Source organism: Anaerococcus porci (assembly GCF_009696575.1).
Classification (GTDB): Bacteria; Bacillota; Clostridia; order Tissierellales; family Peptoniphilaceae; genus Anaerococcus; species Anaerococcus porci.
The window spans coordinates 173,015-230,685 of sequence record NZ_VULQ01000003.1; the positions used below are offsets into that span (position 1 = coordinate 173,015).

Here is a 57,671-nt window from a genome sequence, read left to right on the forward strand (position 1 = left end):
GTATAATGTTTGTATAGTATGGATTTTAAGTTATTGTGAAGAATATCTCAATATGTCTACAGGACATACTCTTTGGATACCAGTATTAGCTTGTGCATTCAGTATTCCATTTACCATGTTGGGAGGACATGTAAATTCTAAGATTGGAAATACAAAGACATACAGTTTGGGTTGCCTTCTTGTGATTATAGCATCTATCCCTTGCTTAAAATTGGTGGAAAATAGTGGTGGAAATCTTATATGGATACTATTTGCAATTGTAGTTGCATGGAGTATTATTTACCAATTAATTTGGGCCGTTTTGGGTTCTTTATGGTCTTCATATTTTCCTACAGAATTAAGATATTCAGGTATATCTTTTGTTTATCATGTGCCTAGTTTTTTAGTTGCAGGTTTGGCACCTACTATTAGTCAATATTTAATTAGATTAGGAAATGGAAACACTGTTTATGTAAGTCTATACATTATTTTAGCTGCAACTGTCGGCATATTTTGTGCATACAAATTAGAAAGTAATTATAAAAAAGGTAAAAGTTAATTAAGATATGAAAAGAGAGAGCATAAATAAAAAGACATTTAAAAATTTGCAAGAGTGTGAACTTTTCATTTTAGATTTAGATGGAACTATTTATATTGGTGATGAGCTTATTTATGGCGCTATAGATTTTGTCGAACACTTAAAAAATTTAGGTAAGAAATTTGTTTATTTAACAAATAACTCTTCAAGGGCATCATCAGATTATGTTAAGATTCTTAAATCTATGGGGTTTTCTTGTGAAAAAGAGAATGTATTTACATCAGGAATGGCAACAGGTATGTATCTTATAAAAAGATATCCTAAAAAAAAGGTATATCTTGTTGGAACTGAAGCATTAAAAATAGAATTGAATTCTTACGGCATAGAAATAAACAATGAGGATGCTGATGTAGTTGTTGTTGGCTATGATAAGGAGCTTACGTATGCTAAGCTTCTTAAAGCCACACATTTTATAAGAAAAGGAGTACCTTATATAGCCACACACCCAGATTTAGTATGTCCTCTACCTCATGGTGAGCTAGCACCTGATTGTGGTAGCATTTGTTCTTTATTAGAAAAATCTACAAGTAGGCAGCCTGATATTATAATTGGCAAGCCAAATCCTTTTATGATTAAACTTTTGTCTAATAAATTAAATATTAATGTCGATAAGATTTGCTCAATCGGTGATCGTTTATATACAGATATTTTGGCTACAAAAAATTCTGGTGCTATATCTATATTAGTATTATCTGGAGAAAGCACTATAAGTATGGTTGATAAATCTGAATTTAAACCTGATTTTATTTATAATAGTGTATATGATTTAATAAATATCATCAGCTAATATGAATATATTTTATTGAAAAAAGTTTTTATTCTAATATAGATTAGAATTTAAAAGCTGTATTTGTCAAATAGTAAAAATAAAAAACAATAATAAGCTTATCCAACCTTTATTAAGTTACTATTATAGATAGTATACTTATAGCCGATAATTCATCACTATTACTAGTGATTAAAATGTACATTTTTAGCTAAATAAGAATGTACATTTTAATCATTAATTACAGTAATTTTTAAGTTATAAAAATAATTACCTACAATTTAGACCTTTCCTAAATAATTTAAATTTTATCTAAAATAGCTTTTTCTATTCTCATATTATAAATAATATCCAATGATTTAGGAAAGTTAATATCATTAAAGGTAGAATGCTTTTTGTGTTTGTATTATGCCTTGATTTCGATAAATAAACTGAAAATTTATCTTCAAAATACTTTTTATCTTTTAATTCAAATTGATTATATATAATCCTTTAATATATTATCAAAGCTGTAATTTTATTTAACTACCCCTATACTTTCTTATTTTAGTATTTACACACTATCTTCTCTTATAATACATATTTTTAAATTAACTTTGGAACTTTCTTCCCTTATTTTCTCAATCCTTTAAACTATAATCTATAATACTTTTTTTGTCTTTTCTTCCTATCCTTAACATCTATTAATATTTAATTGTCTTTATTTTTAATATATAAGTAATATAATATAGAATATAATTTGTCAAAATATCAGAGTGAACAATTTTTTAATATACTATAATGATAGAAAAGTTAAATTCCTTACGAATATATAGGTGAAGGAGGATATATGAATGAAGAAAAAATCATAAGAGGAATTAAAAAGAAAAATGAAGCCTCACTTAAGGAATTTATTAAAATTTATGGACCTATTCTTAAAGCAAGTATCTATAAGAGCCTTTCTCTCAATCAAGAGCTGAGAATGGAAGTTTTAAATGATTCCCTCCTAGCCATTTGGGATAATATCGACTCGTTTGACCCGTCTAGATCATCTTTTAAAAACTGGTGTGCAGGTATTGGAAAATATAAGGCAATAGATGCTCTAAGAAAAGAACTTAGACATAAGTCTATAAATATAGATACTCTTGCAAATGTTCTTGAGTCTGATGAAGAACTTAATTTTGATGAATCAGATAAAATACTTGCTATGCTCGATGAGGATGATAGGGAAATTTTTAGGAAGTTATTTATAGAAGGATACAGCTATGACGATATATCAAATATTTATGATATATCCAAAGATAAGCTTTATAACAAAATCTCACGAAAAAAGAAACTATTAAGAAAAAAAATAGGAGGAGATTATGAATAATATTTATGATAAGATTAATGATATAAAATTTGATGAAAGCAAAATGGACCTTGACCAAATAGAATATGAAAATATGTTAAAAATCGCTTCAAAATATAAGAAAAATTCATCAAGGAAAAAATTTGTAGCTCTTGCAGCTGCTTTAATACTTGTAGCTAGTCTTTCAATCAAACCTGTAAGAACTGAAGCTTCTAAATTTGCTACTGATATTAAGGTTACAATGATGGAAACAATCGGAGCAAGTCCAGATTCTTATAAGTATGTTACAGAGCTTCATAAGCCAATTAAGCTTGGTGGTAATGAATTAATTTTAGAAAACTTTGTTATTGAAGATAATAGAGTTTTTGCAAATATCCTATCTTCTTCAAATGGTAAAGCTATTGAAGAAATAGATAATGATATCTATATATATAAGATTAAGGTCAATGGAGAAAGCTTTAAATCTTGGGGTTCTAGTGGTTCAGCTAGAATGGCTGATGATGGAGAATCTATTGTAAATCAATCTATGATAACTTTTGATAAGGATTTTCCTAAACTTGATAATGCCGATATAGATATTTATATATCAAGTGGAACTTCAAGTGAAGTTGTTTCAATAAAAGCAAGTTCAAATATTGTTAATGAAGATAATAAAATATTTGCAGAAGATTATAAGCTTGAAAATGGAGCCTCTATAAATCTTATGAAGATAAATCCAATAACAATGACTGCTGTGGTTGATAATCTTGATCCAGCTTATTCATATGAGCTAATTGGTACTGATGAAAATGGTCATAAGGTTCAATTAGATCAAAGAACAAGTGAAGATGGTAAAGTAACCTTCTTATATAATAGTTCCTTCTCTGACCTAAAGTTAGATGAATTAAAGGATGGTAGACCTATAAATTTCACCCTAACATCTTCAAAAAGAAATGTAGAATCTGGAAAAGAAACAGATGGCGTTTATGATAAGATAGCTGAATTTAGCCTTTCTGCCAAATAATAATCTTTTGTAAAGTGATATCTAGTTTTGTTTTTAAGTATTTTTCTTACTTGTCTATAAGAATTCTCTTATATTTATAATATATATTAGCTTTCTTATAGCTATTGGATATTTTAAATATATGAAGTCTTAGTCCACTTATTTTGTAAATCAAATATATGAATCGAATATTTTTTGACATAAATATTCCTCCTGATTGGCTTTTCTCTACCACAATCAGGAGGTTTATCTATACAAAATTTTAGACTATCTTAAAAACTTACATATTTTTTATTTAGGTATTATATTTTATAGATCATCTTCAATTACTGATGACTTAGAATATGCTGATACCTTTCCTTCAAAAAAGTCTGTCTTAACTTGGTTTGGATCAGAATATTCACTTACCCATTTCATAGATTGAGGCTCCTCATCATATCCTTCATATAATCTATCAAGACCAAGTCCCTTGGCCCTTAAATTTCCTAAATATTTGATATAATCCTCAATCATGGTAGAATTAAGTCCTGCTATATCATTTCCTATAGCATAATTACCCCATGCTATTTCTTGCTCAACCCCTTCTTTTAATAAATCTCTATAAAAATTCTTAAGCTCTTCTGTAAATAAGTCAGGTCTTTCTAATTTTAAGTCATTAATCATAGACCTAAATAGCCAAAGATGAGTATTCTCATCCCTATTTATGTATCTTATCTCTTGCACAGTACCTGGCATCTTTCCATTACGACCTAGATTATAAAAGAAAGAAAATCCTGAATAAAAATATATCCCCTCAAGAATATAATTTGCAATTAAAACCCTCATAAGATTAAATTCACTGTCATTTTTGATAAACTCATTATATTGATCACCTATAAATGTATTTCTCTTTAGAAGATGCTCATCTTCTTTCCATAGATACAAAATTCTAGTTCTCTCCTCAGGTGAGCAAATAGAATCAAGTATATAAGAATAAGATTGAGAATGGATAGCCTCTTGATAGGTTTGGATGGCAAGGCAAAGATTAATCTCATTTGCAGTAATATAGGTTTGTAAATTAGGCAAATTAGCTGTTTGGATAGAGTCAAGATAGGTTAAAAAAGACAAAATCCTATCATAAGCCTTCTTTTCATTCTTAGTCAAATTCCTATAATCCTTAATATCTTGATTTAAATTAATCTCTTCTGGAATCCAGAAATTATTCATAGCTTGCCTATACCAATCACTAGTCCAAGTATACTTAACATTATTAAAATCATTTAAATTGGTAGTATTACCATTTATAATCCTTCTTTTAGAAAGTTCAATATCACCATCTTCATTGAAAATCCCTCTTTTAGACACCTCTTCATTATACTTATCTTCCATAATATCCTCCTAAATTCCTAAACTCTCATATACCTTTTACCCCAATATTATAAAAACAAATTAAAGCTTGTAACTATATTAAATTTGCAATTTTACAAAAATGAAAGAAACAAAATTTCTTACTAAAGCTTTCTTGTGCAAAAGTCGTTTCTAATAGGTAAAAATGTGGACTCTTAGGGAAGGAGAAACGAGGAAGAATAGTCCCCTTACTCCACCCTAAAAGCAAAGAATTAATTTTAAAATCTTATTATTCTTATACCAAAATATGTTTTTCTATATTTTTCTAAAATATATTTATGATGCACAGGACTCACAATCTTCAACCTCAAGAGACTTACCCCTTACATAATATAAAGACTTAACACCAGCCTCATAGGCTGTTAGATAAATATTTAAGATTTGTCTCATAGTATAGTCTGTAGTTATATAAATATTTACAGATTGACCTTGGTCAATATGTCTTTGCCTTATTCCACAAGCCTTCATAGATATATTTTGGTCTATGTTGTAGGCATTTTCATAAAGCCAAAAAGTCTTGGTGTTTAGTCCCGGAGCAACCCTAGGCACTATAGCGCCTTTTTTTTCTTCTAAGAAATACTTGTTCATAATTGGATCAACTCCTGGTGAAGTACCTGAAATAATAGAGGTTGAACCAGTTGGAGCTATGGCTAATAGATAGCCATTTCTTAAACCTGTTTCATGAACTTCTTTTTTAAGCTTTATCCATCTATCAGAATCATATCCTCTTGATGTAAAATAATCTCCATTATCCCAATCAGAACCTTTAAAAACCTTGTATGGTCCTTTTTCCTTAGCTATCTCATTACTTGCCTTTATAGCAAAATAATTAATATCCTCATAAACCCTATCTACAAAATCAAGGTGGGCTTCTTCCTCAGACCATTTAATATCATTTTTGACTAGCATATGATGGTAGCCACTTGTGCCAAGACCAATAGCCCTATATTTTTTGTTAGTAACTTTGGCATATGGGGTTGGGTAATAATTAAGGTCAATAACATTATCTAAAGCCCTAACTATAGTTGAAACAACTTCTTCAAGCTCAAGCTTATTATTTACATCAATATTTCCTAAAGTTAAACTTGCAAGGTTACACTCAACAAAGTCTCCAGGCTTTGTTTTATTAACAATTACAATTTCTCCTTCTTCTGTAATAATTTCTTCAGAAACAGTCTCGGATGGACTCATATTTTGGGCAATCTCTGTACATAAGTTTGATGAATAAATCATACCTTGATGCTTATTTGGATTAGCCTTATTTACTGCATCCCTATTAAAGACAAAGGGGGTTCCTGTTTCAGTCCATGACTTGATTAATAATCTTATCATATCCTTTATAGATATAACTCTTTTAGAAATATCCTTATCTTCTACTAAGATTTTATAAAATTGCTCAAAGTCATCTCCATAGCTATCTTCTATAGATCTTCCATACTTTGTTAAAACTTCATGAGGATCAAACATATACCAGTCCCCATCTATATTATCCCTGCACTCTTTCCAGAATAAATCTGGTACACAAACTGCTGGAAAAATATCATGGGCTTTCATTCTATCATCCCCGTTATTTGTCCTAAGATTTAGAAATTCAGGTACATCCTTGTGCCATATATCTAAATAGCAAGCCACAGCCCCTTGCCTTACACCTAATTGATCAACGGCTACTGCAGTATCATTGGCAAGCTTTATCCACCTTATAACTCCACCTGCAACATTTTTAATACCTCTAATATCAGAACCTTGGGCCCTCACCTTACCAAAGTAAAGTCCCATACCACCACCGTGTTTAGAAACTTGGGCAAAATTTGTTATAGAGCGGTATATACCTTTTAAAGTATCTGGAACTGTATCTATAAAGCAGGATGAAAGTTGGTTAAAAGGCTTCCTAGCATTAGTCATAGTTGGAGTTGCCATAGTTGCTTTTAAGCTTGATAGGATATCATAAAGCTTTTTAGCAAAATGAACCTTGTTTTTTTCTCCGATAGCTAAGTGCATAGAAATCCCCATAAACATCTCTTGAACATTTTCTATATGCTCATCATCATAAGTCTTAATCAGATATCTTTTTAAAACCAAGTCAAGACCTGAATAAGTAAAGAGTTTATTTCTTTCATAATTCAAATACTCTCCTAACTCCTCAAGCTCCTTATTAGTATAATTTTCTATTATATATTTACCATAAAGACCTTCTGCTGTTAGGAATTGGATTTTAGATCTGAAATCAACAATGCCATACTTTTCTTCAGATAATTTAATCTTTTCATCTAAAAGGTGAATCATAAAGCGGGCTGCTATAAACTCCCAATCTGGACTTTCTTTACTTGTAAGCTCACTTGCAGCCTTAATTAGGGCATTTAAAAGACTTTCCTTGGTCATATTAGCTTTAGTAAAGGACTCAAACTTCATAAATAAAGAGTCAATTGGGTATCTTTGATTATCAAATTCTTTATTAATACTTTTTATTATTTTTAAAGTATAATCATCATCTATATATTTTTCAAAATCAGAAATAACTTTCCTATCCATGGTATGCTTGGCTCTATAAAGAATATAGGACTTAACTTCCTTGTAGAAGTTATTTTCAATAAGTTCAAGCTCAACCAAATCTTGAATTTCTTCAACTGTCACTATATGATCTGTTGGATACTTATCTTTAACAATTTTTCTAATATTTGAAGAAATCTTCTTTAACTTTTCATCACTTATGCTAGTACCCACAGACCTAAAAGACTTAAAAATCGCCCTTTGGATTTTCTCCTCTTCAAATTCTACAAGTGTACCATCTCTTTTTTTAACTTCCATATCTACCCCTAAATATTGTTATTTTTATGTTAATTCCACTATATATTGTGGTTTTCATTTTCATACTAATAAATCATACCACAAGAAGTGTCTTAAAAAAAGGGTGAAACATAATTATATTATTATTAGAAATTTTTAAATTTGAGCAAAAAAATAAGACCCTCTTTCCATATACATTGAAAGATAAGGCCTAATTCTTTATTTCTTAGTCGCTTTTTACGCTTACTTATTTTATTATATTAAATCAAAAAACTTAACTTATCTTAATATTCAAATAAATAATCTACCACATCATCCTTGATAACAACAGTATCAGCCATTATATCAGCTAGAGATTGCTTATTTTGGTTAAATCCTATTATAAGATATAAAATCTTAAGGAAATTTTGGATATACCTTACAAAAACCTCCCTAATAAGGCAATCAAAAAAGCTTAACTTTTCATCATAAAGTGATATAACCCTTATCCCTACAACCATTTTACCCAAGGTTTGGCCATTATTAAGGTAAGTTAGGATAAAAAAGTAAAAAAGACTAATTACTGTTGTCATAAGTAATCTTACCTCAAGACCCATAAGGGTATACTCACTACTTACAGAAAAAATAGTAATGATAATACTTGCTATAGAGCTTGTTATAATTGAGTCGATAGTGAAGGCAACAAGTCTTATAAAAAAGCCTGCATAGGCAAATTTAGGTATAGAAATGGTCTTTTGAGTTTTTTCTACATTTTCCATAAAAGCCTACTTTCCATAATAATACATAGGTACAGGGGAATCTTTATCCATAAGGTCCTTTAAAATTGCAAGATCAGACTTGGAATCTTTTCCTATTAGTGCTTGTCCCTTTGATAAGAGTTTAGAAAATGGAGCCATCTCATCAGAATATTCATAGACTTGTGGATTATCAAGCTTATATTCTTTCTTCATATCAGCTAAGGCTGTATCAAAATTACCAATCTTATCAACTAGTCCATTTTCTAAGGCTTGTGCTCCATCATAAACCCTTCCATCAGCAAGCTTTCTTACATCATCCTCTTTCATAGACCTGCCTTGAGATACTAGCTTAATAAATCTATCAAATGAAGAATTAATAAGATCTTGGAAATATTTCTTTTGCTCATCAGTCATATCTTTTCCAGAACTTCCAGCATCTTTCATCTTACCAGTAGTAATATTTTGTTGCTTAATACCATACTTTTCAAAAAGTCCTTGAAAAGACATAGATGACATAATTACACCAATAGAGCCTGTAAGAGTTTCATTAGATGCGTATATTCTGTCAGTTGGAGCTGAAATATAATAACCTCCACTTGCAGCCATTGTTTCCATAACTGTGAAAACTGGTATCTTCTTATCTTTTTGGATTTCCTTTATCTTATTTGCAACTTGCTCTGAGTTATAAACTGCTCCTCCTGGAGAGTTAACCTTTAAGATGACCCCCCTTACAGTATCATCTTCCTTTACTTCTTTTAATCGCTCCATAACAGCATCATATACTGGACCATCTCCAATAGCACCCTTATAAGTTATTACTGCAATTTTTTTGGATGTATCAGAGCCCTCTATTATATTTTTGTTAGCAGTTGATGAAAATGGATTAAAAGATCCTAAATATTTTTGGGCTATCTTTTCACTTTCTTTTTCTGTTACTTCATTACTTTTAGTTTTAACAAGACTAGAAGCTACGAATAACAAAATAGCTATTGCTATTGCTATCCATTTTTTACCATTACTTTTTTTCATAAAATCTCCTTATTATAAAATATGAAATTCTTCCATTATAAGTATAATACACTAATATCAAAGATTCAAGGAAAATCAAAAAGCCTTTGCTTTTTGTATTAATATTGAGTACAATGAAAGAGCAAGACAATTATCGTTAACACTATGAGAAATTGTTTTTGTATAGTCTCTTAATTGAGACTATTTACATAGAGGATTTTTACCCAAAACTTAATTGTATATGGTAAAAGTCCATTTTTTATATTAATTTCTTCTATCAAGCTTTCTTTTAGTTTCTAAAATATTATTTGCAAGAAGGGCAATTACCACAAAATAAAATTTATCATTTATATATCCTAAAAGTAGGAAATTAATTCCCAAAGCCAGCATCAATACTATGATAAGAGAAAGTAAATTTGCAATATAAGGGTGTTTTCTAATAAAATCTTCCCCTATAAATCCTACAAGAAAAATCTCCAAAAGAGTAGATAAAATTAACACTACAAATATCTCTATAATTATAAAAATATAGGGATGACTTTGATGAAAATTTCTAATACTATGCATACTTTCCTCACTTTCTTAAATTTTATTTTTATACACTTGTATAACAATAAATAATATTTATTATATAATAAAAAATGCTTTGAGAAAATAGAAGGGTTAGAAAGATTATTTAAAAGTTAGACTAAATCTTTTTAAAGAGACTAAACTGTATTAGACTCTTAAAAATAACTTTTAAAAAAGATATTTATCTATGACATAGATAAACTCAAGGTTTTGATAACTGAAGTATAACTAAAATAGAACAATATTTATTCTAATTATGTCTTAATGATAAATTATAAGGTAACATTTCTTTAAATATATATATATCAAGAATTGAAGAAATATAGATTTAACTCAAGCAAACTTAATTTTGAAGTCTATTTTTGAAAAGCCCTATCAAATTTAAATTTCCTAGACATTATAACTATATTTATTAAAACACCCTCTTTACTGCCTTGTACAGTAAAGAGGGTAACTATCAGATTTAAGATTTTATTTTTATATTTTTTCAATTTTAATATATTTCCTACTTAAATTTAAATTCCTTACTTCCTGTAAGGTCTTCACCTTCTACATATTTTTTATCTATACCAAATAGGTAAGTTAGGATAAATCCTCCTATATAGGCTCCTAGAAGTCCAAGGATATATCCAAAAGCTCTTCCATTGTATATTAATGGAATCAAGGCTAGTCCACTTGGTCCTATGGCTGTTGCACCTATATTTCCTATTGCTCCTATTATAGCTCCTCCAACTCCTCCACCAAGACATGCTGTGATGAAGGCTTTACCCATTGGAAGGGTTAAGGCATAAATTAGGGGTTCTCCAATACCAAGTATACCTACTGGAAGTCCTCCCTTAGCGATTTCTATTAGCTTTTTATTTTTTCTACATTTTACCAAAACTGCTATAGCCGCTCCAACTTGACCTGCTCCTGCCATGGCAAGAATTGGAAGAAGGTAAGTTGCACCTTGGCTTTCAATCATTGCTACATGGATAGGTGTTAAGATTTGATGAAGGCCAAGCATTACCATAGGTAGGAATACTGCACCAAGTATAAATCCTGAGAAAGCTCCTCCTAGCTTTATTACTCCATTTATTACTCCTATAAGTCCATTTGATATAAGACCTGCTATAGGCATTATAATAAACATTGTAAGTATACCTGTTAAAAGAAGTGAAATTGTTGGTACAAGAATAATATCAAGAGCATCTGGTATAACTTTTCTTAGGTTCTTTTCTATTTTAACTAAGATAAATACAGCAAGTATTACCCCTATAACTCCACCTTGTCCAGGTAGAAGTGGTGAGTTTAAGAAGATATTTTTTAAAGGCTTATCTGGATTCATTGCAGATAAGTAAATCATGCCTCCTATTACTCCACCAAGTCCTTCATTACCCCTAAATACTTTTGCAGCATTTATACCAATAAATACATTAAGATATCCATAGAGTCCTGTCTTTATTATATTTAAGACTTGAAGTATTGATACATATGTTTCTCCGCTCACACTTCCTGCAGTTATCAAATTTTGTAAGACTGAGGCTATACCACCAATAAGACCTGCACCTACAAAGGCTGGTATTAGTGGAACAAAAATCGATGCTATTGTTGCAGTAAAGGACTTAAAAGCAGAATCTTTTTGTCCTTGTTTCACTTTCTCTTTATTCTCCCTAGTTCTTATATCTATTTCACTTTCCTCAGTGAATGTAGCTGCTGTAAGATTTGCCATCTCACGAGCTATCTTTTCGCTTTTTCCAGGCCCTGTTACTACTTGGATTTGATCACCTTTTACAAGACCCATAATCCCATCAAGCTCTTCAATCTTTTCAAAAGAAACCTTTTCTTGATCCTTTACTTTTACTCTTACCCTTGTCATACAATTTATGACTTCAACTAAGTTATCTTCTCCTCCAAAATAGCTTACTAATTTTTGGGCAATAATTTTATTTTTATCATCTGTCATTGTATCCCCCTTCTTAAAAATCCATCATTTTCTTTTAAAATATTTAAAGCTTCATCTCTTTTTATATCCTTAAGTCCCATAAGTATGGCACACTTAACAGAATTTTGTGACTCGTTTAAAAGTTTTTCCGCCCTTTTTTCATCAACTTCACACACTTCTTTTATAATGGATATGGCCCTTTTTCTAAGCTTCTTATTTGATACTCTTACATCTACCATGAGGTTATCATATACCTTTCCTATCCTAACCATAGCCGTTGTGGAAATTATATTGAGAACCATTTTTGTAGCAGTTCCTGCCTTCATTCTTGTAGAGCCTGTAAGAATTTCACTTCCTGTATCTACTTCTATAGGACAGTCTGCATACTTTGAAATTAAGGAGTCTAGATTACAAGATAAAGAGCCTGTGCTTGCTCCAATCTCTCTTGCATATTTTAATGCCCCTATAACATAGGGAGTTCTTCCGGAACTTGCTATTCCTACTAGCATATCTTCTTTAGTAAATTGATTTTTTATAAGATCCAATTTTCCCATTTCTTCATTATCTTCTGCATTTTCTACAGGATTTCTTAATGCCTTATCACCCCCTGCAATTATTCCGTTTATAAGATTTGGATTTACTGAAAAGGTAGGTAAGGCTTCACTTGCATCAAGAACTCCTAGTCTTCCACTTGTACCTGCTCCTATATAAAAAAGCCTACCACCCCTATTAAGTACTCTTACAAGCTCATCAACAAGTTTTTCTATCTCACCTATTTTTTGACCTACCTTTTTTGCTATTGATTGATCTTCCTTGTTAATTATTTCAATAATTTCTCTTGTAGATTTCAAATCAAGATCTTTTGAATTAATATTTCTATTTTCTGTTGATGGCAATTCTATCATCTCCTTTTATTAAATCAAGTATAGCTAGATGCTCTTTACAAACTCTTCCTATGACATTTCTAGAATTACTAAGTCCCAAATCAAGCCTTGCTATCTCTAGCTCTCCAGAATATCTTCCCGAATTCTTATTAAGGATAAGAAAATCTCCCTTTCTTATATAATTATTTGAAACTTCATTAATAAATTTATAAGTTCTCTCATTTCTTATAATATATTTGCTTATATCACTTCTTACCTTAAATTCATTAATTTCATATCCCTTTTTTAAGTATAGATCAAGATTAATAATCCCTTTCTTTTCAAAAACTTCAATATATCCTTTGTTCTTCATACTTAAACCTTCAGATAATACTAAATTATTAATCTTATAAAATCTTTTAAGCTTAAGATATGAATAATAAGGGTCTTTAAACCTATCCTCTTCAAGGCTTGGAAGAGATTTATACAAGGGTCCTCTAAAGTCTTTATCTCCTTGAAAAAATGCAAATAAATCAAGTCCAAATTTCTCCAATACTTTATTTTTTTCTATAAAATCATCCTCTCCCAGTCCAGAAAATTCTAAAGGATAGTAATTGTGCCAAGCAGAAATGTTAGAAAAATTTCCTCCAAGCTCTTTAATTGCTTCAAGTGTTTCACGTGAAACACTTGAAGCATTTATAGCTATCCTATTATTCTTAGATAAGTTCACTATTTTTTCTTTGTCGAAACCGAAATCAAGTCTTAATATAAGTCCCATTCTCAAAAGCTCTGGGTAGTGTTTCAAAATTTCTCCATTAATATCAAGGCAAATATCAATCTTAAGAGAATCTGCCAAAGATTTTAAAAAGATAAGTTTTTTCATATTCCTATCATCTACTGGGTAATGCATAGAAGTAAAAAGAATATCAAAATTTTTAAACTCATTTATTTTCTCTTCTATATAATTTTCATCTTGATTAAGATATAGACTAAATCCCAACATTTTTTAACCTTCTTAGCATAAGAATTGATGAAATTATAGCAATAAACAAGCTAGCAATAGAAGATATTCCAGTTTTTGGATTGTTTTTTTCTTTTATTATCCTACTTATCATTTCCTTGTAGCCACTATTTTCTACATTTTTTGTACTTATCTTATCAGCTATATTTAATGATTTATCTTCTTTATCATCCTTTGACTCTATCACTGTTTCTTCTTGATTTTCTTTTAGCGTATCATCAGCTAGGGAATTTGTTGGTATTAACAATAAGGCTAAAGCTAATAATATAAGCTTTTTCATTTATACCTCCTTTGATGGCACATTAATATAGGAATTATATAAGTTAAACTTTTAATCTTATTAAATATTCTAAAATATATTAGACTATTGTTTGAAAAGCTTTTTATTTTCTATATTATAAAACACTTGAAAATTTATTTCAAGTGTTTTTGTTTATTTTTGAAATAATTATTTAAGTTTATCAGTTAAGTCCTTACTTATTTTAAGGCTCTCATTTACATTTTCGTAATTTTTAGCTATATAGGTGAAAAATAGAATATCTGTAATTATAAAAGATGAGAATCTTGAGGTAATTGCCCCATATCTTATTTCTTTTTCACTTGATGGAATTTTTAGAATTATGTCTGATAGGTCTTTTATTTTTGATTTTTCAGACTTTGTTATGGCTATAACCCTAGCATTATTTTCTTTTGCAAATTTCACTGCTTCTAATACTTCTTTTGTTTTAGCATTATAGGAGATTGCTATAAGGATATCACCCTTTTTTATATGGCTTATGGCTGAAAGATTTGTGTGAGCATCTTTTTCATAAAAAACATTTGCACCTGCCCTAAGGAGTTTATAGTAGAAATCTTCACATATAAGTCCAGATCCTGCAACTCCACAAAGGTAAATCCTACTTGCCATATTGATTAAATTTCCTGCCTTTTCTATATTTTTTTCATCTATTATAGCATAGGTTTTTTCTAATGTCTTTTGGATATTTGCTCTAGATTTATCTATTATTTCACTGATCTTATCATCCTTTTTTATTTCATCTTCTATATATTCATTCTTGCTTTCAAAAGATTTTGCTATCGAAACTTTCATATCTACAAAGGACTTATAGCCTATTTTTTTGACAAATCGTGTTACCGCAGACTGAGAAGTTTTTGTATTTTTAGCAAGGTCTATGGATGATTCGTTTATTATCTTATCTTTATTTTTAAGTATATAGTCTGCTATAAGTTTATCTTTTTGAGTAAAATTTTCTTTTTTATCTTTTATTCTTATTAAATATTCCATATATTCCTCATTTTATTAATAAAAAAGACCCCTAGAAGGGGTCTTATCTACTCATCTTTTTTGGAGTCATCTTCACTTGAACCAAGTTCTATTGGCTTATTATCTTCTTCATTTTTTTCTTCTACAATTTTTTCTTCGTCTTTTGTGCTTATTTCATCACTTGAATTTTCATTTGTAGACTCTTTTTCTTCAATTTCTTCTTTTACTTTGACTTCTACAGGTTTTTTATTTAGAATTTCCATAAATTGTTCACCTGTTATAGTCTCTTCTTTAAGAAGGAAGTCTGATATTTCGTGAAGTTTGTCTAGGTTATCTTTTAAGATTTCTATAGCTCTCATGTGGGCTTGAGATATGATGTGGATTACTTTCTCATCAATTTTATCTCCAGTACCACTAGATACTATAAGTGAGTGTTCTCCACCTAGGTATCTTCCAGTTGTTCTTTCAAGTTGGACAAAATCAAAATCATCGTCCATACCATATTGGGTTACCATGGCTCTTGCAATTTGGGTAGCTCTTTCTATATCATTGCTTGCCCCAGTAGTTTTAGTATTAAAGATAAGTTCTTCTGCACTTCTACCACCTGCAAAGGTAACTATTTCATCAAATAGTTCTTTTTTGGTCATTATATATTTCTCATCACGATCAACACTCATGGTATAACCTAAGGCCCCTGATGTTCTTGGAACTATGGTTATCTTGGTTACTGGTTTCTTTTGGGTTTGAATAGCTGTAACTAAGGCATGTCCTACTTCATGGTAGGCTATAATCTTCTTTTGGTCATCGCTTATTACAGCATTTTTCTTTTGTGCACCTGCTATTACAGTTTCTATACTTTCTTCAAGGTCAACTTGTGTAAGTTTTTTCCTACCTTCTCTTACAGCTCTAAGCGCACCTTCATTTACTATATTTGCAAGGTCTGCACCAGAAGTTCCTGCCGTTCTTCTTGCAATTTCTTCATAGTCTATGTCATCTTCTCTTTTAACATTTTTTGCATGAACTATTAAGATGTCCTTTCTACCATTTAAATCTGGTAGCTCAACTCTTACTTGTCTATCAAATCTTCCAGGTCTTGTAAGAGCTGGGTCAAGGATTTCAGGCCTATTTGTTGCAGATAAAAGTACTACTCCCTCAGCTGCATCAAATCCATCCATTTCGTTTAGAAGTTGGTTAAGGGTTTGTTCACGTTCATCATTTCCACTAAAACCTGATGTATCCCTTCTCTTACCTATGGCATCTATCTCATCTATAAAGACGATACATGGAGCCTTTTCCTTAGCTTGTTTAAAAAGATCTCTTACCTTACTTGCTCCCATACCTACAAACATCTCAACGAATTCTGAGCCTGAAATTGAGAAAAATGGTACATTAGCCTCACCTGCTACAGCTTTTGCTAAAAGTGTCTTACCTGTTCCTGGAGGACCTACTAAAAGCACGCCTTTTGGAAGAACTGCCCCTATATCCCTATATTTTTGTGGTTCATGTAAGAAATCTACGACTTCATTAAGGCTATCTTTTGCCTCTTCTTGGCCTGCTACATCTTTGAAAGTTTTTCCCGTCTTATTTTCCATGTAGACTTTAGCATTTGACTTACCAAAGTTCATGAAGTCTCCGCCACCTCGGCCTCCCATAGTCTTTGATAGAGACCTGTTAGCCATATAGAAAATTAAAAGCAAGAATATAAGAGGCAAAATAGATGTTATAAACAGGGTGAGCCATGGACTCATTTTTGTTTCTATCTCTTTCGTAAATGTTAGGTTCTTATTATTCTTAGCCTTATCAAGTAATCTTTCTGTAAGGTTAGTATCTGGCCATAAACCTGTGGTGAAAGTTTTTTTGTCACCATCAACCATAGCTGTGAAGGTATAGTTATAATCATCTTTGGTAACTTCTCTTACTTGGTCATTATCTATCATTTGGACAAATTGGTTGTAAGTTACCTCCTTTGGCTTCTCTCCCATTGTAATAGGATTAAGCATGTATCTTATTACTAGAAAGGCAACTATGGCTATAATCCAATAGTAGACCAATGGCCTATTGCCTTTTTTATTTGATAGCATCTATAAACCACTCCTTATAATATAATCATCTAGTAAGCTATCTAAAGATTCTAATTCATTAATGATTGTCTTTAAGTTAGTGTTGATATTTGACTCATCAACCTCTGGTTTTATTTTATCAAAATACTCACTTACCTTATCAGCTGCATCAACACCTTTTTGGGTAAGCTTAACATTTACAACTCTTTCATCTTCATCTGATCTATTTCTATCAACAAATCCTTGCTTTTCAAGTTTCTTGCAAATATTTGATATATTTCCACCATTTACACCTATACTTTTTCCAAGATTACCTATTGATACTGAATCTTCAGATGCAGATAAGGTCATAATCATCTTAAGTTGTAGGGTTGTTACTCCTAGATCTGTTGCTGTTTCTTGTAATAGTAAATCTATCTTGTGTGATATTTCTCTAATCATAGAGAATATAGAATTATTAAATTCAAAAAAATCAATGTGTCTGTCTGTCATATAAACCTCCATAAATTATAGACCTATATTTAATATAGGAGATAAGTATTCTCCACTATTATTTTACATATATTGTAATAAATTTCAAGTATTTAGAAAGAATATTTTTAATACATACTTTAATTGTGAATTAATTATGTTCTTTGATAAAAAACACCTATTATTATCTTTAAAAAAAACTAATGGGGTTGTTGCTTAATGAATTAATCTTTATCATATAATTACAAATCCCTCCACAACAATTTTACTCTATAGTATAAAGCTTTGTTTTTAAGATTCTAGAAGTAACTTGCAATTATATAAAGATATAAATTCGTAATTTTACAACACCCCACTAATAGTTTCACTGTCATTTTGTTTCACGTGAAACATTTCTTATATATGAGCTTGCATTAAGTCCTGCTACTTGACCTTCACCGCAGGCTTTGTTTATTTGGTAAGGCTTACCTGTTATGTCACCACAGGCAAAAAGCCCCCTTATATTTGTCTTCATATCTTTATCCACCAAGATATGTTTTTCATCCATTTTTACAGATGGTACTAAGTTTTTAGGCTTAGATGATGATTTTATTATAAAAAATCCATCAGCCCTGATTTTACTACCATCACTAAGCTCAAGACTTTCAGCCTTTATTAGGCCATCAAATTTTAAAGGCCTTTCATCTACAATATTTATATTAGATGAAAGTTTTATATTTTTTTTGTACATATTTATAAAGGTCGTATTTTTAGCTACTTTATTTATAAATTCTACTTCTTCTATTGACTCTTCATTGTAGCCTATAACTACAACATCACGCCCCTTATATAAAGAAGCATCACAGGTTGCACAATAAGATATACCCTTTGCAAAAAACTTATCTTCACCTTCTATAACTTTACCCATGTCTATACCTGTAGCTATAATGCAGGCTTTTGATTTTAGCATTTCATCTCCAAAATCTACTGCAAAGTAGTCTCCCATAGCGTAAACCGCCTTAATTTTTTTATCTTTTATATCTATATCATAGTATTTAATTTGCTCTAGGAATCTTTGATATAGGTCATCTCCCTTTATATCCTTAAATCCTAGGTAATTTTTTATGGATGGACTTTTTGAAAGAGCTTTGGAATCTTTCCCAATGACTAAAACCTTGTTTTTTCTAATTGCAGCATTAAGGGCTGCAGATAATCCTGCAGGCCCTTTACCTACTACTATTAAATCATAATCCATATTATTTAAGTTTTTCTACTTCTTCAAGTATAACTTCTTTAGCTTGGAAGCCTACTAGGGTGTTTTTTAATGTACCCTTTTTGAAAAGCATCATTGATGGGACTGCATTTACATTATATCTTCCAGCAAGTTCTGGACTTCGGTCTACATCTACTGAATATATATCAAAGTCTACTTCAGATTCTAATTCTTCGAGTATTGGTTTTTGCATCTTGCATGGTCCACACCATGTAGCTGAAAAATCTACTAAGACTATTCCTTCATTTTCTAGTACATGAGTATCAAACTCTTGAGTATTTAATTCTTTCATTTTTATCCTCCATTAATAAAGTTATTATACTTCTATTATTTTTGATCAACAAGACCACGAACATCACTTACAGGTAGTGAAAAAAGTATACCATTTGAATCTTGATTAAGCTCTAAGCTATCATAAAGAGCTGATTTAATTTTTTCCGCTATATCTTTTTTTATAAGCATTATTACTATATCTTTTTCTGGTTCTATAACCATATTTAAAAATACTGACTTTTTTTGGATACCTGAACCCCTTCCGTGAACAATAGTCGCCCCCCTTGCTCCATGTTTTTGGGATATATCTATAACCCTATCGGCATTGGACTTATCCACTATTACATATAAAGCCTCATATTCCATATTTATTTCTCCTTTTTTATCTATTGGTGTTGTAAACATGATAGATGTGTTTTTCTTGTCAAATTTATCTGATAATTTATCCAGCAAGTCTTTTACTAAAGAGTCATTTACTAAGGCTGATACTATTTCTTTTCTTTCTTTATTAATTCCAAGGACTTCTAATATGTGATCATTAGCAGAACCCTCTGCTAAAAGACAACTTATATATTTTGCTCCATAAGCTTGAAGCTGTTGCATAAATTTAGATCCTTTAGATCTATTTGTAATTATTCTTAAATATTTCATTATCCCTCTATGACCTCCTTATAAAAAGATCCCATTATCATTATAGTTATAACTGGCATAAGTGCAACAAAAGCTATAACTCCAAATCCATCTGCAACATTTCCTGCAACCCCTTGGCAAAATGCGAGAATAAAGGTTGCAGTCATTGGCCCTGATGCAACTCCACCTGAGTCAAAGGCAATACCTACAAAAAGTTGTGGTACATTTCTTGAAAGTATTAGGGCAAGTAAGAATCCCGGTCCTATTAGCATCCAAAGCTTAAATCCGTCTATTTTGATTCTTATCATTGCAAGCATCACTGCAAAGGCAACTCCTATTGATAAAGCCTTCATTATAGATGACCTATGGATTGAACCAGCAGTTACATCTTCTACTTGCTCTGATAATACAAATACTGCAGGTTCTGCTAAAACAACTAAAAGTCCTAGAACAAAGCCTATTAGTGGAACAAATTTAAAGTCAGCATAAGCCTCTCCCATAACTCTTGCAAGTTCCATAAAACCTCCTTCTACTGAGGCTAAAAACATTATAAGACCAATATAGGTGTATCCAAGTCCAAGCATTATATCTTTTTTATTTTTTAGTTTAAATACTAGCTTATCCATTATAAGAAATACTATAGTTATAGGTAATATTGCAAAGCTTGCTGACTTAAATCCACTTAAAATTGCTGAAGTATGGGCTACTTCTTCTATTACAACTGCTGATGGGTCTATAGACATTGTCATCAAAAGTCCTGCAAGTATTGGTCCTGTTGATGCTATTCCTACAAGTCCAAAGGAGTTTTCCTCACCCTTACTCTCTCCTTTAAGTTTACTTACTCCAAGACCTAAAGCTATTATAAAAGGAGTTGTCATAGCTCCTGTAGTTGCACCAGATGCATCAAAGGCTATAGCATGACTTAAATCACTTGATATAAACATAAGAATAAAGATTGCTCCATATATACACATCATAAGACTAGATAGCTTAATTTCCTTAAATATCCTATAAAGTCCTATTGATATCATCACTCCTACACCTACTGATATTATAGAAACTATTAACATTGATTCAAGTCCTATAGCACTGCTTACTTGCTTTGCTAAAATTAATAGGTCTGGTTCTGCAATTGATATTACAAAGCCTATAAATACGCCAAATATTATAACCTTTAATATATTTTCACTTTTTGCTATAAAATCTCCCATAAAAGATCCTATTTTTGATATTGATAAATCTACCCCAGTTAAGAATATAGATAAACCTACTATTACACCTAAACAACCTATAAGGAAGTTTACGATTAATTTATTATCTACTGGTCTAAATATATTCAATACTAACACAAGAATGGCTATGGGACCTACTGCTTTTGCATTTTGTTTTAATTCTTCTCTAAATATAGTCATCACCCCTTTAAAATGATTATTGTTTAATTTTTATATTATTAATAGCTTATTTTTTATATAATAAAAGAGGCAATCATTAGACTGTCTCTTTATTTTAACTTATTAACTTTAGTCTCTAACTTGGTTAGCAGTTAGGATTGCAAGTTTATAAACATCTTCTTCGTTACATCCTCTTGAAAGGTCATTTACTGGTTTATTAAGTCCTTGAAGTATTGGACCAAGAGCTTCATAATTTCCTAATCTTTGTCCTATCTTATAACCAATATTTGCAGATTGTAGATCTGGGAATATAAATACTTTAGCTCTTCCAGCTACATCTGAGTTAGGGATTTTCTTTCTTGCTACTTGTGGTGAGATTGCAGCATCAAATTGCATTTCCCCATCAACTTTAAGGTCTGGGTCCATTTCCTTAGCAAGTTTTGTAGCTTCTTCTACTCTTCTTGCCAATTCGTGTTTAGCAGAACCTTTTGTTGAGAAAGATAGCATTGCTACTATTGGTTCTATACCAAATTCAACTGCTGTTTTAGCAGCTTCTACTGCAACTTCAGCAAGTTCATTTGATTGAAGAGTGATATTAATAGCTGTATCTGCAAATAATAATTTTTCACCATTTGGTCCAAGCATAATCATTACACCACTTACCCTATTTACACCTTTTTTTGTTTTTATAAGTTGAAGAGCAGGTCTTACAGTATCTCCTGTTGGGTGAGCAGCACCTGAAACCATACCATCAGCCTTACCTGTTTCTATAAGCATAGTTCCGAAGTAGTTATTGTCTTTTTTAAGCAAGTAGTCACCATCTTCTCTGGTGTTTTTACCATTTCTTAATTCTACATATCTATCTACTAATTCATCGAGTAAATCAGAGTGTCTAGGATCAATTATTTCTATATTTCCTAAGTCCACACCTTCTTCGTTTGCAACTTTTTTAATAGATTCAGGATCTCCAAGTAGTATAGGTTTAATAAGACCATCATTGTTGTGTCTTATCGCTGCCCTTAAAACTCTTGAATCATCACCTTCTGGAAAAACTATAGTACGATTTTTCCCTCTAATATTATCAGTTGCAAGCTCCATTACTCCATCATTTGCCATAATAGCCTCCTAATTAAAATCGATATTAATACTATTATTATACCCTAAGTGAAAATATTTTCTTCTATAGTTTTGCCTTTTCTAGACATTCATTCTCTCTTTCAGAAAGTTCTATCTCACTTTCTCCATTTATTATCTCTTTAAGATAGGTATTTGAACCTTCTTGGGAATAGAGATTGGTTAGAATTATTCCATTGTGGTAAGAGTCTAGAAGAGTTAAAGAAAATGAGTTTTTCCCTCTTTGGTTTTCAAAGGCATCAAAATGAACAACTGCCATCTTATTTACAGCTCCCATAGATGAGTTTTTAGTATCTGCTGATCTTTGGTCAAGAGATCTTATCTCCTTATTTGACTTATCTATTTGTTTGTTTAATTCTAAGATTAATTCTTCTAGGTTTAGATCTGGATTATTTCCCCTAAGAAGATGATCGTATCTTCTTTTTTGCCTTCTTAGCTTATCGTTGTTTGACTTTATCATAGTAAATTCAACTATAACTATTATAAATAAAATTATTATTGCCATTATTTGTCCCATAACTTAATCCTCTTTCTGATAATATCCATATTCTTTTCATATAGCTTATCACAATATTTAGTAATTGATTTGTAGTCGGTTTTTTTAAAATTGCTATCTTTATCAAAGTATTTTTCATTCATAATAACATTTACAAAAGATGAATGTATACATTCCTTTACCAATCTAAGTCCTATCTCCCCATCACTTATAGTTGAAAATTTCCCATTTTCAAGTAGAAAATCACAATCTTGAAGGACTATTATCATAAGTTCGATTGTTCTTTTTGGTGCAATATTTGCATCATTGATAAGCTTATCAATATTATCCATTTCATTATTTTTAAAAGCTTTTAAAAGGACATTTACCCTATCTACATCTTCTTGCATCAAATCCTTTAGCTCTTGTGAATAAGCTATGAATTTCTTAAAGATTTTTTTCCCCTTTTTATTCAAATTCTCATCTTTATAGTCCTTTTTTGCCATCATCAATATTAAATTTATTCCAAGATTTCCACTAAGACTTGCTAGGGCTCCTCCTCCAGGATAGGCTGTAGGCTTTCTTGTATTATCTATTAATTCACCTAGCTTAAAATCAATCAACTTCTTCTCTGCCATTTTTTATACTCCAATAAAGTCTTTCAATATCTTCTATAGAAAAGCAGTCTATAGACACTTTGTAGGTATTATTTTGCTTTTTAATCTCAACCTTTGAGTCTAAGAGGTTTATAAATTTTTCCTCAAAGTCTTCAAAAAGTATCTTATCTAGCTTATCTTCTTTTATGTCTAAATTTTCTTTTCTTTTATTTTTATTCTTTTTTTCTACATTTCTAATATTTGTTTTTTTATTTTTAAAATCATCAAGGCTTTTACTTCTTTCATTCTTATCTTTTATAGAAAGAAGTGTCCTTGCCTGAGATGAAGTTATATTTCCCTCTTCTAATTCCTTTTTACTATTTTCATCAAGTTTTAAAAGCCTTAGGGTATTTGCTATATAAGATCTTGATTTTCCGACAGTTTTTCCTATCTCGTCTTGTTTTAGTCCATAATTTTTAATAAGTTCATTATAGGCATTAGCCTCTTCAAGAGCTGTAAGGTCCTCTCTTTGAACATTTTCTACTATAGAAAGTATATCTATATCTTTATTATCTACATTTTTTATAATAGCATCTATTTCTGTATGACCTAGAAGCTTACTTGCCCTAAATCTTCTCTCCCCTGCTATAATTTCATATTTATTGCCATTTTTTCTTAAAACTATTGGATTTAAAAGACCATATTGTTCTATAGACTGGCTTAGACCCTCAAGAGCTTTTGTATCAAAACTTTTTCTAGGTTGGTCTTCTCTTCTGATGATTTTTTCCATAGGAATTTTAACTACAGTCTTATTTTTCTTATTATTTTCTGGTATAAGCGAGCCAAGACCCCTACCCAATGTTTTTCTCGTCATTTCTTATCACCTGATTTTTTTCCTCATCTTTTTGAAGTTTTTTATCTTTCTCATCTTTTCTTAATTCTTGATTATAATCTTTACTTTCTTCACTTATCTTTTCCTTAGTCTTTTTCTTGAAATTTTCCTTTTCTTTGGATTCCTTTTTTATATTTTCTATAAGCTCACTTGCCAGATTAAGATAGGCTCTTGCTCCCTTTGATTTCTCATCATAAACAATTACTGACTTCCCATAAGAAGGTGCTTCGGCAAGTTTTATATTTCTAGGAATCATAGTCTTAAAGACCTTGGACTTAAAATATGATTTTACTTCTTCTACAACCTCATATGAAAGCTTACACCTTCCATCAAACATACATAAAAGAACCCCTTCAATTTCAAGATCTTCTTTTACAGAACTTTTTATAGACTTATAGGTATTCATAAGCTCACTTACCCCTTCTAGGGCATAATATTCTGTTTGAATTGGTATTATTATGGAATCACTTGCTACAAGAGCATTTAAAGATAAAAGTCCAAGAGATGGTGGGCAGTCTATAATTATAAGATCAAAATCATCTCCTATTTCTTTTATAATAGAACTAAGCATAGTGAGTCTTTCTCTCTCATCTAAAGAAACCAATTCCACTTCAAGACCAGAAAGGGCATTTTCACTTGGAATAAGATAAGCACCATCTTCTGTTTTTACTATGTAATTTTCAAATGAATCTTCTTCATAAAACATCTTGTATATAGACTTCTCTACCTTAGATTTATCAAGACCCAAACCTGTTGTAGTATTTGCCTGAGGGTCAAAATCTATTACCAGAATCTTTTTTCCTAATTTTGAAAGGGCAGTGGCAAGATTTACCACTGTAGTAGTCTTTCCTACACCACCCTTTTGATTAAATATCGAAATTGTCTTCATACATACCTCTCATTATTAATATGGAAAGGTCCATGGCCCTATTTTTAGTCCAACGCCTAGCCTTATTCCTACTTGCAGAGAACTTAAATTCTCTAACAAACTTTTTATCCTTATATTTTACACCTATAAAAGCTTCTCCTTTGTGAGCATAGCCTGTAGTTATTATACATAATGCTGATTTTGTCCTATCATACAGACCATCGAGCATCTCATATGCACATTCCTTGCTGACTGCAGAATATTTTCTTAATGTTTCATATGAAACATTCAAGATTTTTTCTTTAGTCCTATCAGAGTAGGTCACATAGGACTCTTCTATTACATCACTTGCACCAGCTATATCTATAATAGATGACGCCACCATTCCTCCTGTAATAGACTCAGCACAAGATACTTTCTCTTTTCTCTCTTTTAATAAATCTATAAGGGTTTCTTCTTTTCTCTTTCCATCATCTGACAATAATAGTGGACCAAAAACTTCCCTTACTTCCTTTTCCTTTTCATCAAGTAAGATAAGAGCTTTATCATCACTTTCTGCCTTTGCACTTATTCTTAAAAATCCTCCCTCATCATCAAAATAAGGACTTATGGTTGGATTTGTAGAATGAAGATCTATCCTACTTGCCATATCCCATTCTCCCAAAAGTGCAATTCTTAAAGTCTTTGACTTAATAACCGCTTCTTTTTTTATATATTTAAGTAATTTATTTTCAAACATATATTTCATCTCTTGAGGTGGCCCCGGCATAAGAACTATTTTGCTCTTATTATCACAATCAATAATACAACCTGGTGCTGTACCTATATCATTTGGAAGAATAATAGCATCTTTAGGAAATTTTGCCTGCTTTATATTCACACTAAGGGCCCTTTCATTTGACTTAAAATATGAGTCAAGTTTCTTTTTACTTTCCTCATCTATAACTACCTTATCTTCCTTACCACTTGCCCTGATCGCTACTTCTTTACTTATATCATCTTCAGTAGGTCCCAGCCCTCCTGTAATAAAAATATAATCAACTTTACCAATAGCATTTTTAAGTTCTTTTAATAACCTGTCAAAATTATCTCCAACAGTTACCATCTTGTATAAATCTATTCCAAACTCACTTAATCTTTGTGCTATATACTTTGAATTAGTATCGGTAATATTTCCAAGTAATATTTCTGTTCCAACTGAAAAAATTTGTGCTTTCATAAAACCTCTTTTCTCTTTAAATAGTATAACAATATCAAGATAAGTTTTCAATATTAAATGTTTCACATGAAACATTTCTTACATATCAGCAGTAATTCTTTTTTATTATACTCTCTTAGATTATTTTTTATATCCTAAAAATCACTTCAATTAATTTAATTCTTCAAATTAATTATTACGTACTTGTTATTATAATTAATTATGATACAAATAATAATGTATAATCTTATTTATTATAATTTACTACTTAAGCAAGAGCCCCTTAGTTTGTCTCAACATTAGGCGAAGAATAAAAGTAAATATAATATTATTAATAATACAACAAAACAATGAGATTTTATTAAAGTTATAGTAATTTACCTTAATAAAAACAATATCTAAACTTTCCAATTAAATGAAGTGACTTATTACTAATTATCTTAATTAAACACATAAAAAATAAAAAAGACCTTAAAACAAAATATGTTCTAAAGCCTTATGATTAAAATCAAAAAATAATCTTAAGATATTAATGAATATCAAAGAGGATTCTTCTTTGGCAAGTTTTTTGCCCTCGGATATTTTATTTTTGTTGACCTTACTTTTTTTATTAGTATATTTTTTCTTGTGTTTCCATTAAGGTCTATTGTGTCTATATTTATTAACTCTCCTCCTAAGATTTTAAGAGCATTTTCGGCTTCATTTAATTCTTCTTCTGCCTTAGGACCTTTCATTGCTATAAAAATTCCCCCTACTTTTAGAAATGGTAAGGCATATTCCAAAAGTGTTGATAGTTTTGCTACTGCCCTTGATACTACCATATCAAACTTTTCCCTATTATTTTTAGCATAATCTTCTGCTCTTGTATGAATAGCTCTCGTATTTTTTAAACCTAATTCCTCTATTACCTCATTCATAAAGCCTACTTTTTTATTTACTGAATCTATGAGGGTTAAGTCAAATTCTTTTTTTATCCTAAGAGGAATCCCTGGAAATCCTGCTCCTGAACCTATATCTAGAACTTTCATTCCCTTATTTATATATTTCTCAATGGTTAAGGAGTCGTCAAAGTGCTTTACTTTAATCTGGCTAGAATCAACTATGGTGGTTAGGTTGAATTTCTTATTTGTCTCTATTAGCATTTCTTCATATTTTTTAAACTTATCCATCTAAATCACCTGCCTTTAGTCTTATTAGTAAAACATTTATATCAGCAGGACTTACTCCAGATATTCTTGAGGCTTGTCCTATGGAATCTGGTCTTATATCATTAAGTTTTTCTGATGATTCTTTCTTTAGTCCTTTTATAGTAAAATAGTCTATATTTTGTGGGAGTTTTTTATTTTCAAGTTTTTTAAACTTGTCTATATCAGCCATTTGTTTTTTAATGTAGCCTTGATATTTGATCTCTGTTTGAACTTGAATTTGTTGAAATTTTGGAAGCTCTGGTCTATCAGGGTCAAGTACTTTGACAAGCTCATAAGTAAGCTCTGGTCTTTTTATAAGATCGAATAAGCTATATCCTGTTTTAAGTGGACTTGTTCCAATAGATTCTAACATTTCATTATTCTTCTTGTTTGGACTTATCATAACCCCTTTTAGCCTATTGATTTCTTTTTCTATATTTTCTCTTTTTCTTAGCATTTTCTCAAAACGTTCATCTGATACAAGTCCTATCTTATATCCAATTTCTGTTAGTCTAAAGTCTGCATTATCTTGTCTCATAGTAAGTCTATATTCACATCTTGATGTCATCATCCTATAAGGTTCATTAGTTCCTTTTGTTACAAGATCATCTATTAAAACTCCTATATAAGCATCCGACCTATCGAGTATAAGTGGATCTTCTCCTTTAATTTTAAGGCTTGCATTAATTCCTGCTATTAGACCCTGACCTGCTGCTTCTTCATAACCTGATGAACCATTAATTTGTCCTGCAAAAAATAAGTTTTCTACCTTTTTTGACTCAAGACTTCTCTTTAAATCTGTTGAATCAAGGCAGTCATATTCTATACCATAGGCTGGTCTCATAATCCTTGCATTTTCCATTCCCCTTATAGTTTTATAGAATTCTCTTTGCACTTCTTGAGGAAGAGTTGATGATACACCTTGGATATAGACCTCATCTGTTGATAGGCTTTCTGGTTCTATAAAAACTTGGTGGATATTCCTATCTGGAAATCTTACCATTTTATCTTCAATAGATGGGCAATATCTAGGACCAACTCCTTTTACTAATCCCCCATACATAGGTGATTTATGAAGGTTTGCCATGATTATTTCTTTAGTTTCATTTGTTGTATAAGTTAGGTAACAATTTTCCTGTTTTTTATCTGAAAAGTCTTTATCTTCATTCATAAAGGAGAAGGCTACTACATTTTCGTCTCCTTTTTGAACTTCTGTTTGTGATAAGTCTATTGTCTTAATATCAACCCTTGCAGGTGTTCCCGTCTTGAAACGTCTAAGATTGAAACCTAACTCTTCTAGACTATCTGATAAAAATGTAGCTGCTGAAAGTCCATGAGGACCTGATGTTTTTTGATAATCTCCCATAAGAATTTTTCCATTAAGATAGGTTCCTGTGCAAACTACAACAGCTTTAGTAGGAAAAATTGCCCCTTGTACTGTTTCTACACTTTTAACCTTTCCATCTTCTATGTTAATCTTATCAACTTCTTGTTCAAATAAGTCAAGATTTTCTTGCCTTTCAAGAGTTTTTTTCATCTCTTGGTGGTATTTTATCTTATCAGCTTGAACCCTTAAAGAATGAACTGCGGGACCTTTTGAGGTATTTAGCATCCTTGATTGTATAAAGGTCTTATCTATGTTTAATGCCATCTCACCACCTAAAGCATCTATCTCTCTTACAATATGTCCTTTTCCAGTTCCTCCTATATTTGGATTACATGGCATATCTGCTACAGACTCCATACTTGTTGTCAAAACCAAGGTTTTAAAACCAAGTCTTGCACTTGCAAGAGAAGCTTCACAACCTGCATGACCTGCCCCTATTACTACTACATCATAGGATTGGTCTATATATTTTTTCATCTTATTTTCCAACACAAAACTCCCTAAATACTTTATCCATTATCTCATCTGAAACAGTTTCTCCAATTATAAGACCCAAGTCATCATATGCACTTCTTAAATCAACCTCTACACAATCGATAGGAACTTGGGACTTTATATCCTTAAGGGCATTTTCTATCTTTTCTTTTGCTAAATTTAATAATCTTTCATGGCGTAGGTTTGTAATAATCAATGATTCTTTATTTAAGTCCTTAGTATCAAATATTTCAAAGATAGCCTCTTCAAGCTTATCTATCCCATCCCTGCTTATCATAGAAGTTTCAATAACCTTAAAATTGTTACCTAAGTCTTCTTTTTTAATCTTTGAATCTAAATCTAATTTATTTAAAATAATGATAGCATTTTTATTCTCTATAATATCAAGTATAATCTTATCCTCTTGATCAAAGTCTCTAGACCTATCAAATATTGCTATAACTAAATCTGCATCTTCTGCAAGCTCCCTTGACCTTTCAACTCCTATTTTTTCAACCTTATCTTCAGTTTCTCTAATTCCAGCCGTATCATTTATCTTTAAGGTCAGATTTCCTAAATTTATATACTCAGTTATAGAATCTCTTGTAGTTCCAGGTATATCTGTAACTATTGCTCTATTTTCATTCAATAGGACATTTAATAGAGATGACTTGCCTACATTAGGTTTTCCTATTATTGTTGTCTCTATTCCATCTTTTATGAGCTTGCCCTTATTAGCTGTTGATAAAAGCTTTTTAATTTCATCATTAGCCCTTTCTACATAAGATATTATATCATCTAAGGGAAGATCTTGCCCATCTTCTGTAAAATTAATGGAATACTCAATCCTTGATAAGGCCTCCAACTGGATGTCCCTTATATCTTCTATTTTTTCTCTTAATAATCCTGATAATTGCTTTAATCCTTGTTTTTGAGATAATTCATTAGTTGAATTTATAATATCAAGAACTGCCTCAGCTTGAGATAAATCTATCCTTCCATTTAAAAAAGCTCTTTTAGTAAACTCACCAGGTTCTGCTAAATCACACCCCTCATCTAGTAAAAGATTTAATATATCTTTTACAGAAATCATAGATCCATGACAATTTATCTCACAAATATCCTCTCTAGTATAAGTATTTGGTCCTTTCATGAAGTTTACCATAACTTCATCATATACTCGGCCATCTTTTTCTATATGACCATAACGCATCATTCTATTGTCCTTAATCCTATCAAGTTCCCTCTTATTAAATGGCTTAAAGATCCTTTTTATAATGTCAAAAGAACTACCGCCACTCATACGAACTATAGATATACCACCACTACCTTGTGGTGTTGAAATTGCTGCTATTGTAGATTCACTCATAATTCTTCCTTTCTATAACGATTGTTTACCTTTGACATAAACATCTCTTATTATACTATAGTATTATACATTAATTATTTCCATTAAAAAAGATGTTTCACGTGAAACATCTTTTAACTAGTCAATTTTGTAATCAACTACAACATATCTTCTTGGTTCTTCTCCTTCAGAGTGGGAATCCAACTTATCATATTTTCCTATTTGCTCATGAGCAAGTCTTCTTTCATATGAATTCATATATTTTAGATTCCAAGGCTTTCTAGTTTTCAAAACCTTCTTACAAGCTTTATCAGCCAAGTCAATAATTTTTTCATCTCGTCTTTTTTTGTAGTTATTTATATCAATATTAAGCTTTAGATTATTCTCCCTAGTATTTATTATCTTTCTTATAATAGTTTCTATACTTTCAAGAGTCTTTCCTGATCTTCCTATAACAATTCCAGTATCTTTAGGGTCAATTTTTGCATCAAGCTTAATAATATTATCTTCAAGATTTCCTATGACTTTTATATCTTCAAAATGCATATTATAAAGAATTTTCTCAAGTAGATCTTTCGCCTTATAGTAAAGCTCTACATCAGTATTTAACTCATCTTCTTCAACAATATTTGCTTCATCTAATCTTTCATCTTGATTAGATTTTTTATCTATGCTTTTTTCTTCTAAAACTTTTTCATCTTCTTTAGAACTTTCCTCATTTGTAATTTCTCTTGATAAGGCTGTTACATCAAAGTTTTCTCTAAGAGATTTTTTGCTATCTTCTTCAATTTCTTTCATAAGATCATCGATACCTTCATCTAAATCTTGATCATAGGAAATCTTTACAACAGCATCCTTTTGACCAATAAGACCCAAAAATCCACTAGACTCTTCTTCGATTATTTCGATAGATACCTCATCTCTAGTCTTATTTATCTCTTTTAAAGCTTCATTTATAGCTTCATCTTTAGTTTTTGCTGTTCTTATTATTGATCTTTTCATTTTCTACCTCTTCATCTCTTTTTCTAAGTCCTATTAAGTATTGGCCACCTAAAATTACAAGCCTTGCTATAGAACTTGTTGTCCAATAAAGTGGAAGACCTGCTGGAAGGCCCCTAAATATAAAATAATACATAATTGGCATTACCATAAGCATTGTATTCATAGAACCCATTCCTGGAGCTTGGGCATTGGTTGCAGGTGATGTTTTCATAGTAAAAAGTTGAACTAAAAGCTGACTTATACTTGTTAGAAGTGGAAGCCCATAAAATAGTGGATCCGCTTTAGATAGGCTTGGAACCCATAAAAAGTCGTTTCTTATTGCATGAAGTCCCCCATCAAATACAAACTTGTCAGGATTTTGTATAACCCTATAGAGGGATAAAAGTATTAAAAGCTGGAAAATCATAACTAAACATGAGGAAAGTCCTGGTCCTACTCCCTCTTGCTTGTAAAACTCTTGCATCTTTTGTTGCATAATTTGAGGATCATAAGAGTATTTTTTCTTAATCTCTTCGATTTTGGGTTGCATTTCTGATGATTTCGCAGCTTGTTTTTGCTGATTCATAGTCATTGGTATGGTTATAAGTGATACCAATGCTGTCATAATTATAATTGATATGGCATAAAAGCTCATACTCTCTGGTTCTGTAAAGTTATTTACCAAAGTTTCATAGATTAATTTCATCAAACTACCAAGTAGTTGTGCTATAAAATTTAACATTTTTTTCTCCAATCTCTGAATTGAATTATAAATCAATTGCTAGGCCGGATCGTACCCTCCCTTAGAAAAAGGATTACACCTTAGAATTCTCCAACAAGCCTTAACTAAGGCTTTTAAAAAATTGTACTTCTTAAAACAGTCAATAGCATATTGGCTACAAGTAGGATAATATTTACATTTACCCGAGCCTAAGAATGGAGAAATAAACAATTGATAAAATCTAATTATTTTTAAAAAAAGCTTATTTAACATAATTTATTTTCTTTTCCTTAAAGGCCTTATTTAATACGTGACCTAAAGAAGATTTAAGCTTATCATAAGTAAAATCTGTGGTATGTTTTTTTGGTATAATAATTATATCAACGTTGTTTATATATCTATAATTATTGTAAACAATAGACCTAAGTCTTCTTTTTAACTTATTTCTTTGGTGGGCCTTGCCTACCTTTTTAGAAATAGAAAAACCAATTCTTGGTCTATTTACTCCGTTATTTTTGACTAAAACTGTAAAATCCCTATTATAATAGTGCTTGGATTTCTTATAAACTCTTTTAAAATCTTCGTTCTTTCTTAAAGTAAATTGTTTTTCCATAGGAATTAATGTCCCTTATCCACAATATAAAAAAGCCGCAGCTTTTTTATTATGCAGATAATTTCTTTCTACCCTTTTTTCTTCTGGATTTTAATACTCTTCTTCCAGCGGGAGTTGACATTCTTTTTCTAAAGCCATGGTCTTTTTTTCTTTTTCTTCTATTTGGTTGATAAGTTCTCTTCATATTATCACCTCCTATTATTTTACGCTGTCTTTAATTATATGGAAATAAGGGGTAAAAGTCAAGGCTTTAACCTAAAAAAATAGACAATTTATTTGATTTTTTTATACTGCTAGATAAAAAATTTAAAAATTAAAAGTTTTATTATAAATTTAAGTTTTACTAAAGTCGAAAAATCTATACATAAATGATTATAAATGCTTAATTTAAAAATTATTTTCCATCTAAACTTAAGTTTTCTATGAAAATTTATTAGTAAGTAATGCAGCTTACAACTTAGTTTACTAAAATAATTATATAAAACAAATATACAAAAATAGCCTATTAGTTTATATTCATTTATGTAATGATTTTGCATTAATACGCATTTGTGGATATCTTTTTTTATTTATATTTTATCCACAAGATATTAAGTTAATTTTTAAGTGTAAAAATATAAATTTTTTTAAAAAAGATTTTATATGAACTTGTTAAAGTTAGGATATAGCAATTTTCTTATTTAATAATTTTAATATTTTTCCAAGATATCCACAATATCCACAGGATTTAATATTTCTAAATAAAATGATTTTTAACTTATCCCCAACTTATCAACAAGTTGTGGATAACTTTACAAAATGGCTAAATTAATGTATAATCTCTTGTGTAAAAGATATAGATAAGTCTAATTTTCTTAAGTTTTTGATATGATTTTGTGGATAAATCCATAAATTCTATTTTTAAATTTAAAAATTCTTGTCTAAAATCCGTAGTACAAGGCATTTTTAATATCCACTAAAAACTTATCCACATATTATCCCAATTTTGTGGATAAGTCCATAATTTTATTTTAATTCCTGAAATTTAAGGCAGAATTAAATGTGGATAAAATTCTAAGGAGAATGAGAGATAATAATGAATCTAGAATACATAAGTAATGAATTAAAAGAAAAGATGAAGGCTAATGTTCCTGATAAGGCACAGTATGATACATGGATAAGTATCTTAAAGCCTTTAAATGAATTCAATGATATTATCTATTTAGAAATACCAAAAAAAGAACTTAAATTCATCTTTGACCAAATATGGGTTCCCCAAATGCAGGAAATTCTTAATAAGATAAATAATGAAAGAAATACTAATTATAAGCTTGAAATTATAGCTAAAGATAGCGATGATTATGAAAAAATCTTATCATTAGGTAAGTCAACTGATAATAATGGACAATTGCTTATAAATGATGTAAATAAGTATCCTAAGCCACTTTTAGAAAAAACTAATATTTTTGAAAATTTTGTTCAAGGTAAGTCTAATCAATTAGCCCTTGCAGCAAGTCAGTCAGTGGCAGAAAACATGGCAAATTACAAGGTTTCAAGAGTCTATAATCCTCTTTTTATATATGGAGCATCTGGTCTTGGCAAGACTCACTTAATGCAAGCTATAGCCCATAAAATTCTAGATAAAAGAGATGATTGTTATGTAATGTATCTATCAAGTGAGAAATTTACAAATGAAATGATCTCAGCTGTTAGAAACAATACCAATGAAGAATTTAGAAAAAAATATCGTTCAGTTGATATGCTTTTGATAGATGATATTCAATTTATAGCAAATAAGACTGGAACACAAGAAGAGTTTTTCCATACCTTTGAAGATCTTTATAACCAAGGAAAGCAAATAGTAATATCATCAGATAGGCCACCAAAGGAGATTAAACACTTAGAAGAAAGATTAGTTTCAAGGTTTGGTTGGGGCATTATAGTTGACATTTCAAAACCAGATTTTGAAACTAGAGTTGCAATTTTGCAAAAAAAACAAGATGAACTGGGAGCTGTAGTAGACTATGAAATATTAGAATATATAGCAGAAAATATTGAAACAAATATAAGAGATTTAGAAGGTGCACTTGCAACTTCTATTGCCTGCTCTAAATCAAATAACCGCTCCTATGTAACCCTTGATGATGCAAGACTTGGAGTTTCATCAAGAGTCCATGTCAAAAGTAAAAGAATTACAGCAGAAGATATTCAACAGATTGTAGCAGATAGATACCATATAAAACTTCAAGACTTGAAGGGAAAGTCTCGAAAAAGGGAATTTGTAATGCCAAGGCAAATTGCTATGTACTTATGTAGGGATATGTTATCAGTATCACTGGTAAGTGTTGCCAATGAATTTAATAGGGATCATTCAACCGTTATGCACGGATATGAAAAGATAGAATCCATGATAGAAGAAGACCAAGATTTTAGATCGGAAATAGAAGAAATAAAAAAAGAAATAAAATCATAGTTATCCACAATTTGTTGATAAGTATGATGATAAGTATGTTTATAAAAAAACTATTAAATAAGAAAAAATAATAGCTGTGGAAAATGTTGATAAGTGGATAAGATATAAAAACTTATCCAAATTTTATCATTTGGCTTTTTCATTTTAATTTAAGCCTTAGCAATACTTATCCACATACCCACAAAACCTATTACTAATACTACTAAGTTTATATAATATTTTAGGAGCCATTATGAAAATTGAAGTAAGACAAAAAGAATTATCAAATAAAATCTCCATAGCCTTAAAGGCTGTATCAAGAAAGACCAATATACAGATACATGAATTAATATACTTTGAAGCTAAAGATGATACTCTTATCCTAAGTTCATCTGATGGAGAAATATCTATAAGAACAAAACTTAAAGTTAATGTCATAGAAGAAGGAGAAATGGCTATAAATGCCACTATAATCTCTAATATTATTAGAAAACTTCCAGATTCTACTGTAAGGATTACCCTTGAAGATTCAAAAATTAATATTAGGTGTAATGGATCAAATTTCAATATTCTTGCCTTTGACTACTACGATAAAAAGGAATTAAAAGTACCTAGTGTAGACTATTTAGAAATTGAAAATGATAAGCTAAAAAGATCTATATCTCAAACTGAGTTTGCTACAAGTATTGATGAAACCAAGCTAGCCCTTACTGGTATACTATTTGAACTAAAGCAAGGATATTTAAACTTTGTAGCCCTTGATGGATATAGGGTAGCCCTTAAGAAAATCAAGCTTGACTACCCTGGTTCAATGGATAATTCAAGACTAATTATTCCAAGAAAGTCAATATCTGAATGGACAAGAATTATTGATGATGAAACAAAGACTCAAATCTATAAGGATGATAAGGATATAATTTTTGAATCAGGGGACACTACAATGTATTGCAAAGTAATAGATAAAAACTATATAGACTATACAAATATAATTGCAGATATATCTACAACTACAGTTATAGTCAATAGGATTGAACTTATTAACGCCCTTGAAAGAGCCCAATTATTAAATAACACCCAAAGAGCAAACTTAATTAAGATAAGTCTTGAAGAAGATGTATGTAAGATAGAATCAAACTCTGAAATAGGAGACTTAAAAGAAGTCGTTCATATAGAAAAAGAAGGAGATGATGTAAAGATTGCTTTTAATGCAAGATACCTTCTAGAAGGAGTTAAGGCTTGTGATACAGATACTATAAGGATGAACTTAAAATCATCACTAAATCCATGTATCATATATCCTAATGATTCAAAAAATGAAGGTGAAGAATTCACATATCTAGCTCTACCAGTAAGGCTTGCAGAATAGGGGAAATTATGATTGATATAGAATTTCAAACAAATCTTATCACAGCCAAGGATCTTTTAAAGGCATTAGATATAGCCTCATCAGGTGGTATGGCTAAACATATGATAAAAGAAATAGGTATAGTAGTAAATAAAGAAGTTTTTTATGAAGCTGGTAAAAAACTTAGAAAAGGTGATGAAATAATCTTTAATGATGAATTTCATATAAGTTTAATCTGATGTGGATTAAGAGTTTAGAACTAAATAAGTTTAGAAACTATCTTTATCAAAAAATAGAATTTAATGAAAATATAAATATCTTTTTGGGAGATAATGCCCAGGGAAAGACCAACCTTTTAGAATCAATTTTTTACTTAGCTAATGCCAAGTCTTTTAAGGCAAATAGGGATAGGGAACTTATAATGTTTTCTGAAAAAGAGATGGTTCTTGATGGAGTAATAAGAAAGGGAAAATCCTTTAAAAATGTCTATATTAAGGCAAATGAGTCAAGTAAGGATATTTTTGTAAATGATATAAAATATGATAAAACATCTGATTTAAAGTCACTTTTTAAGATTGTTTTATTTACTCCAGAAGATTTGACTATAATAAAAGATGGACCAAATTTTAGAAGAAAGTTAATTGATGATATAATAATAAGCGTGGACTTTTCCTATAAGGGCATAAAAAGAGACTTTGATAAAGTTCTTTTAAATAGGAATAAAATCCTTAAAAACCAAAAATCTAAGTTTTTTAAAAATCAATTATTAGCCTATGACGAGCAGATTATTAGGCTAAATTACAAAATATACCAATATAGGAAAAAATATATAGCCCTTATAGACAAGTATGCAAATAAAAAACATGAGCTTTTAACATATGGTAGGGAAGATTTACATATTGTATATAAGCCTGACATTAAAGCAGATTCTCTTGATGAGTACAAGTCAAAGTTTAAGCAAAGGCTAATTGATGATTTAAAATACTTTAGAACTTCATCTGGAAGCCAAAGAGATGAAATTGATATAATAATTAATGGTAAGGATACAAAAAAATATGGCTCACAAGGCCAGCAACGTTCAGCAATCTTAAATATAAAGCTTGCAAATGTAAGTTTAATAGAAAATACTAGCCAGGATAAGGCAATTATCTTATTTGATGATGTTTTTTCAGAACTAGATGAAAAAAGGTCTAGTTTTTTGTTGGAAAATTTAGGAAGATTTCAAACAATAATCACAGCAACTAATACCAAGAGTCTTGATATAGTTGATAGGTCAAAGATAAGAAAAATAAAAGATGGCCATATCCTTAAATAGAAAGGAAATTTATGGAAAATTCACAATATAATGCGTCCAATATTAGGGTCTTGAAGGGGCTTGAGCCTGTAAGACTTAGACCTGGAATGTATATAGGATCAACTAGCGAGAGAGGACTGCACCATTTAGTATATGAGGTTGTAGATAACTCAGTAGACGAGGCTTTGGCAGGTCGCTGTGACTATATAAAAATAACCATAGATAAGGACAATATAGTAACAGTAGAAGATGATGGTTCTGGTATACCAATAGAAAAACACCCTGAAACAGGTAAATCAACACTTGAAACAGTACTTACAGTTCTTCATGCTGGGGGTAAGTTTGATGATAAGGCCTATAAGGTATCAGGAGGTCTTCATGGTGTAGGTGTTTCCGTAGTAAATGCCCTAAGTGAATATCTAATAGCTGAGGTAAAAAGAGAAGGTCATATCTTTAGGATGACATTTGAAAGAGGAAAGGCAACAAGTGATCTTGAGATAATTGGAGATACAAAAGAAACTGGAACAAAGATTAGTTTTAAAGCAGATGGAGAAATTTTTGATACAACAGTCTATGACAATAAAACCCTAGCAGATAGATTTAGGGAAATGGCCTTTTTAAACAAGTCAGTAAGGCTTATTTTTGAAGATAGGAGAGAAGATAAGACTGTAGAGTTTAAATATGATGGTGGAATCAAGGAATTTGTAGAATACCTTAATAGGAATAAAACACCAATTTTTGAAGAAATTCCATATTTTGAAGGTATGCAAGAATCAACAGAAGTTGAGATAGCCTTCCAATATACAGATGGATATAGTGAAAATATCCTATCTTTTGCAAACAATATCTACACAGTAGAAGGTGGAACCCACCTTTCAGGCTTCAGGTCAGCTCTTACAAGAAGTATAAACGACTATGCAAGAAAATATAAATTACTTAAAGAAAACGAAGATAACCTCCAAGGTGAAGATGCAAGAGAGGGAATTACAGCTATAATATCTGTAAAAATAACTGAACCTCAATTTGAAGGCCAAACTAAGGGAAAACTTGGAAATGGTGAGGTAAGAGGAGCAGTAGACGCTTTCTTTTCAGAACATATGGGAAATTTTCTTGAAGAAAATCCTAAAATTGCAAAACAAATTATTCAAAAGGCTCTTGCATCAAGAAGGGCAAGAGAGGCTGCGAGAAAGGCGAGAGATTTAACACGTAAAAGAAGTATCCTAGATTCAACAACTCTTCCAGGAAAGCTTGCTGATTGCCAATCTACAGATTTAGGTGAAAATGAAATTTTTATAGTAGAAGGTAACTCTGCGGGAGGTTCTGCTAAGGGGGGACGTGATAATAGGATTCAAGCTATCCTTCCTTTAAGAGGAAAAATAATGAATGTAGAGAAGGCAAATCTTGATAGAATATTAAATTATGAAGAAATAAAATCAATGATTACAGCCTTTGGAACAGGAATAGGAAAAGAATTTGACCTATCAAAACTTCGTTATGGAAAGATAATAATAATGACGGATGCCGATGTAGACGGTGCTCACATAAGAACACTTCTACTTACATTTTTCTATAGGTATATGAAGCCTTTAATAGATGAAGGTCATGTATTTATAGCCCAACCACCACTTTATAAGGTGTCAAGTGGTAAAAATGAAAGATATTGCTATACAGATAAGGAATTAGAAGAGATAGTAAAATCTTGGAATACAGACAATTACAAGATTCAAAGATATAAGGGTCTTGGTGAGATGAATGCTGACCAATTGTGGGAGACAACCATGGATCCAGAGCATAGGGTCTTACTGCAAGTATATGAGAAAGAAGACTCACAAATGTCAACAGATGCAACATTTTCAATGTTAATGGGTGAAAAAGTAGAACCAAGACGTGAATTTATTGAAGAAAATGCCCAATATGTTGAAAATTTAGATGTATAGGAGGATTCATGACAGAAGATAGATTTCAAAATATAATCGAGGTAGATCTTGAAAATCAAATGAAAAATTCTTACTTGGAATATTCCATGTCAGTTATAGTTTCAAGAGCCTTACCTGATGTTAGAGATGGGCTTAAGCCTGTTCATAGAAGAATATTATACGGAATGGAAGGACTTGGACTTGATCCAAGTAAACCAACTCGTAAGTCAGCAAGAGTTGTAGGTGAGGTAATGGGTAAGTACCACCCTCATGGAGATAGTGCAATCTATGATGCTCTAGTAAGGCTTGCCCAAGATTTTTCAACAAGGTATCCTCTAGCAAGTGGTCAAGGTAACTTTGGTTCAGTAGATGGTGATGATGCAGCAGCTATGCGTTATACTGAAGTAAAGATGAGTAAGATTGCAAAGGAAATGCTAAGAGATATCAATAAGGATACAGTTGACTTTATGCCAAACTTTGATGAAGAGGAAAAGGAGCCAACAGTCCTTCCATCAAGATTTCCAAACCTTATAGTTAATGGATCAAATGGTATAGCAGTAGGTATGGCAACTAATATGGCTCCACATAACCTTGGAGACTCAATTGATGCTTGTATAGCTTATATGAAAGATCCTGAAATATCAATAAAAAAACTTGCAAATATTATCAAGGGACCTGACTTTCCTACAGGAGCTCAAATATTGGGAAAGACAGGAATAAAAAAAGCATATAATACAGGAAGAGGAAAACTTAAACTTCGTGCTGTAGCAAACATTGAACATTTTAAGAAAAATAGGGAAAGAATTATAGTTACAGAAATACCTTATCAAGTAAATAAGGCAAAATTAATAAAAAAAATAGCTGAATATGTAAAAGATAAAAAACTTGAAGGTATATCTGATATAAGAGATGAGTCAGATAGGAAGGGAATGCGTATAGTAATCGAGGTAAAAAGAGATGCTAACGCCAATATAGTCCTAAACAACCTCTATAAGCAAACCCAACTTGAGACAACTTTTGGCATTATAAACCTTGCCTTAGTTGATGGAGTTCCTAAAATACTTAACTTAAAAGAGCTTATAAAATACTATATAGCTCACCAAAAAGATGTTGTAAGAAGAAGAACAATTTTTGATCTAGATAAGGCACAAAAGAGAAAACATATAGTAGAAGGTTTAATAATAGCAATCGATAATATCGATGAAATTATAAAAATAATTAGATCATCCTATGACAATGATGAGATTAAGAAAATCTTTAATGAAAAATTTGGTCTAACAGAGCTTCAAAGTCAAGCTATTCTTGATATGCAACTTAAAAGGCTATCAGGACTTGAAATTGAAAAACTCCAAGCTGAAGATAAGGAACTTGAAGAAAAAATCACCTACCTTACAGCAATATTAAGTGATGAGGGAAAACTTGTTGGTGTAATAATCGATGAAATGAGTGAAATTAAAGAAAAATTTTCAGATGAGAGAAGGACAAAAATTGTTCCGGATGTGGGAGAATTTGATGTAGAAGAGCTTATAGAAAGAGAAGATGTCCTTATCTCTTTAACTCATGATGGTTATATAAAAAGACTTCCTATAAATACCTATAGAGTACAAAATAGGGGTGGAAAGGGAATTTCTGCTGGAAACACCAAGGAAAATGACTTTATTCAAAAAATTATGACTACAAATACTCATGAGTCCCTACTTTGCTTTACAAACCTTGGTAGGGTATACTCACTTAAAGCCTATGAAATACCTGAAGGAAGTAGGCAATCTAGGGGTCAAGCTATAATAAATCTAATAAGTCTTGAAACAAATGAAAAAATTACAGATATAATGGAACTATCCCACCTAGATGAAGTTAGCCAATTAGTCTTTCAAACAGCTAATGGAAAAATCAAAAAAACTGATGCAGAACTTTTCCAAAATATTCAAAGAAATGGAATTATAGCCATATCTCTTGAAGATGGTGATAGACTTGTATCAGTTAGTCAAATAGATAGTGAGTGTGATATAATTGTATCAACTCAAAAGGGAATGGCCATCAAATTTAGCTCATCTGAAATTAGGTCAATGGGAAGAGCTGCCCGTGGAGTAAGGGCAATAAATCTTTCTGAGGATGATCAGGTAGTATCCATGAATACCCTAAATGATGAGGTATATCTTGTAGTAGTAACTGAAAATGGTTTTGGTAAAAAGACCTCATTTAATAACTTTAAAAATCAAAATAGGGGTGGAAAGGGAGTGAAATGCCATAAGGTAAATGAAAAAACAGGAAATCTTGTAGCAACACTTCCAGCAAACTTAGATGATGATATAATGATGGTGTCCCTAAAGGGTGACATTATAAGAATTTCAGCAAGAGATATATCAACTAGTGGTAGAAATACTCTTGGAGTAAAGCTTAAAAACCTAGAAAATACAGATGATTGTATTGTTTCTGTTACCAAATATTATGAGGAAACTAGTGAGGATTAAAAATGTTTGATACAAGTATAGAAGAAAGAGATGACTTTTTACTGGTAAAACTTAAGGGTGATTTAGATGTATACTCAAAAGAAGATTTTGTAGAATTTAATGACAAATCCTTAAAAAATACTGACAATAACTTAGTTATAGACTTAGAAAATCTGGACTATATAGATTCTACTGGTCTTGGTATGTTTATAAATATATACAAAGACCAAGAAGAAAAAGAAAAATATGTAAAAATAATAAACCCTAAAGAAAATATAAAAAAATTATTTAAAATAACAGACTTAACTAACTTATTTGATATGGAGGAATAATGGAGACTATAAAATTACAGATTCCACCAAATACAATCTATCTCAAATCCATAAGACTACTAGCAGCAAGCCTTGCAAGTGATATAGGTTTTGATATAGAAGAAGTTGAAGATATAAGAGTAGTTGTATCAGAAGCTTGTAATTACAAAATGAGTGATGAGGATATAAAGATAGAATTTCATGTAGATGATGGCTTTATCCAAATAAGAGTAAGTGGAAAAGATAGGGAAATTGAAAAAGAAAATCTAAAAATACAAAAGCTTATACTTGAACAATTAGCTGATAAGGTAGAAGTTGTAGATGATAAAATAATACTTACAAAAGAGAAATAATTATGGCAAAAACTAAGGCTTCTTTGGAAAGAAGGAAAGAAATCAAAGAAAAATTTGAACAATTTCATAAAACAGGGGACAAAAAGCTAAGAGCTGAGCTTATAGAAGAGCATATGTATATAGTAGATATACTCTCAAATAAGTATGTTGGAAAAGGGATTGAAAAAGATGACCTATACCAAGTGGCATCCCTGGGCCTTATTTATGCAATTGATAGATATGATCCGTCAAAAGGATATGAATTCTCTTCATTTGCAACTCCAACTATAATGGGTGAGCTTAAAAGATATTTTAGAGATAAGGGTTGGGTTATAAGAGTGCCTAGAAGGATACAAAATCTTTATAAAAAGATAAATACAGCAAAAAAAATCCTTCCACAGGAGCTTCAAAGAACCCCAACAATAAAAGATATTGCCTCATATCTTGGAGAAGATGAGGAAACAATACTAGAAACAATTGAGGCAAGTAAGGTTTATTCCCCACAAAGCTTAGATATGAAATACCAAGTTCAAAAGGGAGAAAATGCAGTTGACCTTTCAGATATGATAGGAAAAGATGATAAAAACTTTGACTCAGTTGAGCTAAAAGACTTAATAGAAAAATCAACCCAAAGACTAAACGATCTAGAAAAAGAAATACTAGAGTTAAGATATTATGAAGGACGCACCCAAGTTGATATAGCAGAAAAACTATCCATATCACAAATGACTGTATCAAGGATAGAGAAAAAGATCCTACAAAAATTCACAATTGAGATGAAAAAAATGCAATAAATTCGAAAAAAAGCTCTCAAATAATACAATTGAGAGCTTTTTCTTTTAGTTTTCTTCAATTTTTCTCTTTTTTTCTTTGATTACTATTGAATCATAATCTTTTTTAAGTATTTTTTTCATTTTTTATTCATCCTTTTTTATCTTTAGTTGTAATATACTTACAATAATAGGATAAAATAAAAATCTGCTTTAGTAAATGAAAACGATAGAAAATAAAAAATATGAAACACAAGAAAATAAGAATCATTATCAATTCTATGAATAAGTTGAAAATTTGTCTTAAGCTGTATATATTCCTATTTTATAGCCTATATAGTTATTTGTATTATTATATGATTTTTTGTTAAATTTCTTATTAGATATAATTTATCTTCTATCTCTTAGTAATCTTTTTATTTTTTATATAGTTTTTTACTCCTATTTTCCTATATTACTCATATAATCAAATGAAATCATTTAAAGACTAAATAATTTTATTTTAGTAATTATTTATAAGTGAGCATAATTTTTTACAAGTTAAAATTGTCTTTAAATATTGTATAAAAGTATTTATATAAATTAGATGAAATAAAAGGTTGTTGCAAAATGATGAGTTAATTCTACAACAACCTTTTAGATTAAGAAAAATACTTTCAATAAAATTTCAAATTATTTTATATAAGGAAATTTTATTATTTAGAAAGATATCCTATTTTCCAGGATACATTGTAGAATAGCCTGGATACATTTTTCCTATCTCTTCTATGATTAGACCTATATCACCAAAGCCTGTTTCTTCTAATTTTTGTTGGGCCCTGTAGTTTGCAAGGTCAATATCAGCATCTGTTATGTCATTTATCTTATTTTTGTCAAAGCCATAATTTGCTACTAATTGTTTTCTAAATTCATCGTAGTCTGATTTGTTTTGGGCAAATTTCCCCATACCTTCTCCCTTAATTTTAGAGCTATTTTTGTTTGTATCTTTAGTATTATTATTATCATTTTGTGAAGTTTCTTTAGTTTTTGTACCTTCGTTTGTTGACTTATCTTCGTATTTCTCCTGAAGCTTTTGAGTAGCCATATCTATTTGCTCATCATAGCTTGAGAGCTTGTTACTTTCATAAATATCAAAGAAAAGTTTTTTAAGCTCTCCATTAGATATATTGGATGCATCAAAACCTTGCTCTTTTATATATCTTCTAGCATTTGTATACATATCTGTTTTGTCATCAGTGGTATAAACCCAATTTTCTTCTACATCTATAATTGAAGAAAGTGGATACTCACTATTTTTACTTGGATGGTCTTTGGCAACTTCATTTAAGAAAAAGCTTAACTTATTCCAAAAACCTGTTTTTTTTCTGAGATTTTCTGCTTTTTCCCCATATTTTTTGATATCCTCATCTGTAAGAGAGTCTATAATATCTTGGTCAAAGCCTGCTTCTTTAGCCATGATATCCCTTAATTCACTTACACTGAGGTCTTTTTTATTTGATTTAGTATTTTCTTTATCCTTATTAACATTGCTTCCATCATTAGAGGAATTTTTCTTTTCTCCTTCGAGATTATTTTTATTTTTCTTAGTTAAATCACTTACTTCTAAACTTTTATTATTAGATACTATCTTATTGCTGTTATTTGCATTACAAGCACTGAGCACTAAAGATAAAGAAAGGGCTACAATAATTTTCTTGTTCATCTCTCCCTCCATTAATTATTTTATTATATTTTTACCCAAATCATTTAAAAGATAATTTTTATTAATAAAATAAGATGGATTTCAATATTTAAATGAAGTAATTATCAATTTGATTTAAAAAAAATTTGTATATTATACAATCGATTTAATGTTTTATCTTAATAAAATCCCAAACTATAGTAAAATCTATGTAAAGATAGTGTCAAAAACACGAATAATTATAAATAAGTCTAAAATGTGATTTTTATTTTCTATCTCTTCTAATTGGAATTATAAGAATTAATAAAGATTTGACAAGAACATAAATATAAACTATAATGAATTCATATAAAATCAAAAAAAGAAAAAAGAAAAGAGGATAGAAGAATGAATGTAAAAAAAGTTTTTTCCCAAGCTTTTGCTTTTGGTTTAGCTTTAACACTTACAGCTTGTGGTGGATCTAACAAAGATGATTCTAACAAAGATAATAATGCATCCAATTCACCAAGCACACCTGCATCTAATTCTAAAGGCGATGCTGAGGTTGATAACTTTAAAGCACAAACAAATGATAATACACTAGTTGTTGGTGTGGATTCAATTGGAGGAGAATTTATCCAAGGATTTAACAATGGTACAAATGATGTAACTGCAAGAGAGTTCATGGGAATTCAAGGTGCAGCATCCTATGATACATATATAAAAGATAGGAACGGAAAATATAATTGGAATCCAACAGTACTAGAAGAAGAGCCAAAGACTGTTAAAAATGATGATGGCTCATCAACAACAACTTTCAAACTTAAGAAAGATTTAAAATGGTCTGATGGTGAAGCAATTACTGTTGATGATTATTTATTTAAATCTTTGCTTCATTCATCAAAAGATTATTCTGTTATAACAGGTTCTACAGAAATAGGAGCAGACTCTATTAAGGGATACAATGATTATAGAGAAGGAAAAACAGATGAATTTGTAGGTTTAAAGAAGATAGATGACAATACATTTGAAGCTACAATAGATTCATCTTTCTTACCATACTTTGAAGAAGAATACTTAAAGGCATTTAATGCAAGGCCAATCCATTATATAGCACCAAATTTAAAGGTTGAAGGTTCTAAACTTGCTCTTAAAGATGGTTATGAATTAAGCGAAGATGACAAGAAAGCATATATAGAATCTCTTGACCAACAAATAAAAGCTGAACAAGAAGCTTATGACGAAAAAGTTAAAGATGCTGGTGAAGAAGATGCTGATGCTAAAAAAGAACACGAAGAAAAGAAAAAGAATCTTGAAGATAAAAAGTCAGCTGCTGAAAATGGTGGAGATATAGACCCTACAAAGATGCTAGTTGAACAAGCAATGATTTTTGATGCAAATGACTATAGGAAAAAACCAGCTGTAACATGTGGACCTTACAAATTTGTTTCATTTGAAAATAACATGGTTAAACTTGCTTTAAATGAAAATTATGCAGGAGATTTTGAAGGTCACAAGGCTACAATTCCAAATGTTATAATTCAAGCAATTAATACAGAAATAGCAGTTGATCTTGTTAAAAATGGAGACATTGATATATATGAACAAGAAATGAATGGTTCAAAAATTGACCAAATGAGAAAAGCTGCTGATGAAGGTAAATTATCTTATGTATCATATGATAGAAATGGTTATGGATGTCTAAAGTTTCTAACAGATAGGGGACCAACTCAATATAAAGAAGTTAGACAAGCTATAGCTTTCCTAATGGATAGAAATGACTTCGTTCAAAACTTTGCAGGTGGATATGCTGTTGTAACAAATGGTATGTATGGTTCAAGCCAATGGATGTATAAGGAAAGAGGAGCTGATGTTGAGTCAAAACTTACAAATTATACTCTAAACATTGATGAGGCAAATAAGAGACTTGATGCTTCTCCTTATAAGTTTGAAAAAGATGGAAAAACTCCATGGGATGCTCAAAAAGCTCAAGAACAATACAAGTCAAATGCATCAAGCTTTGATTATTACAGATATGATGAAAATGGTAAGAAGTTACAAATCAACCAATTTGGTGCAAAACAATCTGAAATAACAACCCTTCTTTCAAACCAATTACCAGACAATGCAAAACAAGCTGGTCTTGAATACAATGTTCAAGCAGGAGATTTCAATACACTTCTTAACTATATGTATAATCCTAAAGAAGGAGATGCAGCAGAATATACAGCATTTAACATGGGAAATGGATTTGGTACACCATTTGATCCTTACTACCAATACAATAGTAAGGGAAATGACAACACAACTAAAACAAATGACCCTAAGGCTGATGAAATAACAGTTAAATTAAGACAAACTGATCCATCTAAGAAAGATGAATACTTAGATAGATGGGAAGAATTCCAACAATGGTATAATGATTATCTACCAGAAATACCACTTTATTCTAATCAAGTTCACTCAGCTGCTTCATCAAGAGTTGAAGGATTTGAAGGTGTAACACCAGAATGGGGAGTTTCTTGTCAAATCAATCAAATGAGTCTTAAGTAAATCTAAAAAATGATAAAAATTAGGCTATTGCATTTTTGCAATAGCTTATTTTTGTTAATTATAAAAATAATGTCTTAAATATTTTAAATTTTAAAAAAGAAAAAATAGATAAAGTATTATAAATTTTATTTGAAATTAAACTACAATTATTATTGAGATTAGAGAAATAATATACATATATAGTCAAATAAGCTTCTAAATATTGGATTTTTACAAGCAAATTTAAATCTTTATTAAGTAATAAATCATTTTTAAATTGACAAATTAGCCATCTTATATTATTATATTGTTTATGATATTGTAAGTTTATTGTAAGGAAGATTTTTTATATTTATTTATTAAAATTTATAATTAGTTTTTTTCCAAATGTCTTTATTTTTCAAAAATGTCTATATTTAACTATTTAAATTGAAAAATAATTGATGCAGTAAACTTAATAAACATTAAGGAAGGGACAAGAATGTTAAAATACATAATAAAAAGAATCATTAACCTGATTCCTGTAGCTATAATTATATCTGTATTGGTTTTTGTTTTATCAAAATCCATGCCTGGAGATCCTCTTTTAGCTATGATGCCTAAAGATGGGAGAATGACAAAGGCCCAACAAGAAGAGTTATATAAAAATTTAGAAAAACGCTATGGATATGATAAGTCATTACCAGAACAATACTTTATGTGGGTAGGAAGGTCTTTAAAAGGAGACTTTGGCGATTCACTTCAATCAACAAGGCCTGTAAAAGAGTATTTATCAGAGCCACTTAGAAATACAATCTTATTAAATATAGGCTCAACTCTTATATCTTTTATACTCTCAGTCTTGATAGGTATAAGGTCGGCTGTTCATAAGGGAGGGATCTTTGATAAGTTCTTCCAGGTATTTACTTTGGTGGGAATATCATTACCTACATTTTTTATAGGCTTATTTTTGATATTTTTATTTGCCTTTAGGTTAGGATGGTTTCCTGCAAATGGTATGCCTAGAAATAATAGTTTTGGAGAATGGATAAGATATTTAATACTTCCAACTCTTACCCTAACTTTTGGTTCCATGGCTTCCATTTCAAGATACGTAAGAAATTCTATGCTTGATTCTTTAAATGAAGACTATATAAGAACAGCTAGGGCAAAGGGTCTTAAGGAAAAGACTGTAATTTATTCTCATGCTTTTAGAAATGCTTTAATCCCAGTTGTTACTGCAATGACATGGGCTGTTCTTTCTATGTTTTCAGGTTCAGCTATAACTGAGACTATATTTGCATATAGGGGAATTGGAAATATCCTTAATAAAGTCAGTTCTAGCCCAAGACTATAATGTAATCTTAGCCTTAACTATGTTTTATGCTATACTTACACTTTTAGGAAATTTAATCATGGATATTGCTTATGCTATAGTAGATCCTAGAGTAAAATTGGAGGCTTAATATGAAAGATAAATTATATAAAAGTTTTAAATCTTTTGGAAAATTAGTTCTTTCCCTTTTTACTTTCGGAACTAATTCTAATGAATATGACAAAGCTGATAAAGTTAAGGAAGATGCTCAAGGAATAGTTGACCAACAAACAAATACTCAGCTTGGAGATATTGATCCTAAAAATGAGAATGAGGACTTAAAGGAAGAAGCTATTACATCACCTGGTAGGATGGCTGTTAAAAACTACTTTAGAAATCCATTAGGAGTAATAGGTCTTGTTTTACTACTAGCTATGATTTTGGTCGTATTTGTGGGTTCTATTTTAGTTCCATTTAACCCTTATCAATCAGAAGGTACACTTATAAATGTATCACCTGGTTCAGGTTATATGAATTATCCTTCTGAGATGGAAAAAGAGGGAGTTAAGAAAATATCTGTAGGAAACACTTTTGGCGTAGGTCTTACAAATGAAGACAACTTCTATTATTGGGGAAAAAATAATGAAGATGACGTTATGAAGATGCCTAAGGAAATAGAAGATAAGATAAAAGATAAAAAGATAAAAGATGTTACTGCAGGAGATAGGCATATCCTAATAGCAACAGAAGATAATGAAATATATGGTTGGGGTAATGACTCTTTCAAACAAACAAAACTTCCGCCAATGAAAGAAAGTCAAGTGAAGCAAGAAGGAATTAAAAAACTTGGTGCGGGTGTTCAATATTCAGTAATTTTAACAGAGAAAAACAATATAATAGTTTGGGGTTCTACAATGAACTCAAGGCTTGATCTAATTCCTAGTGAAGTCCAAGGAAATGTGGTTGATTTTGCTACAAATGGTACAAATATACTTACTATATTAAAAGATGGATCTATAAAACTATTGGGAGTTAGGGGAGCTGAGGTAGATTTAGGAGCTCCAGATGAGATTAAAAATAACAAGGTAAAGATTAGTAAGGTAGCCCTTACTACAAATTCTGCTGCAGCCCTAGATGAAAATGGAAAGTTATATGTTTGGGGACCTGCAAGAGATAGTCTTTCAGGATCAAATATACCAAAGTTTGAAGCTGATATTGTAGATATAGAAGGTGGAACAAGCCACTTTACAGCACTTGATAAAAATGGAAAGATTTATTCTTGGGGAAATAATAACTATGGTGAAGCAGATAGTCCTGATGGAGAATATAGCCAAATTTTTACAGGATATTTTAATAACTATGCTGTAAATAAGGACTCAAAGATTGATACTTGGGGACTTAAGGGTTTTAGGTTAGGATCAGATGACCAAGGACGTGATATATATGCAAGGCTTATTCATGGTGGAAAAATGACTATGATTATCTCTTTTGTATCAGTAGTTATCCAAGTAGTACTTGGGGTAATTATAGGTATGATATCAGGTTATGCTGGAGGAAGAGTAGATAATGTATTGATGAGAATTACAGAAATCGTTCAATCATTCCCATTCTATCCACTAATTATAACTCTTTCGGCACTCCTTCCTGTAAACACAAGTCAAAATACAAGACTTATGATGATAATGGTTCTTTTGGGTGTTATAGGATGGACAGGGATTGCAAGGCTTGTTCGTGGTCAAATTTTAGCTGAAAGAGAAAGAGACTATGTAACAGCTGCCAAGGCCCTTGGTGTTACAAATTCATCAATCCTTGTAAGGCACATCCTACCTAATATCCTTTCTATAATTATAGTAAATGCAACACTTGGATTTGCTGGAAACCTCCTTACAGAGGCAGGTTTATCATTTTTAGGATTTGGTGTACAAGAGCCAATGCCATCTTGGGGTAATATGATGACAAGTGCCCAATCATCAGATGTAATAAATATATACTGGTGGAGATGGGTAATACCAGCACTTGCAGTATTCTTAGCAGCATTTTCGGTAAATCTTATAGGGGATGCCCTAAGAGATGCTATAGACCCAAGGTCAAATGAGAGATAGAGGTTAAAGATGAAAAATTTACTTGAAATAAATAATCTTCATACCTACTTTGATACAAGACGTGGTCAAATCAAAGCGGTCAATGGAGTATCATGTACAATTGAAGAAGGAAAAACCCTAGGGCTAGTTGGAGAATCAGGTTCAGGAAAAAGTCAAACAGCTATGAGTATCCTACAATTATTTGAACCTAACCAAAAAATTTATGGTGGAGAGATAATATTTGAAGGTAAAAAAATCTCTGAATATAATAGAGCTCAAATGGAAAAGGTAAGGGGTAATGATATCTCTATGATTTTTCAAGAGCCTATGAGTTCTCTAAATCCTGTATTTACAGTAGAAAAACAAATCTCAGAAGTTTTGATTCTTCATAAGAATATGAATAAAAAACAAGCTGCTAAGAGAGTTGAGGAATTGCTTGCTCAAGTTAAGATTCCAAATCCTAATGTAGTCGCTAAACAATATCCATTTGAACTATCAGGTGGTATGAACCAAAGAGTTATGATTGCAATGGCCCTTGCTTGTGAACCTAAACTTTTAATAGCAGATGAACCTACTACAGCCCTTGACGTAACTATCCAAGCTCAAATTCTAAAGTTAATGAATGAGCTTAAGGAAAGGCAAAATACATCTATTCTTTTTATAACCCACGATCTTGGGGTAATAAACCAAATGGCTGATGAAGTTGCTGTAATGTATTGTGGTCAAATAGTAGAACAATCACCAGTTGATTATATCTTTAAGCATGATATAACAGACTATAACCACCCATACACAGTAGCCTTACTAAATTCAATTCCTGCTATAACAAGCGATAGGAATGAAAGACTTGATATAATACCAGGTTCTGTTCCTCACCCACTTAACCTTCCAAAAGGCTGCAAGTTTGCAGACAGGTGTAAGTATGCAACAGAAAAGTGTAGAAAAGATATGCCAGAGCTTGTAAAAGTAAGTGAAAACCAAAAAATCAGATGTTTCTACCCTAATAGGAAGGAGAGGGAAAATGGAAAAATCCAATAATAAAAAGGTCTTATTTAAAATAAGAAATCTTAAAAAATATTTCCCTATCAAGAAAAAATCAATCTTTTCTAGGGGAGCTAACCAATATGTACATGCCAATGAGTCAATCTCTATAGATATTCACCAAGGAGAAACTTTTGGTTTAGTTGGTGAAAGTGGTTGTGGTAAGTCAACCTTTGGTAGAACCATCCTTCAAATATATGAACAAACAGAAGGAACAACCCTTTACTATGGAACAACTTTAGATGAACTTGCTCCAGAATATATGGGAAAAGATATTAAGGATATAGCAAAGAAATTTCCTGAATATGAAAAGGAAGTAGAAAAGCTTAATTCTATCTACAGTGAGATAGAAAAAACAGAAGATGAGGAGAAAAAGGCTGAACTTAACGAGTCAGCTATGTTTCAAAGAAGGCATATCCAAGAAAATTATGAGAATATGTTAAGAATAGCTGGAGGTCTTTTAGCTGATGATGATTTAAGTGAAGTTAGTTCAATCTTAGATCAATACTATCAAAAGATAAAAGAAAGATCTAAAATAATACTTGAAATCAAAAAAATAAAAGAAAAAGATGAAGTAAGAATAAGGGATAAGAAAGAATTAAAAAATACCTTAATTAATGACCCTAAATATAAGGAACTTTTGAGCAGGAAAGAAAAGCTTGATAAGGAAGTTTCAGAAAAAAAAGCTAATATTGATTATAAAAAAGAAGAGCTTAAAGCTAAGGATTCTTTTGAAAAGCTGGAAAGTTTTGTAGATGATGGAATAGATTTATCAAGGCTTACAAGTGAAGAGATGAGAGAGCTTAGAAAAGATCTTCAAATAATTTTCCAAGATCCATATGGTTCTCTTGATACAAAGATGACAGTAGGAAATATAATTGGAGAAGGTGTACTTGGTCACGGACTTTTCAAAAATAGGAAAGAGGAAGGCTATAACGAATACATCCAAGATGTAATGGGAAAATGTGGACTTGCTCCATACTTTATTCATAGGTATCCTCATCAATTCTCTGGTGGTCAAAGACAAAGAATAGGTATAGCAAGAGCCCTTGCCCTAAATCCATCTTTCATAGTATGTGATGAGGCGGTATCAGCCCTTGATGTTTCTATCCAATCACAAATTATCAACCTACTTCAAGATTTAAAAACAGACTTAAATCTAACCTATCTTTTTATAACCCACGATTTATCAGTTGTAAAATATATATCTGATAGAATTGGAGTAATGTATTTGGGGGTTATGGTAGAATTATCAGACTCTGATAAGATTTTTGCAAATCCTCAACACCCATATACTAAGGCTTTACTACAAGCTATTCCAAGAACAGATGTCGATAAGGGACAAGAACTTCAAACTATAGAAGGTGACATTCCTTCAGCGGTAAATCCTCCAAAAGGATGTAGGTTCCATACAAGATGTAAGTATTGTATGGACATATGCAAACAATTTGAACCTGAACTTAAGGAAGTAGAAGAAGGTCATTTTGTAGCTTGTCACTTAATGGATGTCTCTGAAGAAACTAAAATTAAAGCTTTTGAAGAAAATGAAGAAAAAAGGTTGAAAAAAGAAAGAGAATTGGCTAAGGAAGCTAATCTATGAAAAAACCTATAGATCCTTTTAAAAATAAAACAAAGGAAGAAATCTATGAAAAAGAAGAACTTTTAGAAAAAGATAATCTGGAAAAACATGATAAACTCGCTATGTTTTTAGCTGCTATGAAGGTATTTGGACCTCCTGTTTTGATAATATTGGCAATTTTTGCAAGCCTTATATTCTTATTTTAGTTTTAAATTATTCCTTAGAGGGTAATTATATAAGGAAGCTAAAAAAAGAAAGGATATAAAATGAGTAAATTTGACTTATATTTTAAACCAGAATGTCCATATTGCTTAAAAGTTTTAAATTTTATGCATGAAAATAAAATTACCGACTTCACATCATACAATGTAAAGGATGGAAGAAGTGGTGAAGAAAATACTAAAGAATTAGTAGAATTGGGCGGAAAAGATCAAATCCCATTTATGGTATTTGGTGATGTAAAAATGTATGAATCAGATGATATAATAGAATATCTAAAAGAAAATTACTAGAATGCAATACAAAGTACCGACCTTGGGTCGGTATTTTTTTGTTAAGTTTTTATAAAATAAATCTTATCCGGGTATAAAAATAAGGGTGATAATATGAGAAATTTAAAATATAGGGATAATAAAATATATGAAGCTGATAGGATAATCTACAAGCTAAAAAAATCAGCAAAAAGCTATGAAGTTCTCTATAATAGTGGGAAACTTGTAGCTAGATTTAAGGTAAAGAAGATATTTAGTCTAAAGGATATTAGAGAGGCTGTAATAGGAAATATAAGGATAAGAAAAGAGAAAAAAGCTCCTATAGAAGATGCTAAAATATTAAATAGAAATTTTATAAATCTTTATCCAAATTCGGGACTAATTTCACTCTTAAAGGAAGAAGAACTTTTAGGCTCTTATAATTTTTCGAAAGATGAGATTGAAGTTTTTGATGATGAAGGACTTCTTATAACTATATTTTTTGCCCTAAAAGTAATAAGTTAAAAGCTCTTGTAAATATTATTTTTGCAAGAGCTTAATTTTTACATATAAATATATCCATTTTCATCAGGTGTTTTTGTAAGAGCTATTATAAATTCAAAAAAAGATATTATAGTTGGAATTCCAGTACATATAAATATAAGATATATAATTCCCTTACCAAATTTTCTGGAATAAAACTTATGGGCTCCGAATCCTCCCAAAAACAAGGCCAAAATAGCATATATCCACTTATTAACAGGATATTTACCATAAGGAATATTCTTATTTTCTTGGTTTATATATATGTTTGTAACACTAGATTTATCCAAGTCATTTCTATAATATTCTTTTTCATCTACAGTCTTATAAGATTCATATTCTGATTTTTCTTTTGCTTTTCTTATGTAGTTATGGTTTCCATCATTGAAAACTTTAACCTTGTCTCCAATATTTGGAACAAAGTTAACATCATCAAGATCAATTCTTATTACAGAACCATCTTCAAGTCCAACTACAACTTTATCTGCTTCAATTTTTATTATTTCTCCCATATTAACTCCAATCTTTTTCTAAATTATATCATTATTTTTTTAAAATATAAAAAAATTCTAATTTATACTAAAGTTGCCCTATAGTTATTAGGATTTTAAAATTATTTATCATAATATATTAATAAGAATGGGAATATGTTAAGTGAAAAAATTAAAAATAAAAGAGCTAAGGCTTACCCAAGAATATATTACAGAAAAATTATACATATAAAGGCAGGCTGTATCAAAGTGGGAAAAGGGATTATCTGAACTATCTATGGAGAATCTAGTTAAATTAAGTGAAATATTCAATGTAGATATAGAATATTTTAAAAATGAAAGCGAAGATAAAGAAGAAAAGCCTATCCTTGCTAGTTTTTTTAGCTATATCTTTTATAATTTTAACCCTATATTTTGGAATTTCTGTATTGCCTTCTCGCAGGCTATAAAAGACTTGTGAGAAAAGCTAGATGACTTAGACTATACTTTGTTTTCAAAATTTATCTTACCTTTAGTATTCATCTTAAGTCCTCTTATTGTTTTATATAATATAATTAAGAAATAAAAATTAAAAAAAGGGCTATTGCAGAATGAATTAATCGTTCCAAAATCATTACAAGATTTTCCAGACAATTTGGATTTTCTTAGCCGGTAGGCTATTTCAAATTATCTATTAGTAATTTGTAATGATAGAAGATTAGAAATTCATAATTTTGCAACAAACCCTTTTAAATTATTTATTTTCTAATGAGGTAGTTAAAGGCTGAAAGTGCTGCAGTCGCTCCAGATCCTGATGCTATTACTATTTGCTTATATACTGAATCAGTGCAATCTCCTGCTGCAAAGACACCTTCTATATTTGTAGAAGCATCTTTTTTAACTTCTATCTCACCTCTATCTGTAAGCTTTACAAGACCATCTAGCCATTCTGTATTTGGTATTTGTCCTATTTGTAAGAATACTCCAGAAAGTTTTTCTTCGTGTACTTCTCCTGTTACGCGATCAGTGTATTTTAAGCCTGTAAGCTTATTGTCACCTATGAATTCTGTTGTTTGTGCATTGGTTATAACTTTGACATTTTGAAGGGATTCTAATTTTTCTTGTAGTATTTTGTCTGCCTTAAGTTCTGGCAAAAATTCATATACTGTAACAGTATTAGCAAGTCCTGCAAGGTCGATTGCAGCTTCTATTCCTGAATTTCCGCCACCAATTACGCCAACATCTTTGCCCTTAAATAAGGGACCATCACAGTGGGTACAAAAAGCTATACCCTTAGTCTTAAACTTATCTTCTCCTGGAACATTTAAGAGTCTCCATCTTGTTCCAGTTGCAAGGATTAAAGATTTGCTATTAATCTTTGAGCCTTCATCAAGCTCTATTATTATTTCTTTATCTTCCTTGCTAAAGCTTTGAGCTTTTACTCCCTCAATTATATCTACACCAAGATTTTTAACTTGTTCTTTTAAAAGAGCCATGTATTTTGGTCCTTCTGTAGATATAAGTCCTGGTATATTTTCAATTGTAAGAGTTTCATTAACTTGTCCACCAAATTCATCTGCAACTATACCAACCTTAAGTCCCTTACGAGCTCCATAGATTGCAGCAGTTCCACTTGCAGGACCTCCTCCAACTATTAAGATATCGTAGTTTTTAAAATTAGATAAATCCCTTTTAGCCTTTCCTGCAACAAGGTCTAGTAGGTTAGATAAAGTTTTCTTACCACCATCAACAAATTCTTTATCTTTAAAGATTGCAGGAACTGCCATAACATCTCTTTTTTCAGCTATATCTTGGAATACTGATCCTTCAATCATTGTGTGGTTTACATTTTTATTTAAAACAGCCATTATGTTAAAGGATTGAACAACTTCAGGGCAGTTGTGACATGTTAGAGAAACAATGGTTTCGTAGTTTTCATTTGTATCTATAGATTCGATTCTTTTTTTATCCTCATCACTTATTTTTGGA

Annotated in this window: 56 protein-coding genes (2 of these 56 running past the window's edge); 23 read left to right on the plus strand and 33 right to left on the minus strand. The window is 30.6% G+C overall.

Annotated elements, in window-relative coordinates:
* From FYJ26_RS03890 to FYJ26_RS03905, 4 genes are all read left to right on the plus strand, one after another.
* Positions 1–538, plus strand: the end of a protein-coding gene (locus tag FYJ26_RS03890) for an MFS transporter (protein WP_216629208.1). Its footprint begins 809 nt before the window's first position; 538 of the gene's 1,347 nt are visible here — the last part of the coding sequence; its start codon lies off the left edge, out of view; its stop codon occupies positions 536–538.
* A 7-nt stretch (positions 539–545) separates the two neighbouring features.
* Complete coding sequence (locus FYJ26_RS03895) at positions 546–1,364, plus strand: HAD-IIA family hydrolase (protein ID WP_154539799.1); 819 nt, start codon at positions 546–548, stop codon at positions 1,362–1,364.
* Positions 1,365–2,172: 808 nt separating this feature from the next.
* The gene (locus FYJ26_RS03900; RefSeq protein ID WP_154539801.1) at positions 2,173–2,694 is read left to right on the plus strand and encodes a sigma-70 family RNA polymerase sigma factor; all 522 of its coding nucleotides are present in this window, start codon (positions 2,173–2,175) and stop codon (positions 2,692–2,694) included.
* Positions 2,687–3,676, plus strand: a complete 990-nt coding sequence (locus FYJ26_RS03905; RefSeq protein WP_154539803.1) for a hypothetical protein — start codon at positions 2,687–2,689, stop codon at positions 3,674–3,676. The genes FYJ26_RS03900 and FYJ26_RS03905 overlap by 8 nt, the downstream gene beginning before the upstream one ends.
* A 288-nt stretch (positions 3,677–3,964) precedes the next feature.
* On the opposite strand, the gene FYJ26_RS03910 is transcribed toward FYJ26_RS03905, so the two are convergent.
* The 30 genes from FYJ26_RS03910 to rpmH all read right to left on the minus strand — a co-directional run bounded on the left by FYJ26_RS03910 (position 3,965) and on the right by rpmH (position 33,347).
* Positions 3,965–5,023, minus strand: a complete 1,059-nt coding sequence (locus FYJ26_RS03910; RefSeq protein WP_154539805.1) for a ribonucleotide-diphosphate reductase subunit beta — start codon at positions 5,021–5,023, stop codon at positions 3,965–3,967.
* Between the two features lie 294 nt (positions 5,024–5,317).
* Positions 5,318–7,846 carry a ribonucleoside-diphosphate reductase subunit alpha gene (locus FYJ26_RS03915; RefSeq protein WP_154539807.1) on the minus strand — a complete coding sequence of 843 codons (2,529 nt, stop codon included), beginning with the start codon at positions 7,844–7,846 and terminating at the stop codon, positions 5,318–5,320.
* Positions 7,847–8,109: 263 nt separating this feature from the next.
* Positions 8,110–8,583, minus strand: a complete 474-nt coding sequence (locus FYJ26_RS03920) for an RDD family protein (protein WP_154539809.1) — start codon at positions 8,581–8,583, stop codon at positions 8,110–8,112.
* Positions 8,584–8,589: 6 nt separating this feature from the next.
* Positions 8,590–9,591, minus strand: coding sequence for a signal peptide peptidase SppA (gene sppA, locus FYJ26_RS03925; RefSeq protein ID WP_154539811.1), 1,002 nt, complete (start codon positions 9,589–9,591; stop codon positions 8,590–8,592).
* A gap of 243 nt (positions 9,592–9,834) precedes the next feature.
* Positions 9,835–10,137: a hypothetical protein gene (locus FYJ26_RS03930; protein WP_154539813.1), complete on the minus strand. Its 303-nt coding sequence runs from the start codon at positions 10,135–10,137 to the stop codon at positions 9,835–9,837.
* A gap of 508 nt (positions 10,138–10,645) precedes the next feature.
* Positions 10,646–12,085 carry a PTS transporter subunit EIIC gene (locus FYJ26_RS03935; protein WP_154539815.1) on the minus strand — a complete coding sequence of 480 codons (1,440 nt, stop codon included), beginning with the start codon at positions 12,083–12,085 and terminating at the stop codon, positions 10,646–10,648.
* Positions 12,082–12,960, minus strand: a complete 879-nt coding sequence (gene murQ / locus FYJ26_RS03940; protein WP_154539817.1) for an N-acetylmuramic acid 6-phosphate etherase — start codon at positions 12,958–12,960, stop codon at positions 12,082–12,084. Before murQ ends, FYJ26_RS03935 begins: the two co-directional genes overlap by 4 nt.
* Positions 12,941–13,930, minus strand: a complete 990-nt coding sequence (locus tag FYJ26_RS03945) for a MupG family TIM beta-alpha barrel fold protein (RefSeq protein ID WP_154539819.1) — start codon at positions 13,928–13,930, stop codon at positions 12,941–12,943. The genes murQ and FYJ26_RS03945 overlap by 20 nt, the downstream gene beginning before the upstream one ends.
* Positions 13,917–14,228 (minus strand): hypothetical protein, encoded by a 312-nt coding sequence (locus FYJ26_RS03950; RefSeq protein WP_154539821.1) that lies wholly within the window; start codon positions 14,226–14,228, stop codon positions 13,917–13,919. Before FYJ26_RS03950 ends, FYJ26_RS03945 begins: the two co-directional genes overlap by 14 nt.
* A gap of 168 nt (positions 14,229–14,396) precedes the next feature.
* On the minus strand, positions 14,397–15,233 hold the full coding sequence (locus FYJ26_RS03955) for a MurR/RpiR family transcriptional regulator (RefSeq protein ID WP_154539823.1): 837 nt from the start codon (positions 15,231–15,233) through the stop codon (positions 14,397–14,399).
* Positions 15,234–15,280: 47 nt separating this feature from the next.
* Positions 15,281–17,293, minus strand: coding sequence for an ATP-dependent zinc metalloprotease FtsH (gene ftsH, locus FYJ26_RS03960; protein ID WP_154539825.1), 2,013 nt, complete (start codon positions 17,291–17,293; stop codon positions 15,281–15,283).
* On the minus strand, positions 17,294–17,764 hold the full coding sequence (locus FYJ26_RS03965; protein WP_154539827.1) for a MarR family winged helix-turn-helix transcriptional regulator: 471 nt from the start codon (positions 17,762–17,764) through the stop codon (positions 17,294–17,296).
* A gap of 349 nt (positions 17,765–18,113) precedes the next feature.
* The gene (locus tag FYJ26_RS03970) at positions 18,114–18,977 is read right to left on the minus strand and encodes an NAD(P)/FAD-dependent oxidoreductase (protein ID WP_154539829.1); all 864 of its coding nucleotides are present in this window, start codon (positions 18,975–18,977) and stop codon (positions 18,114–18,116) included.
* 1 nt (position 18,978) lies between these two features.
* A complete protein-coding gene (gene trxA, locus FYJ26_RS03975) occupies positions 18,979–19,287 on the minus strand; it encodes a thioredoxin (protein ID WP_154539831.1) in 309 nt (102 codons plus the stop codon).
* 35 nt (positions 19,288–19,322) lie between these two features.
* Complete coding sequence (locus FYJ26_RS03980) at positions 19,323–19,919, minus strand: P-II family nitrogen regulator (RefSeq protein ID WP_154539833.1); 597 nt, start codon at positions 19,917–19,919, stop codon at positions 19,323–19,325.
* Positions 19,919–21,310 carry a DUF1538 domain-containing protein gene (locus tag FYJ26_RS03985; protein WP_154539835.1) on the minus strand — a complete coding sequence of 464 codons (1,392 nt, stop codon included), beginning with the start codon at positions 21,308–21,310 and terminating at the stop codon, positions 19,919–19,921. Before FYJ26_RS03985 ends, FYJ26_RS03980 begins: the two co-directional genes overlap by 1 nt.
* A gap of 108 nt (positions 21,311–21,418) precedes the next feature.
* Positions 21,419–22,405 (minus strand): phosphate acetyltransferase, encoded by a 987-nt coding sequence (pta, locus tag FYJ26_RS03990; protein ID WP_154539837.1) that lies wholly within the window; start codon positions 22,403–22,405, stop codon positions 21,419–21,421.
* Positions 22,406–22,469: 64 nt separating this feature from the next.
* A complete protein-coding gene (locus FYJ26_RS03995) occupies positions 22,470–22,940 on the minus strand; it encodes a DUF4446 family protein (protein ID WP_154539839.1) in 471 nt (156 codons plus the stop codon).
* Positions 22,928–23,536, minus strand: a complete 609-nt coding sequence (locus FYJ26_RS04000; RefSeq protein WP_154539841.1) for a cyclodeaminase/cyclohydrolase family protein — start codon at positions 23,534–23,536, stop codon at positions 22,928–22,930. Before FYJ26_RS04000 ends, FYJ26_RS03995 begins: the two co-directional genes overlap by 13 nt.
* On the minus strand, positions 23,514–24,368 hold the full coding sequence (locus tag FYJ26_RS04005; protein WP_154539843.1) for a ParB/RepB/Spo0J family partition protein: 855 nt from the start codon (positions 24,366–24,368) through the stop codon (positions 23,514–23,516). The genes FYJ26_RS04000 and FYJ26_RS04005 overlap by 23 nt, the downstream gene beginning before the upstream one ends.
* The gene (locus FYJ26_RS04010; RefSeq protein WP_154539845.1) at positions 24,346–25,275 is read right to left on the minus strand and encodes a ParA family protein; all 930 of its coding nucleotides are present in this window, start codon (positions 25,273–25,275) and stop codon (positions 24,346–24,348) included. Before FYJ26_RS04010 ends, FYJ26_RS04005 begins: the two co-directional genes overlap by 23 nt.
* Positions 25,253–26,473 carry a CinA family nicotinamide mononucleotide deamidase-related protein gene (locus FYJ26_RS04015; RefSeq protein WP_154539847.1) on the minus strand — a complete coding sequence of 407 codons (1,221 nt, stop codon included), beginning with the start codon at positions 26,471–26,473 and terminating at the stop codon, positions 25,253–25,255. The genes FYJ26_RS04010 and FYJ26_RS04015 overlap by 23 nt, the downstream gene beginning before the upstream one ends.
* A gap of 518 nt (positions 26,474–26,991) precedes the next feature.
* Entirely contained in the window at positions 26,992–27,621 is a 630-nt protein-coding gene (rsmG, locus tag FYJ26_RS04020; protein ID WP_154539849.1) for a 16S rRNA (guanine(527)-N(7))-methyltransferase RsmG, read from the minus strand.
* On the minus strand, positions 27,614–29,503 hold the full coding sequence (gene mnmG, locus FYJ26_RS04025; RefSeq protein WP_154539851.1) for a tRNA uridine-5-carboxymethylaminomethyl(34) synthesis enzyme MnmG: 1,890 nt from the start codon (positions 29,501–29,503) through the stop codon (positions 27,614–27,616). Before mnmG ends, rsmG begins: the two co-directional genes overlap by 8 nt.
* Before the next feature lies 1 nt (position 29,504).
* Positions 29,505–30,869, minus strand: coding sequence for a tRNA uridine-5-carboxymethylaminomethyl(34) synthesis GTPase MnmE (mnmE, locus tag FYJ26_RS04030; RefSeq protein WP_154539853.1), 1,365 nt, complete (start codon positions 30,867–30,869; stop codon positions 29,505–29,507).
* Between the two features lie 117 nt (positions 30,870–30,986).
* On the minus strand, positions 30,987–31,850 hold the full coding sequence (gene jag, locus FYJ26_RS04035) for an RNA-binding cell elongation regulator Jag/EloR (protein WP_154539855.1): 864 nt from the start codon (positions 31,848–31,850) through the stop codon (positions 30,987–30,989).
* Positions 31,816–32,571, minus strand: a complete 756-nt coding sequence (locus tag FYJ26_RS04040; protein WP_154539857.1) for a YidC/Oxa1 family membrane protein insertase — start codon at positions 32,569–32,571, stop codon at positions 31,816–31,818. Before FYJ26_RS04040 ends, jag begins: the two co-directional genes overlap by 35 nt.
* A 39-nt stretch (positions 32,572–32,610) precedes the next feature.
* A complete protein-coding gene (yidD, locus tag FYJ26_RS04045) occupies positions 32,611–32,823 on the minus strand; it encodes a membrane protein insertion efficiency factor YidD (protein ID WP_154539859.1) in 213 nt (70 codons plus the stop codon).
* Positions 32,813–33,163, minus strand: a complete 351-nt coding sequence (rnpA, locus tag FYJ26_RS04050; protein WP_154539861.1) for a ribonuclease P protein component — start codon at positions 33,161–33,163, stop codon at positions 32,813–32,815. Before rnpA ends, yidD begins: the two co-directional genes overlap by 11 nt.
* A gap of 49 nt (positions 33,164–33,212) precedes the next feature.
* Positions 33,213–33,347, minus strand: coding sequence for a 50S ribosomal protein L34 (gene rpmH, locus FYJ26_RS04055; RefSeq protein WP_154539863.1), 135 nt, complete (start codon positions 33,345–33,347; stop codon positions 33,213–33,215).
* Between the two features lie 891 nt (positions 33,348–34,238).
* Here rpmH and dnaA point away from each other — a divergent pair.
* The 9 genes from dnaA (at position 34,239) to FYJ26_RS04100 (ending at position 44,036) form a co-directional block, all read left to right on the plus strand.
* Entirely contained in the window at positions 34,239–35,615 is a 1,377-nt protein-coding gene (dnaA, locus tag FYJ26_RS04060) for a chromosomal replication initiator protein DnaA (protein ID WP_154539865.1), read from the plus strand.
* Positions 35,616–35,847: 232 nt separating this feature from the next.
* Entirely contained in the window at positions 35,848–36,960 is a 1,113-nt protein-coding gene (gene dnaN / locus FYJ26_RS04065) for a DNA polymerase III subunit beta (RefSeq protein ID WP_154539867.1), read from the plus strand.
* Positions 36,961–36,968: 8 nt separating this feature from the next.
* The gene (locus FYJ26_RS04070; RefSeq protein ID WP_154539869.1) at positions 36,969–37,178 is read left to right on the plus strand and encodes an RNA-binding S4 domain-containing protein; all 210 of its coding nucleotides are present in this window, start codon (positions 36,969–36,971) and stop codon (positions 37,176–37,178) included.
* A complete protein-coding gene (gene recF, locus FYJ26_RS04075; protein WP_154539871.1) occupies positions 37,178–38,254 on the plus strand; it encodes a DNA replication/repair protein RecF in 1,077 nt (358 codons plus the stop codon). The genes FYJ26_RS04070 and recF overlap by 1 nt, the downstream gene beginning before the upstream one ends.
* Before the next feature lie 11 nt (positions 38,255–38,265).
* A complete protein-coding gene (gene gyrB / locus FYJ26_RS04080) occupies positions 38,266–40,170 on the plus strand; it encodes a DNA topoisomerase (ATP-hydrolyzing) subunit B (RefSeq protein WP_154539873.1) in 1,905 nt (634 codons plus the stop codon).
* 8 nt (positions 40,171–40,178) lie between these two features.
* Positions 40,179–42,620 carry a DNA gyrase subunit A gene (gyrA, locus tag FYJ26_RS04085; protein WP_154539875.1) on the plus strand — a complete coding sequence of 814 codons (2,442 nt, stop codon included), beginning with the start codon at positions 40,179–40,181 and terminating at the stop codon, positions 42,618–42,620.
* A gap of 2 nt (positions 42,621–42,622) precedes the next feature.
* On the plus strand, positions 42,623–42,931 hold the full coding sequence (locus tag FYJ26_RS04090; RefSeq protein ID WP_154539877.1) for an STAS domain-containing protein: 309 nt from the start codon (positions 42,623–42,625) through the stop codon (positions 42,929–42,931).
* Positions 42,931–43,263, plus strand: a complete 333-nt coding sequence (locus FYJ26_RS04095; protein ID WP_154539879.1) for an ATP-binding protein — start codon at positions 42,931–42,933, stop codon at positions 43,261–43,263. The genes FYJ26_RS04090 and FYJ26_RS04095 overlap by 1 nt, the downstream gene beginning before the upstream one ends.
* A 2-nt stretch (positions 43,264–43,265) precedes the next feature.
* Complete coding sequence (locus FYJ26_RS04100) at positions 43,266–44,036, plus strand: SigB/SigF/SigG family RNA polymerase sigma factor (RefSeq protein ID WP_154539881.1); 771 nt, start codon at positions 43,266–43,268, stop codon at positions 44,034–44,036.
* A gap of 688 nt (positions 44,037–44,724) precedes the next feature.
* On the opposite strand, the gene FYJ26_RS04105 is transcribed toward FYJ26_RS04100, so the two are convergent.
* Entirely contained in the window at positions 44,725–45,714 is a 990-nt protein-coding gene (locus FYJ26_RS04105; RefSeq protein ID WP_154539883.1) for a hypothetical protein, read from the minus strand.
* 366 nt (positions 45,715–46,080) lie between these two features.
* Here FYJ26_RS04105 and FYJ26_RS04110 point away from each other — a divergent pair, with 366 nt between their 5' ends.
* The 9 genes from FYJ26_RS04110 (at position 46,081) to FYJ26_RS04145 (ending at position 55,194) form a co-directional block, all read left to right on the plus strand.
* On the plus strand, positions 46,081–48,225 hold the full coding sequence (locus FYJ26_RS04110) for an ABC transporter substrate-binding protein (RefSeq protein WP_154539885.1): 2,145 nt from the start codon (positions 46,081–46,083) through the stop codon (positions 48,223–48,225).
* Positions 48,226–48,685: 460 nt separating this feature from the next.
* Entirely contained in the window at positions 48,686–49,540 is an 855-nt protein-coding gene (locus FYJ26_RS04115; protein WP_268234518.1) for an ABC transporter permease, read from the plus strand.
* Positions 49,497–49,649 (plus strand): ABC transporter permease subunit, encoded by a 153-nt coding sequence (locus tag FYJ26_RS11235; protein ID WP_268234519.1) that lies wholly within the window; start codon positions 49,497–49,499, stop codon positions 49,647–49,649. The genes FYJ26_RS04115 and FYJ26_RS11235 overlap by 44 nt, the downstream gene beginning before the upstream one ends.
* Position 49,650: 1 nt before the next feature.
* Entirely contained in the window at positions 49,651–51,600 is a 1,950-nt protein-coding gene (locus tag FYJ26_RS04120) for an ABC transporter permease subunit (RefSeq protein WP_154539887.1), read from the plus strand.
* Between the two features lie 9 nt (positions 51,601–51,609).
* Positions 51,610–52,617 carry an ABC transporter ATP-binding protein gene (locus FYJ26_RS04125; protein ID WP_154539889.1) on the plus strand — a complete coding sequence of 336 codons (1,008 nt, stop codon included), beginning with the start codon at positions 51,610–51,612 and terminating at the stop codon, positions 52,615–52,617.
* A complete protein-coding gene (locus tag FYJ26_RS04130) occupies positions 52,601–54,220 on the plus strand; it encodes an ABC transporter ATP-binding protein (protein ID WP_154539891.1) in 1,620 nt (539 codons plus the stop codon). The genes FYJ26_RS04125 and FYJ26_RS04130 overlap by 17 nt, the downstream gene beginning before the upstream one ends.
* On the plus strand, positions 54,217–54,405 hold the full coding sequence (locus FYJ26_RS04135; RefSeq protein ID WP_154539893.1) for a hypothetical protein: 189 nt from the start codon (positions 54,217–54,219) through the stop codon (positions 54,403–54,405). The genes FYJ26_RS04130 and FYJ26_RS04135 overlap by 4 nt, the downstream gene beginning before the upstream one ends.
* 60 nt (positions 54,406–54,465) lie before the next feature.
* On the plus strand, positions 54,466–54,711 hold the full coding sequence (locus FYJ26_RS04140; protein ID WP_154539895.1) for a glutathione S-transferase N-terminal domain-containing protein: 246 nt from the start codon (positions 54,466–54,468) through the stop codon (positions 54,709–54,711).
* 93 nt (positions 54,712–54,804) lie between these two features.
* Positions 54,805–55,194 (plus strand): hypothetical protein, encoded by a 390-nt coding sequence (locus tag FYJ26_RS04145; protein ID WP_154539897.1) that lies wholly within the window; start codon positions 54,805–54,807, stop codon positions 55,192–55,194.
* A gap of 38 nt (positions 55,195–55,232) precedes the next feature.
* Here FYJ26_RS04145 and FYJ26_RS11340 read toward each other — a convergent pair whose 3' ends face one another.
* Positions 55,233–55,724 carry a TM2 domain-containing protein gene (locus FYJ26_RS11340; protein ID WP_154539899.1) on the minus strand — a complete coding sequence of 164 codons (492 nt, stop codon included), beginning with the start codon at positions 55,722–55,724 and terminating at the stop codon, positions 55,233–55,235.
* Positions 55,725–55,980: 256 nt separating this feature from the next.
* Here FYJ26_RS11340 and FYJ26_RS11000 point away from each other — a divergent pair, with 256 nt between their 5' ends.
* A complete protein-coding gene (locus FYJ26_RS11000) occupies positions 55,981–56,163 on the plus strand; it encodes a hypothetical protein (RefSeq protein ID WP_229771207.1) in 183 nt (60 codons plus the stop codon).
* Between the two features lie 277 nt (positions 56,164–56,440).
* Here FYJ26_RS11000 and ahpF read toward each other — a convergent pair whose 3' ends face one another.
* A protein-coding gene (gene ahpF, locus FYJ26_RS04160; RefSeq protein ID WP_154539901.1) for an alkyl hydroperoxide reductase subunit F crosses the window boundary here: on the minus strand, positions 56,441–57,671 show its 3' portion. It continues 296 nt past the right edge of the window; 1,231 of the gene's 1,527 nt are visible here — the last part of the coding sequence; its start codon lies off the right edge, out of view — the gene reads right to left on this strand; it ends in the stop codon at positions 56,441–56,443.

Bases quoted from the DNA above. Each gene is read 5' to 3' on its own strand.
- FYJ26_RS03895 (WP_154539799.1), top strand. From the start codon at position 546: ATGAAAAGAGAGAGCATAAATAAAAAGACATTTAAAAATTTGCAAGAG.
- FYJ26_RS03900 (WP_154539801.1), top strand. From the start codon at position 2,173: ATGAATGAAGAAAAAATCATAAGAGGAATTAAAAAGAAAAATGAAGCC.
- FYJ26_RS03905 (WP_154539803.1), top strand. From the start codon at position 2,687: ATGAATAATATTTATGATAAGATTAATGATATAAAATTTGATGAAAGC.
- FYJ26_RS03910 (WP_154539805.1), bottom strand. From the start codon at position 5,023: ATGGAAGATAAGTATAATGAAGAGGTGTCTAAAAGAGGGATTTTCAAT.
- FYJ26_RS03915 (WP_154539807.1), bottom strand. From the start codon at position 7,846: ATGGAAGTTAAAAAAAGAGATGGTACACTTGTAGAATTTGAAGAGGAG.
- FYJ26_RS03920 (WP_154539809.1), bottom strand. From the start codon at position 8,583: ATGGAAAATGTAGAAAAAACTCAAAAGACCATTTCTATACCTAAATTT.
- sppA (WP_154539811.1), bottom strand. From the start codon at position 9,591: ATGAAAAAAAGTAATGGTAAAAAATGGATAGCAATAGCAATAGCTATT.
- FYJ26_RS03930 (WP_154539813.1), bottom strand. From the start codon at position 10,137: ATGCATAGTATTAGAAATTTTCATCAAAGTCATCCCTATATTTTTATA.
- FYJ26_RS03935 (WP_154539815.1), bottom strand. From the start codon at position 12,085: ATGACAGATGATAAAAATAAAATTATTGCCCAAAAATTAGTAAGCTAT.
- FYJ26_RS03945 (WP_154539819.1), bottom strand. From the start codon at position 13,930: ATGTTGGGATTTAGTCTATATCTTAATCAAGATGAAAATTATATAGAA.
- FYJ26_RS03950 (WP_154539821.1), bottom strand. From the start codon at position 14,228: ATGAAAAAGCTTATATTATTAGCTTTAGCCTTATTGTTAATACCAACA.
- FYJ26_RS03955 (WP_154539823.1), bottom strand. From the start codon at position 15,233: ATGGAATATTTAATAAGAATAAAAGATAAAAAAGAAAATTTTACTCAA.
- ftsH (WP_154539825.1), bottom strand. From the start codon at position 17,293: ATGCTATCAAATAAAAAAGGCAATAGGCCATTGGTCTACTATTGGATT.
- FYJ26_RS03965 (WP_154539827.1), bottom strand. From the start codon at position 17,764: ATGACAGACAGACACATTGATTTTTTTGAATTTAATAATTCTATATTC.
- FYJ26_RS03970 (WP_154539829.1), bottom strand. From the start codon at position 18,977: ATGGATTATGATTTAATAGTAGTAGGTAAAGGGCCTGCAGGATTATCT.
- trxA (WP_154539831.1), bottom strand. From the start codon at position 19,287: ATGAAAGAATTAAATACTCAAGAGTTTGATACTCATGTACTAGAAAAT.
- FYJ26_RS03980 (WP_154539833.1), bottom strand. From the start codon at position 19,919: ATGAAATATTTAAGAATAATTACAAATAGATCTAAAGGATCTAAATTT.
- FYJ26_RS03985 (WP_154539835.1), bottom strand. From the start codon at position 21,310: ATGACTATATTTAGAGAAGAATTAAAACAAAATGCAAAAGCAGTAGGT.
- pta (WP_154539837.1), bottom strand. From the start codon at position 22,405: ATGGCAAATGATGGAGTAATGGAGCTTGCAACTGATAATATTAGAGGG.
- FYJ26_RS03995 (WP_154539839.1), bottom strand. From the start codon at position 22,940: ATGGGACAAATAATGGCAATAATAATTTTATTTATAATAGTTATAGTT.
- FYJ26_RS04000 (WP_154539841.1), bottom strand. From the start codon at position 23,536: ATGGCAGAGAAGAAGTTGATTGATTTTAAGCTAGGTGAATTAATAGAT.
- FYJ26_RS04005 (WP_154539843.1), bottom strand. From the start codon at position 24,368: ATGACGAGAAAAACATTGGGTAGGGGTCTTGGCTCGCTTATACCAGAA.
- FYJ26_RS04010 (WP_154539845.1), bottom strand. From the start codon at position 25,275: ATGAAGACAATTTCGATATTTAATCAAAAGGGTGGTGTAGGAAAGACT.
- FYJ26_RS04015 (WP_154539847.1), bottom strand. From the start codon at position 26,473: ATGAAAGCACAAATTTTTTCAGTTGGAACAGAAATATTACTTGGAAAT.
- rsmG (WP_154539849.1), bottom strand. From the start codon at position 27,621: ATGGATAAGTTTAAAAAATATGAAGAAATGCTAATAGAGACAAATAAG.
- mnmG (WP_154539851.1), bottom strand. From the start codon at position 29,503: ATGAAAAAATATATAGACCAATCCTATGATGTAGTAGTAATAGGGGCA.
- mnmE (WP_154539853.1), bottom strand. From the start codon at position 30,869: ATGAGTGAATCTACAATAGCAGCAATTTCAACACCACAAGGTAGTGGT.
- jag (WP_154539855.1), bottom strand. From the start codon at position 31,850: ATGAAAAGATCAATAATAAGAACAGCAAAAACTAAAGATGAAGCTATA.
- FYJ26_RS04040 (WP_154539857.1), bottom strand. From the start codon at position 32,571: ATGTTAAATTTTATAGCACAACTACTTGGTAGTTTGATGAAATTAATC.
- yidD (WP_154539859.1), bottom strand. From the start codon at position 32,823: ATGTTAAATAAGCTTTTTTTAAAAATAATTAGATTTTATCAATTGTTT.
- rnpA (WP_154539861.1), bottom strand. From the start codon at position 33,163: ATGGAAAAACAATTTACTTTAAGAAAGAACGAAGATTTTAAAAGAGTT.
- rpmH (WP_154539863.1), bottom strand. From the start codon at position 33,347: ATGAAGAGAACTTATCAACCAAATAGAAGAAAAAGAAAAAAAGACCAT.
- dnaA (WP_154539865.1), top strand. From the start codon at position 34,239: ATGAATCTAGAATACATAAGTAATGAATTAAAAGAAAAGATGAAGGCT.
- dnaN (WP_154539867.1), top strand. From the start codon at position 35,848: ATGAAAATTGAAGTAAGACAAAAAGAATTATCAAATAAAATCTCCATA.
- FYJ26_RS04070 (WP_154539869.1), top strand. From the start codon at position 36,969: ATGATTGATATAGAATTTCAAACAAATCTTATCACAGCCAAGGATCTT.
- recF (WP_154539871.1), top strand. From the start codon at position 37,178: ATGTGGATTAAGAGTTTAGAACTAAATAAGTTTAGAAACTATCTTTAT.
- gyrB (WP_154539873.1), top strand. From the start codon at position 38,266: ATGGAAAATTCACAATATAATGCGTCCAATATTAGGGTCTTGAAGGGG.
- gyrA (WP_154539875.1), top strand. From the start codon at position 40,179: ATGACAGAAGATAGATTTCAAAATATAATCGAGGTAGATCTTGAAAAT.
- FYJ26_RS04090 (WP_154539877.1), top strand. From the start codon at position 42,623: ATGTTTGATACAAGTATAGAAGAAAGAGATGACTTTTTACTGGTAAAA.
- FYJ26_RS04095 (WP_154539879.1), top strand. From the start codon at position 42,931: ATGGAGACTATAAAATTACAGATTCCACCAAATACAATCTATCTCAAA.
- FYJ26_RS04100 (WP_154539881.1), top strand. From the start codon at position 43,266: ATGGCAAAAACTAAGGCTTCTTTGGAAAGAAGGAAAGAAATCAAAGAA.
- FYJ26_RS04105 (WP_154539883.1), bottom strand. From the start codon at position 45,714: ATGAACAAGAAAATTATTGTAGCCCTTTCTTTATCTTTAGTGCTCAGT.
- FYJ26_RS04110 (WP_154539885.1), top strand. From the start codon at position 46,081: ATGAATGTAAAAAAAGTTTTTTCCCAAGCTTTTGCTTTTGGTTTAGCT.
- FYJ26_RS04115 (WP_268234518.1), top strand. From the start codon at position 48,686: ATGTTAAAATACATAATAAAAAGAATCATTAACCTGATTCCTGTAGCT.
- FYJ26_RS04120 (WP_154539887.1), top strand. From the start codon at position 49,651: ATGAAAGATAAATTATATAAAAGTTTTAAATCTTTTGGAAAATTAGTT.
- FYJ26_RS04125 (WP_154539889.1), top strand. From the start codon at position 51,610: ATGAAAAATTTACTTGAAATAAATAATCTTCATACCTACTTTGATACA.
- FYJ26_RS04130 (WP_154539891.1), top strand. From the start codon at position 52,601: ATGGAAAAATCCAATAATAAAAAGGTCTTATTTAAAATAAGAAATCTT.
- FYJ26_RS04135 (WP_154539893.1), top strand. From the start codon at position 54,217: ATGAAAAAACCTATAGATCCTTTTAAAAATAAAACAAAGGAAGAAATC.
- FYJ26_RS04140 (WP_154539895.1), top strand. From the start codon at position 54,466: ATGAGTAAATTTGACTTATATTTTAAACCAGAATGTCCATATTGCTTA.
- FYJ26_RS04145 (WP_154539897.1), top strand. From the start codon at position 54,805: ATGAGAAATTTAAAATATAGGGATAATAAAATATATGAAGCTGATAGG.
- FYJ26_RS11340 (WP_154539899.1), bottom strand. From the start codon at position 55,724: ATGGGAGAAATAATAAAAATTGAAGCAGATAAAGTTGTAGTTGGACTT.
- FYJ26_RS11000 (WP_229771207.1), top strand. From the start codon at position 55,981: ATGGAGAATCTAGTTAAATTAAGTGAAATATTCAATGTAGATATAGAA.